At 62.5% G+C, this 55,996-nt stretch carries 52 protein-coding genes, 1 tRNA gene and 1 other RNA gene (1 of these 54 running past the window's edge); 32 read left to right on the forward strand and 22 right to left on the reverse strand.

Going from position 1 to position 55,996, the window contains the following annotated elements:
- Positions 1-109, forward strand: the end of a protein-coding gene (locus BQ8482_RS04665; protein ID WP_123147381.1) for an IlvD/Edd family dehydratase. Its footprint begins 1,697 nt before the window's first position; only the last 109 of its 1,806 coding nucleotides appear in the window; the start codon falls outside the window, past its left edge; the stop codon is at positions 107-109.
- Positions 110-361: 252 nt separating this feature from the next.
- On the opposite strand, the gene BQ8482_RS04670 is transcribed toward BQ8482_RS04665, so the two are convergent.
- On the reverse strand, positions 362-781 hold the full coding sequence (locus BQ8482_RS04670) for a GFA family protein (protein ID WP_123146456.1): 420 nt from the start codon (positions 779-781) through the stop codon (positions 362-364).
- A 191-nt stretch (positions 782-972) separates the two neighbouring features.
- Between BQ8482_RS04670 and BQ8482_RS04675 the strand changes: the two genes are divergently transcribed.
- From BQ8482_RS04675 to BQ8482_RS04685, 3 genes are all read left to right on the forward strand, one after another.
- Positions 973-1,785: a chromate resistance protein ChrB domain-containing protein gene (locus BQ8482_RS04675; RefSeq protein ID WP_123147382.1), complete on the forward strand. Its 813-nt coding sequence runs from the start codon at positions 973-975 to the stop codon at positions 1,783-1,785.
- Positions 1,786-1,841: 56 nt separating this feature from the next.
- Entirely contained in the window at positions 1,842-3,227 is a 1,386-nt protein-coding gene (chrA, locus tag BQ8482_RS04680; protein WP_123146457.1) for a chromate efflux transporter, read from the forward strand.
- Between the two features lie 158 nt (positions 3,228-3,385).
- Entirely contained in the window at positions 3,386-3,784 is a 399-nt protein-coding gene (locus BQ8482_RS04685) for a hypothetical protein (RefSeq protein ID WP_123146458.1), read from the forward strand.
- A gap of 21 nt (positions 3,785-3,805) precedes the next feature.
- On the opposite strand, the gene BQ8482_RS04690 is transcribed toward BQ8482_RS04685, so the two are convergent.
- Both BQ8482_RS04690 and pdxR read right to left on the reverse strand, forming a co-directional pair.
- Entirely contained in the window at positions 3,806-5,395 is a 1,590-nt protein-coding gene (locus tag BQ8482_RS04690; protein WP_123146459.1) for a trimethylamine methyltransferase family protein, read from the reverse strand.
- Positions 5,396-5,591: 196 nt separating this feature from the next.
- Complete coding sequence (pdxR, locus tag BQ8482_RS04695) at positions 5,592-7,085, reverse strand: MocR-like pyridoxine biosynthesis transcription factor PdxR (RefSeq protein ID WP_023802891.1); 1,494 nt, start codon at positions 7,083-7,085, stop codon at positions 5,592-5,594.
- 371 nt (positions 7,086-7,456) lie between these two features.
- Here pdxR and pgi point away from each other — a divergent pair, with 371 nt between their 5' ends.
- Positions 7,457-9,100, forward strand: a complete 1,644-nt coding sequence (pgi, locus tag BQ8482_RS04700; RefSeq protein ID WP_123146460.1) for a glucose-6-phosphate isomerase — start codon at positions 7,457-7,459, stop codon at positions 9,098-9,100.
- Positions 9,101-9,105: 5 nt separating this feature from the next.
- Positions 9,106-9,828 carry an HAD family hydrolase gene (locus BQ8482_RS04705; protein WP_095493669.1) on the forward strand — a complete coding sequence of 241 codons (723 nt, stop codon included), beginning with the start codon at positions 9,106-9,108 and terminating at the stop codon, positions 9,826-9,828.
- Here the strand turns inward: BQ8482_RS04705 and BQ8482_RS04710 are convergent.
- From BQ8482_RS04710 to BQ8482_RS37985, 3 genes are all read right to left on the reverse strand, one after another.
- The gene (locus tag BQ8482_RS04710; RefSeq protein WP_425294069.1) at positions 9,812-10,576 is read right to left on the reverse strand and encodes a class I SAM-dependent methyltransferase; all 765 of its coding nucleotides are present in this window, start codon (positions 10,574-10,576) and stop codon (positions 9,812-9,814) included. The two genes, BQ8482_RS04705 and BQ8482_RS04710, sit on opposite strands and share 17 nt — an antisense overlap.
- Before the next feature lie 8 nt (positions 10,577-10,584).
- Positions 10,585-12,441 carry a long-chain fatty acid--CoA ligase gene (locus tag BQ8482_RS04715; RefSeq protein WP_123146461.1) on the reverse strand — a complete coding sequence of 619 codons (1,857 nt, stop codon included), beginning with the start codon at positions 12,439-12,441 and terminating at the stop codon, positions 10,585-10,587.
- Positions 12,442-12,548: 107 nt separating this feature from the next.
- The gene (locus BQ8482_RS37985; protein WP_165848420.1) at positions 12,549-12,719 is read right to left on the reverse strand and encodes a hypothetical protein; all 171 of its coding nucleotides are present in this window, start codon (positions 12,717-12,719) and stop codon (positions 12,549-12,551) included.
- Positions 12,720-12,868: 149 nt separating this feature from the next.
- Between BQ8482_RS37985 and BQ8482_RS04720 the strand changes: the two genes are divergently transcribed.
- Genes BQ8482_RS04720 through BQ8482_RS04740 form a run of 5 tightly spaced genes read left to right on the forward strand, consistent with a single transcriptional unit; the run spans position 12,869 to position 18,169 of the window.
- A complete protein-coding gene (locus tag BQ8482_RS04720; protein ID WP_123146462.1) occupies positions 12,869-14,461 on the forward strand; it encodes an ABC transporter substrate-binding protein in 1,593 nt (530 codons plus the stop codon).
- A gap of 58 nt (positions 14,462-14,519) precedes the next feature.
- The gene (locus BQ8482_RS04725) at positions 14,520-15,527 is read left to right on the forward strand and encodes an ABC transporter permease subunit (RefSeq protein WP_123146463.1); all 1,008 of its coding nucleotides are present in this window, start codon (positions 14,520-14,522) and stop codon (positions 15,525-15,527) included.
- Position 15,528: 1 nt separating this feature from the next.
- The gene (locus BQ8482_RS04730; protein ID WP_123146464.1) at positions 15,529-16,446 is read left to right on the forward strand and encodes an ABC transporter permease subunit; all 918 of its coding nucleotides are present in this window, start codon (positions 15,529-15,531) and stop codon (positions 16,444-16,446) included.
- A 2-nt stretch (positions 16,447-16,448) separates the two neighbouring features.
- Positions 16,449-17,342 (forward strand): ABC transporter ATP-binding protein, encoded by an 894-nt coding sequence (locus tag BQ8482_RS04735; RefSeq protein WP_123146465.1) that lies wholly within the window; start codon positions 16,449-16,451, stop codon positions 17,340-17,342.
- The gene (locus tag BQ8482_RS04740; RefSeq protein ID WP_123146466.1) at positions 17,339-18,169 is read left to right on the forward strand and encodes a dipeptide ABC transporter ATP-binding protein; all 831 of its coding nucleotides are present in this window, start codon (positions 17,339-17,341) and stop codon (positions 18,167-18,169) included. Before BQ8482_RS04735 ends, BQ8482_RS04740 begins: the two co-directional genes overlap by 4 nt.
- Positions 18,170-18,311: 142 nt before the next feature.
- On the opposite strand, the gene BQ8482_RS04745 is transcribed toward BQ8482_RS04740, so the two are convergent.
- The 3 genes from BQ8482_RS04745 to BQ8482_RS37990 all read right to left on the reverse strand — a co-directional run bounded on the left by BQ8482_RS04745 (position 18,312) and on the right by BQ8482_RS37990 (position 19,641).
- Positions 18,312-18,638, reverse strand: a complete 327-nt coding sequence (locus BQ8482_RS04745; protein WP_123147384.1) for a hypothetical protein — start codon at positions 18,636-18,638, stop codon at positions 18,312-18,314.
- A 65-nt stretch (positions 18,639-18,703) separates the two neighbouring features.
- A complete protein-coding gene (locus BQ8482_RS04750) occupies positions 18,704-19,129 on the reverse strand; it encodes a globin family protein (RefSeq protein WP_123146467.1) in 426 nt (141 codons plus the stop codon).
- A 305-nt stretch (positions 19,130-19,434) separates the two neighbouring features.
- Positions 19,435-19,641, reverse strand: coding sequence for a hypothetical protein (locus tag BQ8482_RS37990; protein WP_165848421.1), 207 nt, complete (start codon positions 19,639-19,641; stop codon positions 19,435-19,437).
- Between the two features lie 54 nt (positions 19,642-19,695).
- Between BQ8482_RS37990 and BQ8482_RS04760 the strand changes: the two genes are divergently transcribed.
- The 10 genes from BQ8482_RS04760 to BQ8482_RS04810 all read left to right on the forward strand — a co-directional run bounded on the left by BQ8482_RS04760 (position 19,696) and on the right by BQ8482_RS04810 (position 31,271).
- On the forward strand, positions 19,696-20,829 hold the full coding sequence (locus BQ8482_RS04760) for a PQQ-dependent sugar dehydrogenase (RefSeq protein ID WP_123147385.1): 1,134 nt from the start codon (positions 19,696-19,698) through the stop codon (positions 20,827-20,829).
- Between the two features lie 899 nt (positions 20,830-21,728).
- Positions 21,729-22,745 carry a Flp pilus assembly protein CpaB gene (gene cpaB / locus BQ8482_RS04765; RefSeq protein ID WP_244602615.1) on the forward strand — a complete coding sequence of 339 codons (1,017 nt, stop codon included), beginning with the start codon at positions 21,729-21,731 and terminating at the stop codon, positions 22,743-22,745.
- Complete coding sequence (locus BQ8482_RS04770) at positions 22,691-24,127, forward strand: type II and III secretion system protein family protein (protein WP_123146469.1); 1,437 nt, start codon at positions 22,691-22,693, stop codon at positions 24,125-24,127. Before cpaB ends, BQ8482_RS04770 begins: the two co-directional genes overlap by 55 nt.
- A 2-nt stretch (positions 24,128-24,129) precedes the next feature.
- Positions 24,130-24,393, forward strand: coding sequence for a hypothetical protein (locus tag BQ8482_RS04775; RefSeq protein ID WP_123146470.1), 264 nt, complete (start codon positions 24,130-24,132; stop codon positions 24,391-24,393).
- Positions 24,394-24,422: 29 nt separating this feature from the next.
- Positions 24,423-25,634, forward strand: coding sequence for a CpaE/TadZ family protein (locus BQ8482_RS04780; protein ID WP_123146471.1), 1,212 nt, complete (start codon positions 24,423-24,425; stop codon positions 25,632-25,634).
- Positions 25,631-27,049: a TadA family conjugal transfer-associated ATPase gene (locus BQ8482_RS04785; RefSeq protein ID WP_123146472.1), complete on the forward strand. Its 1,419-nt coding sequence runs from the start codon at positions 25,631-25,633 to the stop codon at positions 27,047-27,049. Before BQ8482_RS04780 ends, BQ8482_RS04785 begins: the two co-directional genes overlap by 4 nt.
- A 3-nt stretch (positions 27,050-27,052) precedes the next feature.
- The gene (locus tag BQ8482_RS04790; protein ID WP_123146473.1) at positions 27,053-28,018 is read left to right on the forward strand and encodes a type II secretion system F family protein; all 966 of its coding nucleotides are present in this window, start codon (positions 27,053-27,055) and stop codon (positions 28,016-28,018) included.
- A 1-nt stretch (position 28,019) separates the two neighbouring features.
- Complete coding sequence (locus tag BQ8482_RS04795) at positions 28,020-28,988, forward strand: type II secretion system F family protein (RefSeq protein WP_123146474.1); 969 nt, start codon at positions 28,020-28,022, stop codon at positions 28,986-28,988.
- Between the two features lie 134 nt (positions 28,989-29,122).
- Entirely contained in the window at positions 29,123-29,593 is a 471-nt protein-coding gene (locus BQ8482_RS04800) for a tetratricopeptide repeat protein (RefSeq protein ID WP_123147386.1), read from the forward strand.
- Between the two features lie 448 nt (positions 29,594-30,041).
- On the forward strand, positions 30,042-31,271 hold the full coding sequence (locus BQ8482_RS04810; protein WP_165848422.1) for a TadE/TadG family type IV pilus assembly protein: 1,230 nt from the start codon (positions 30,042-30,044) through the stop codon (positions 31,269-31,271).
- A 135-nt stretch (positions 31,272-31,406) separates the two neighbouring features.
- Here the strand turns inward: BQ8482_RS04810 and BQ8482_RS04815 are convergent.
- Positions 31,407-31,482 (reverse strand) — tRNA-Thr (locus BQ8482_RS04815).
- Between the two features lie 338 nt (positions 31,483-31,820).
- Here BQ8482_RS04815 and BQ8482_RS04820 point away from each other — a divergent pair.
- The gene (locus BQ8482_RS04820) at positions 31,821-33,035 is read left to right on the forward strand and encodes a hypothetical protein (RefSeq protein ID WP_123146477.1); all 1,215 of its coding nucleotides are present in this window, start codon (positions 31,821-31,823) and stop codon (positions 33,033-33,035) included.
- An 83-nt stretch (positions 33,036-33,118) separates the two neighbouring features.
- On the opposite strand, the gene BQ8482_RS04825 is transcribed toward BQ8482_RS04820, so the two are convergent.
- Both BQ8482_RS04825 and BQ8482_RS04835 read right to left on the reverse strand, forming a co-directional pair.
- Positions 33,119-34,720, reverse strand: a complete 1,602-nt coding sequence (locus BQ8482_RS04825; RefSeq protein ID WP_123147387.1) for a cisplatin damage response ATP-dependent DNA ligase — start codon at positions 34,718-34,720, stop codon at positions 33,119-33,121.
- 232 nt (positions 34,721-34,952) lie between these two features.
- Positions 34,953-35,963 (reverse strand): ligase-associated DNA damage response exonuclease, encoded by a 1,011-nt coding sequence (locus BQ8482_RS04835; RefSeq protein ID WP_123146478.1) that lies wholly within the window; start codon positions 35,961-35,963, stop codon positions 34,953-34,955.
- A gap of 216 nt (positions 35,964-36,179) precedes the next feature.
- Here BQ8482_RS04835 and BQ8482_RS04840 point away from each other — a divergent pair, with 216 nt between their 5' ends.
- Complete coding sequence (locus BQ8482_RS04840) at positions 36,180-36,512, forward strand: hypothetical protein (protein WP_123146479.1); 333 nt, start codon at positions 36,180-36,182, stop codon at positions 36,510-36,512.
- Here BQ8482_RS04840 and BQ8482_RS04845 read toward each other — a convergent pair.
- From BQ8482_RS04845 to BQ8482_RS04875, 7 genes are all read right to left on the reverse strand, one after another.
- Complete coding sequence (locus tag BQ8482_RS04845; RefSeq protein ID WP_123146480.1) at positions 36,509-37,450, reverse strand: 2-hydroxyacid dehydrogenase; 942 nt, start codon at positions 37,448-37,450, stop codon at positions 36,509-36,511. The genes BQ8482_RS04840 and BQ8482_RS04845 overlap by 4 nt on opposite strands.
- Before the next feature lie 32 nt (positions 37,451-37,482).
- Positions 37,483-39,114 carry an ABC transporter ATP-binding protein gene (locus BQ8482_RS04850; RefSeq protein ID WP_123146481.1) on the reverse strand — a complete coding sequence of 544 codons (1,632 nt, stop codon included), beginning with the start codon at positions 39,112-39,114 and terminating at the stop codon, positions 37,483-37,485.
- On the reverse strand, positions 39,111-40,250 hold the full coding sequence (locus tag BQ8482_RS04855; RefSeq protein ID WP_123146482.1) for an ABC transporter permease: 1,140 nt from the start codon (positions 40,248-40,250) through the stop codon (positions 39,111-39,113). Before BQ8482_RS04855 ends, BQ8482_RS04850 begins: the two co-directional genes overlap by 4 nt.
- Positions 40,250-41,344, reverse strand: coding sequence for a microcin C ABC transporter permease YejB (locus BQ8482_RS04860; protein WP_123146483.1), 1,095 nt, complete (start codon positions 41,342-41,344; stop codon positions 40,250-40,252). The genes BQ8482_RS04855 and BQ8482_RS04860 overlap by 1 nt, the downstream gene beginning before the upstream one ends.
- A 30-nt stretch (positions 41,345-41,374) precedes the next feature.
- Positions 41,375-43,261, reverse strand: coding sequence for an extracellular solute-binding protein (locus BQ8482_RS04865; RefSeq protein WP_123146484.1), 1,887 nt, complete (start codon positions 43,259-43,261; stop codon positions 41,375-41,377).
- Positions 43,261-45,138: an extracellular solute-binding protein gene (locus tag BQ8482_RS04870; protein WP_123146485.1), complete on the reverse strand. Its 1,878-nt coding sequence runs from the start codon at positions 45,136-45,138 to the stop codon at positions 43,261-43,263. The genes BQ8482_RS04865 and BQ8482_RS04870 overlap by 1 nt, the downstream gene beginning before the upstream one ends.
- 159 nt (positions 45,139-45,297) lie before the next feature.
- Positions 45,298-45,972 (reverse strand): c-type cytochrome, encoded by a 675-nt coding sequence (locus tag BQ8482_RS04875; RefSeq protein ID WP_123146486.1) that lies wholly within the window; start codon positions 45,970-45,972, stop codon positions 45,298-45,300.
- A 193-nt stretch (positions 45,973-46,165) separates the two neighbouring features.
- Between BQ8482_RS04875 and BQ8482_RS04880 the strand changes: the two genes are divergently transcribed.
- From BQ8482_RS04880 to BQ8482_RS04895, 4 genes are all read left to right on the forward strand, one after another.
- A complete protein-coding gene (locus BQ8482_RS04880) occupies positions 46,166-46,894 on the forward strand; it encodes a 3-deoxy-manno-octulosonate cytidylyltransferase (RefSeq protein ID WP_123146487.1) in 729 nt (242 codons plus the stop codon).
- Between the two features lie 28 nt (positions 46,895-46,922).
- Positions 46,923-47,786 carry a prephenate dehydratase gene (locus BQ8482_RS04885; RefSeq protein WP_123146488.1) on the forward strand — a complete coding sequence of 288 codons (864 nt, stop codon included), beginning with the start codon at positions 46,923-46,925 and terminating at the stop codon, positions 47,784-47,786.
- A gap of 63 nt (positions 47,787-47,849) precedes the next feature.
- The gene (locus BQ8482_RS04890) at positions 47,850-48,650 is read left to right on the forward strand and encodes an alpha/beta hydrolase (protein WP_123146489.1); all 801 of its coding nucleotides are present in this window, start codon (positions 47,850-47,852) and stop codon (positions 48,648-48,650) included.
- Positions 48,651-48,797: 147 nt separating this feature from the next.
- Complete coding sequence (locus BQ8482_RS04895; protein WP_123146490.1) at positions 48,798-49,451, forward strand: glutathione S-transferase family protein; 654 nt, start codon at positions 48,798-48,800, stop codon at positions 49,449-49,451.
- Between the two features lie 41 nt (positions 49,452-49,492).
- Here the strand turns inward: BQ8482_RS04895 and BQ8482_RS04900 are convergent, their stop codons facing one another.
- The 3 genes from BQ8482_RS04900 to BQ8482_RS04910 are packed head-to-tail and all read right to left on the reverse strand — an operon-like array spanning position 49,493 to position 51,200.
- Positions 49,493-49,786 carry a Dabb family protein gene (locus BQ8482_RS04900; protein ID WP_123146491.1) on the reverse strand — a complete coding sequence of 98 codons (294 nt, stop codon included), beginning with the start codon at positions 49,784-49,786 and terminating at the stop codon, positions 49,493-49,495.
- 18 nt (positions 49,787-49,804) lie between these two features.
- Positions 49,805-50,746 carry an NAD(+) diphosphatase gene (gene nudC / locus BQ8482_RS04905; RefSeq protein WP_123146492.1) on the reverse strand — a complete coding sequence of 314 codons (942 nt, stop codon included), beginning with the start codon at positions 50,744-50,746 and terminating at the stop codon, positions 49,805-49,807.
- 34 nt (positions 50,747-50,780) lie between these two features.
- On the reverse strand, positions 50,781-51,200 hold the full coding sequence (locus tag BQ8482_RS04910; protein ID WP_123146493.1) for an HIT domain-containing protein: 420 nt from the start codon (positions 51,198-51,200) through the stop codon (positions 50,781-50,783).
- Positions 51,201-51,450: 250 nt separating this feature from the next.
- Here BQ8482_RS04910 and ffs point away from each other — a divergent pair.
- The 5 genes from ffs (at position 51,451) to recR (ending at position 55,944) form a co-directional block, all read left to right on the forward strand.
- Positions 51,451-51,547, forward strand: an RNA gene (ffs, locus tag BQ8482_RS04915) — signal recognition particle sRNA small type.
- A gap of 104 nt (positions 51,548-51,651) precedes the next feature.
- Entirely contained in the window at positions 51,652-53,499 is a 1,848-nt protein-coding gene (locus tag BQ8482_RS04920) for a DNA polymerase III subunit gamma/tau (protein ID WP_123146494.1), read from the forward strand.
- An 83-nt stretch (positions 53,500-53,582) separates the two neighbouring features.
- A complete protein-coding gene (locus BQ8482_RS04925; protein WP_123146495.1) occupies positions 53,583-53,906 on the forward strand; it encodes a YbaB/EbfC family nucleoid-associated protein in 324 nt (107 codons plus the stop codon).
- Between the two features lie 260 nt (positions 53,907-54,166).
- The gene (locus BQ8482_RS04930; RefSeq protein ID WP_123146496.1) at positions 54,167-55,060 is read left to right on the forward strand and encodes a cell wall hydrolase; all 894 of its coding nucleotides are present in this window, start codon (positions 54,167-54,169) and stop codon (positions 55,058-55,060) included.
- A gap of 278 nt (positions 55,061-55,338) precedes the next feature.
- Positions 55,339-55,944, forward strand: a complete 606-nt coding sequence (gene recR / locus BQ8482_RS04940) for a recombination mediator RecR (RefSeq protein WP_123146497.1) — start codon at positions 55,339-55,341, stop codon at positions 55,942-55,944.
- The last annotated feature ends 52 nt before the right edge of the window (positions 55,945-55,996 follow it).

Here is a 55,996-nt window from a genome sequence, read left to right on the forward strand (position 1 = left end):
GATCCAGCGCGGCATGGTCGACCAGTTTTCCGAAGGAATGGTGCTGAAGCCGGCGGTGAAATACCAGGATGTGGCGCACACCCGCGGCGTGCCGCGGGACAATCACTGAACGCCTCTTCTTCCTTCTCCCCTAGTGGGGCCCGAAGGGCGGGCGAGGACCGTGACTCGCCCCGGGCGGTGGATTGGCGCGCAGCGTCGAGACGGAAGAGGGGTGTTGGACGGAGTGCGGTCGGTGGCCAAGCTGGAACACCCTCATCCGACCGAGCGGAGCCTGTCCTCGGGCTTGCCGGAGGCAAGACCCGTGGGCTCGGCCACCTTCTCCCACAAAGGGGAGAAGGAAAGAGCCGCGTCCAAGCAGCGCCTATAGATAGCCGGTGATGTCAGGCGCCTGGTCCTGCCTGTCGCGCTTGCCGTCCTCGTAGACGATCGGTGCTGCGGCAAGTTCCTCTTCGGTGACGTCGTCGAGGCAGGCGACGTTCACCGCCCAAAAATTCCCGCCCATGAAATCGAGATAGCCGCGCGAGAGAAAATTCGCGCCGCAGTTCGGGCACATATAGTGGTTGATGTCGCCTTCCGGCCAGTTCGACGGCGTCGCCTTGTATTCCCGCATCCGGTCGCGGCCGTCCGTCACCCGCACGGCTTCATAGGCTGCGAAGGATTTCCGGTAGCCGAGTTTCCAGCAGAAGCTGCAATTGCATTTGCGGATGCCTTCGGCGAGGTCGATTTCGGCTTCGAAACGCACCGCACCGCAATGGCAGCTGCCGTGATAGGTCTTTTTCATGGTTTTCCTCCCAGACGTGTTCTGGCTCCGCCAACCGGCCGCCAGAGCCAGAGCATCCTTTGCTCCAGGCATGACGCTTGACAAGCGGGCGCGACAAATCCACGATCATGGCAAGGGGTGCATCGCGACGACCCCGTGAGGCGTCAGCCCAACGTTCGCGTCCAAGCTTCTCTCTCATGGAGGTGGACGCCATGCCGTCGACAACCGCTATCACCGTATCGCAACTTTCCCGTCTGATTGGTCTGCCGGGTGCGCCCGTGATCATCGATGTTCGCATCGAAGAGGACTACAACGCCGATCCGCGCCTGCTGCCGGCCTCAAGCCGGCGTGATTTCAAAACCGTCTCGACCTGGGCATCCGAATTCGCCGGCAGCCGAGTGGCGGTCGTTTGCCAAAGAGGACAAAAGCTCTCGCAAGGTGTGGCCGCATGGCTGCGGCACGAGGGCATCAGTGCCGAATCCCTCGAAGGCGGGTTCGAAGCCTGGCGCGATGCCAAGGGGCTTCTGGTTCACGCCGGCAAGATACCGCCCCGCGATGAAGAAGGCCGCACCGTGTGGGTGACGCGGACCCGCCCGAAGGTCGATCGCATCGCCTGCCCCTGGCTGATCAGGCGCTTCATCGATCCGAGCGCGGTCTTCCTCTTTGTCGAGGCGGCCGAAGTGTCGGCCACTGCGGATCGCTTTCAGGCCGTGCCTTTCGACATCGACAATGTGTTCTGGACTCACCGGGGCGAGTGCTGCACCTTCGACACGATGATCGAAGAGTTCGGGCTCGAATCCGAGGCGCTCGACCGCCTGGCCATGATCGTGCGCGCAGCCGATACCGCAAGCCTCGATCTGGCTCCCCAGGCGGCCGGATTCCTGGCCGCCTCGCTTGGCCTGTCGCGGATGTTTCGCGACGATCTGGAACAGCTGGAGGCAGGCATGCTGCTCTACGATGCGTTTTTCCGATGGTGCCGCGACGCCACCGAGGAGACGCACAACTGGCCAGGCAAGCCATCATGAGCGCCCAAGCTTCGGAAGAAAAGGGGGCTTCTGACAAAACGGGGGCTTCTGACAAAATGGCGACTTCGGGAAAAACGGGCGAGACCGTCGAAGCGCCGGCTGCGCCATCCTTCCGTGAAGGCGTAAAACTCTGGGCGAAAATCGGCCTGCTCAGCTTCGGCGGGCCGGCCGGCCAGATCGCGCTCATGCACAGGGAATTGGTCGAGGAACGGCGTTGGATCGGCGAGCAACGTTTCCTGCATGCGTTGAACTACTGCATGCTGCTGCCCGGCCCTGAAGCCCAGCAACTCGCCATCTATATCGGCTGGTTGCTGCACCGGACGATCGGCGGCCTGGTCGCCGGTATTCTGTTCGTCGCGCCGGGTGCGCTTGTGATGCTCACCTTGAGCATCCTCTATGCGCTGTATGGCGACGCTCCCCTGGTCGAGGCGCTGTTTTTCGGGGTGAAAGCGGCCGTGCTCGCCATCGTGATCGAGGCGATGATTCGGATCGGACGACGTGCCCTCAAGAATCGGGTCATGGTGTTGATCGCGCTCGCCGCCTTCATCGCTATCTATGCTTTGAACGTGCCGTTTCCGCTCATCATCCTGCTTGCCGGCCTGGCAGGCTGGATTGGAAACCGTATTGCGCCGGCCCTTTTTTCCGGCGCGGCGCACGGCAAAGACGCGGTTCCCGACATCAAGGGCGCGGTCGACCTGATGTTCGAGCGCGGCGAGCTGGCCCACACCAGGCCGACGCGGTGGCATGCGCCGCGCATCATTGCGATCTGGCTGCCGATCTGGCTCGGGCCCGTGCTTCTGATCTGGGCGCTCACCGGATCCGCCAGTGTGTGGACTGAGATCGGTGGGTTCTTCAGCGTCATGGCGGTCGTCACCTTCGGCGGCGCCTACGCAGTCCTTGCCTATGTCGCGCAGGCAGCGGTCGAGTCCTTCGGCTGGCTCGCACCCGGTGAAATGGTCGATGGCCTCGGGCTTGCTGAAACCACGCCGGGTCCGCTCATTCTCGTCCTGCAGTTCGTCGGCTTTCTTGCCGCGTTCCGCCAATCCGGATCGTTGAGCCCGCTGCTTGCCGGATCGCTTGGGGCGATGCTCACGCTGTGGGCCACGTTCACCCCTTGCTTCTTCTGGATCTTCCTCGGTGCGCCCTACATCGAAGCCCTGCGCGGCAACAAGGCGCTGTCGGCGGCGCTGGGCGCGATCACCGCCGCTGTCGTCGGCGTCATCATGAATCTCGCTCTGTGGTTCGGCTTGCACGTCATCTTCGGCGAGGTGCGTAATATCGGTCTTGGGATGGACGTGCCGGTGTTTTCATCGATCGACTGGGGTGCGGCGCTGCTGTCGTGTGCTGCCATGATCGCCATTCTGAAGCTGAAGATCGGCATGCTGCCGACGCTTGGGGGATCGGCCCTGGCTGGCGTTTTGTTGCTGGCAGCGAGTGGTTAATGCATGTCGCGCAAAAGTGTGCAGCGGTTTTGCGATAACGACATGCATAAAGCAACATCCTAAAGCGCGTCGCATGCGCCCGGTCAAACGCGACGCGCTTTAGCGGCTGCGTGCAGCCGGCGCTTTGCTGCGGTTTCGGGCATTCGGATAGGAACATCATGGCGAAACGGCGCTCCTCCCTAGGCTTCCTCGGAATGTTCGGCCGTTCAGGCGACCTCAGGCAACTCGACGCCGCGTTACGCGGCGTCGACCTTCATCCCGCCCTTGTGCCGGAAGGAGCAAAGCTCACCATCGTCAATCTGATGAAGGATCACTGGCCTGACGAGCCGCCACAACAAGCCTATCCACCGGTGGCGCAGCTGCTTGGCTATTGTGTTGCCGGGCCGGAAGCATTCGAGCAATCCAACGGCCTTCGACATAGGCTGGATGCGGAGCGCCGGATCGAGGCGGCACTTGAAGCCGGCGACAGCTTCGATGCGCAAATCATACTGATGACGCTGCATGCCAAGCTGATCAGTGACGCGGTCGTCGAGCGCTATGGGTTGGGCACCGACTGACCGTTTTGACGAGTAGCGTCTTCAGCCGCCCATGCCGCTGCGCGGCAGATGGATAAGATTGCCGAAGCGGACGCGCAACTTGTCGTCGACCGGCTTCGGCACGTGGCGCGGGAAGCGCTCGGCGAGGATGCGTTTCTTCTCGATGATCGCCCGCTGCAAGATGTCGGGCTTGCCCTTCTCGTTCCACTCCTTCGGCGAAAAGCGGTCGCCGACTGCCGGATAGAAATATTCGGTCTGCATCAGCCGCAGCGTCTGCTCGTTGCCGAGATAGTGACCCGGGCCCTTCAGGCAAACGTCGGCGATGGTGTCTATCGACAGCGACTCATCGGTCACCTCAATGCCGCGCACGCAGCGCAGGCAATGGCCGAGCATGTCGTTGTCGATGATCAGGCTCTCCAGGCAGAAGCCGAGCAGCGAGGCGTGCATGCCGGCCGATTCGTAGACAAGGTTGAGGCCGGCAAGGCCGGCCATCACATCGGTGATGCCCTTTTCGTAACCGGACTGAATGTCGGGCAGTTTCGAATCCGTCATGCCGGCGGCCGAACCGCCCGGCAGGTCGTAGAATTGCGCCATCTGGGCGCAGGCAGCGGTCAGCACCGCTTGCTCGGCCGAGCCGCCGGACATGGCGCCGGTCCTGAGATCCGAGACGAACGGCCAAGTGCCGAAGATCGCCGGATGCCCGGGTTTGATAGCGTTGACGTAGACAAGGCCGGCGAGCACCTCGGCCACCGCTTGCACCACCGCACCGGCGATCGCTGCCGGCGCCGTGGCGCCCGCCTGGCCGGCCGACAGCAATAGGATTGGAATGCCGCCTTCGACGCAGGCCTCGAGCACGCCGCAGGCGTCCTCGGCGAATTTCATCGGCGGCACGACAAAACAGTTCGAATTGGAGACGAAAGGCCGGGCGCGAAAATTCTCTTCGCCGCCGGCAATCGCATAGAGCATGTCGAGAGCCGGCTTGACGTTCTCGCGCACCGTGAAGGATGTGCCGACATGCTTCGACGTGCCCATCACGCAGGCGTAAAGCGTGTTGAAATCCATATCGAGCGGATCGGGAATGTCGCGCGGCACCATCGGCCGCTGGAAGAAATGGATGTTGTCGAGCCCTTCGACGATGCGGGCCGCGTCATAGATGTCCTGCAGCAGCGACTCGCGATAACAGCGCTTCTCGACGTCGACCAGATGCACCGCGGCGCCCGCCGTGCCGTAATGCACGCGCTTGCCCTGGATCAGCATGTCGTGCTTGGGATCCTGACCATGCAGGGTGAAGTGGCGTGCGGCCTTCTTGATGGTATCGAGGACGAGCGCGCGCGGAAAACGAATGCGGCCGTCCTCGCCGAGGGTGGCGCCGGCCTTGGTCAGCGCCTCGATGCAGGATGGGATGGCATTGGCGAAGCCGACCGTTTCAAGCAGCGTCAGCACCGCTTCGTGAATGCGCTCGCGGTCGTTTTCGCTGAGCGGCCCGTAGCTTCCGCCTTCGAGGCCGGCGCGCACCGGCTTGATATCGTCGGCAAGTGGCGCCGCCCGCATGGCGCGACGCGCTTCGCGCCCGCCGGAACGCCGCGAACGTTGGTCCGAGGGCGTATCCGGCTTCTCAACAGCCACTGACATGGGAGGCACTCCACCTTAAGCTGCGAAGCGGGCGGCGGCGGTTTGTCCACCAGGTGGTTGGTCCACCATCGGCCCGCTTCGTCCCCTTATGCTTCGAACTATGCCGTCGGCATTGGCACAGCCTATGAGCCAGACGGTCCCGTCGCATATGCCAGAGCGCTAAAGAACGGTGGCCGGTCCCGGCCCGGTCGAGGCATCAAGCCGCCGCCGGTCTGCGCCCGGCCGCCGTCGCCAGTTCGCGGATGCCGGGCTCGATGTGCTGCAGCGCGATCGAGGAGATGCCCAGCCGCATGAAGCGTGACGGCTTTTCGGTGCGGTCGAAGAAGCGGTCGCCGGGCTCGATGATGACGCTGCGCGAGGCGGCGGCCTCGGCTAGCCCGCGCGAATCGGTGCCGCGAGGCCCTTCGAGCCAGAGCGACGCGCCACCGGCGGAATCGGTCGAGCGCCACTCAGGCAGGAACGCGGAAATCGCATGGATCAGACGCTTGCGCCGTTCGTCGAAGGCGCTCGACAGCCGCCGCACCAGCGCCTCGTGATGGCCAAGCGACAGGAACAGCGCGACCGCGCGCTGGTTGTTGGCCGGCGGATGACGCAGCATGAAGCGGCGCAGCGCGCGAAGCTCGGAGATCAGCCCGGCCGAGGCGACGATGTAGCCGAGCCGCAGACCCGGAGCCAGCGTCTTCGACATCGAGCCGACATAGATGACGCGGCCGGAACGGTCGAGGCTCTTCAGCGCCTGCTGCGGCGCCTCGTCCAGAAGCTGGCTGTCATAGCCGTCCTCGATGATGATCTGGTTGTGGCGATTGGCGCGCGCCAGCAAATCCTGCCGGCGCTCCGCCGACAGCGGCACCATGGTCGGGCAATGGTGGCTGGGCGTCACGAAGACGAAGCCGGAATCGTTGGGAATAGAAGCGGTTACAATGCCGGAATGGTCGACCGGAACCGGTGCGACGTCGGCACCCGCCAGCCGGAAGATCGAGCGTGCGTCGGGATAGCCGGGGTCTTCCATGGCCACCTTGGAGCCCTTGGTCATCAGCAGCGTCGCCAGCATGTAGAGCGCGTTCTGCGCGCCGAGCGTGACGATGATCTCATCGGGATTGGCGAAGATGCCGCGCCGCGGCAGCAGCCGCGCCTGGATCTGCTCGATCAGCAGCGGATCGTCGCGGTCGACCATGTCCGACGCCCAGTTGCGGATCTCGAGCACGGCGAGCGCCATGCGGTTGCACTCGCGCCACTCGGCGGTCGGGAACAGCGCCGGATCGAACTGGCCATAGACGAAGGGGTAGGACGACTTGATCCAGTTGTCGTGCTTGGCCGGCGGCGGCATGTCACTGGCCGCGATCTGCCGACGCGCCTTCCAGTCGATCTCGTTGGCCTGGTCGGGCGCCTTCTGATGCGGTTTGGCCGGCGTCGCCAGCACGTCCGGATTGACGAAATGGCCGCGTCGTTCGCGCGCCACCAGGAAACCCTGGTCGACGAGCTGCTGGAAGGCCAGCACCACGGTGCCGCGCGCCACACCGAGTTTCTCGGCTAGGATCCGGCAGGACGGAAGCGGCATCGAGGCGGCGATTTGCCGGTCGAGGATGGCGGCGACGATCGCTTGACGGATCTGCGCCTGCAGGGTCTGGCCGGATTCCGCCGAAATCCGGAACAGGCCGGACCATATGGCCGTGTCGTTTCGCTGTGGCATGGAAGATGTTCCTCGATGGCCAGCTTTTTTCACTTGGCTGGACCAGTCGAATGTACCGGTGGCACAAGCTGTTGCGCCAATCAATTTTTCTGATCACTGGGATTTACGCCAGTGATCCTTCCCCCGCGTGATGCAACGCGTCATCGCGGCGTGACGCAACGCGCCATCCCCAGCGTGACGCAACGCGTCATCGCTGCCTTACGCAGAGCGTCGTCATCCCAGCGTGACGCAACGCGTCATCGCTGCCTGACGCAGTGCGTCATCGCTGCGCATTGAAACCAGTGGATTTCGGCTAGATAGTTTGGACGCGACGACACGCGCCGGAAACATCCGGTCTGTTATGTTGGCATCTCAAGGCTCGGAGTGAGGCAGTGGATCAATCGTCCTTTCAAAAACAACTCGACGCCCTGCGCGATCACCGTGCGGCAAAATCGGGCAGCATGCGCGAGGCTTTCGCTGCTGATCCGCAGCGCTTCGAAAAATTCTCCGCCACCGACGGTGACCTGCTGCTTGACTGGTCGAAATGCGCGGTCGATGCGCAGACGATGGATCTGCTTGAAAAGCTGGCGGGAGCCGCCGATCTCGAAGGCCGGCGCGCCGCGATGTTCTCGGGCAAGAGGATCAACGTCACCGAAGGCCGCGCCGTGCTGCACACCGCCCTGCGCAACCTGAACGGCAAGGGCATCGTGCTCGACGGCCAGGACGTGAAGACGGAGGTTGTCGCCGTGCTCGATGCGATGGGCGCCTTCGCCGATGCCGTGCGCTCCGGCAAGGCCGCCGGCGCCACCGGCAAGAAGATCACCGACATCGTCAACATCGGCATCGGCGGGTCCGACCTTGGCCCGGCCATGGCGACGCTGGCGCTGGCACCCTATCACGACGGGCCGCGCACGCATTACGTGTCCAACATCGACGGCGCCCACATCCACGACACGCTGAAGGGCCTTTCCGCCGAAACCACGCTGTTCATCGTCGCCTCGAAGACCTTCACCACCATCGAGACGATGACCAATGCCGAGACGGCGCGCGAATGGGTGCAGAAGGCGCTGGGCAAGGAAGCGGTCGGCAAGCATTTCGCCGCCGTCTCGACGGCGCTGGACCTGGTGGCTAAATTCGGCATCGCGTCCGATCGCGTCTTCGGCTTCTGGGACTGGGTCGGCGGACGCTATTCGGTGTGGGGCGCGATCGGCCTGCCGGTGATGATCGCCGTCGGCCCGAAGAATTTTCGCGCCTTTCTCGATGGCGCGCACGCGATGGACGAACATTTCCAGACGGCGCCGCTGGCCAGGAACCTGCCGGCGCTGATGGGACTGATCGGCTGGTGGCATCGGGTGATCTGCCAATACCCCGCCCGCGCCGTCATTCCCTATGATCAGCGCCTGTCGAGGCTGCCGGCCTATCTGCAGCAGCTCGACATGGAATCGAACGGGAAGAGCGTAACCCTCGACGGCGGCACTGTGACCACGCCGACCGGCCCGCTGGTCTGGGGCGAGCCCGGCACCAACGGCCAGCACGCCTTCTTCCAGCTGCTCCACCAGGGCACCGATTTCATTCCAGTCGAATTCCTCGCCGCGGCCATCGGCCATGAGCCGGATCTCAAGCATCACCACGATCTGCTGCTCGCCAACTGCCTGGCTCAGTCGGAGGCCTTCATGAAGGGCCGCACGCTGGAGGAAGCGCGCGCGCAGATGCTGGCAAAGGGCATGGCGCCCGCCGAAGTCGACAGGATCGCCCCGCACCGCGTCTTCTCCGGCAACCGGCCCTCAGTGACGATCCTCTACAGACAACTCGATCCGCATACGTTCGGACGGCTGATCGCGCTCTATGAGCACCGCGTCTTCGTCGAAGGCACGCTCTTCAACATCAATTCCTTCGACCAGTGGGGCGTCGAGCTCGGCAAGGAACTGGCGACCGGCCTGCTGCCTGTCGTGGAGGGCAAGGAGAATGCCGCAAAGCGGGACGCTTCGACCGCCGGACTGGTGGGACACATCCACCGATTGCGCGGATCGGAGTAAGCGGCTTGGCCGAGATCAAGGGAATATTGTTCGACAAGGACGGCACGCTTGTCGACTTCAATGCGACATGGCTCGGCGTTGCCGATTTCATGGCGATGGATGCGTCGGAGGGTGACCGCTGGAAAGCCGACAGGCTGCTTGCCGCGGCAGGTTACGATTTCGCCACCAAACGCTTCAAGCCCGACTCTATCTTTGCCTCCGGCACCAACATGGATGTCGTCGAGCTTTGGTTTCCGCGCCTGTCCGACGAAGACCAGATGCTTGCCGTCGCTCGCTTCAACGAGATCACGTCGGTGCAGGGCTCGTCGATGGCGGTGGCGCTGCCGGGCATCGTCGAGACGCTTGGCGTTCTTCACAGGAAATCCTACCGGCTCGGCGTCGCCACCAACGACTCGACCACTGGCGCTGAAAAGACATTGCTGACGCTGGGCGTCGCGCAGCTGTTCGACGCCGCCTATGGTTATGACGCGGTGGCCAATCCGAAACCGGCGCCCGATACGATCCTCGCCTTCTCGGACCTGACCGGCCTGAGGCCGGCCGCGATCGCCATGGTCGGCGACAATCGCCACGATCTGGAGATGGCGCGGGCCGGCGGCTGCGGTCTGGCGATCGGCGTGCTCTCCGGCACCGGCACGCGGGAATCGCTGTCGCAGATCGCCGACGTCATTCTGGATTCGGTTGCCGACCTGCCCGACTTTCTTTCGGCGAGAGTCAAGGAGACGACCTGAACTCGCAGGGCTGCTCCGGCTCGAACGAGAAGACGCCGCTGGGCTTCGTTGCCGCATCTTTTGCCTCGCCGACATCCGGCACCTGATATTCGGCCAGCAGGCGAAGCCGCGAGCGGGGCAGGTAGGCCCGGCCCGGGTCGCCGATCAGCACATTGATGCCGGCGGCCAGGCAGCGATCGAGGAAGGAGATGACCCGGTCGGCGAGATCTTGCCCGTAAAACAAGTCGCCGGCCACCACGACATCCACCGGCGGCGGCGGACCTGCGGTGATGTCCTCGCCGACCACCGTGATTGCGACGCCGTTCGCCGCCGCATTGAGACCGAGCGCGGCGACGCCGTTGCGGTCGATCTCGGACGCGATCACTTGGCTGGCGCCGGCCTTTGCCGCGGCGATGCCGACGAGGCCCGACCCGGCGCCGAGGTCGAGCACGCGAAGCCCGGCCACGGACTCCGGCCGATCGAGAATGTAGCGGGCAAGCACCGCGCCGCCGGCCCAGGCATAGGCCCAGTAAGGTGGCTGCGGGTCGGGCCCGCACTCGTCGGCTTCGGTTCCTTCTTCTTCCGGCTCGGCTGCTTGTCCATCTTGATGCGTGAGCCGCCACAGACCGCTCGCTGGATGGGCTGCGTAAAGCCGGATTTCGGGCAGCGCGGGAACAGGGGCGATCCGCATGTTCGCCTTGATGAATGTCAGTGGATCGGGACGGGAAAGCGTATCCGCCGCGTTGTCGACAGTAAGGCAATCGCCCAAAATTATCCTTATCCCCGTAACGCCCGCCGCAGGATCTTGCCCACCGGCGTCTTCGGCAGTTCGGTCCGAAACTCGATGTATTTTGGCCGCTTGTAGCCGGTCAGGTTCTCGCGGCAATAGACAGTCAGCACCTCAGCGGTCAGCAACGGGTCCTTCTTGACGACGAACAGCTTCGGCACTTCGCCTGAATGCTCGTCCGGCACGCCGATCGCCGCCACTTCGAGCACGCCCGGATGCAGGGCCACGACTTCCTCGAGTTCATTCGGATAGACGTTGAAGCCGGACACAAGGATCATGTCCTTCTTGCGGTCGACGACCTTGGTATAACCGCGCTCGTCCATGAAGCCCATGTCGCCCGACTTGAAGAAACCATCCTTGGTCATCACTTTGGCGGTCTCGTCCGGCCGGTTCCAATAACCGGCCATCACTTGCGGTCCGCGGATGCAGATCTCGCCGACTTCGCCGAGCGGCAAATCGTTGCCGTCGTCGTCGCGGATGGCGATCTCGGTCGAGGGCAGCGGCAGGCCGATCGTGCCGGTGAAGTTGCCATTGCTGAATGTGTTGGCGGTGGCCACCGGCGAAGTTTCCGAAAGCCCGTAACCCTCGGTGACTGGGCAGCCGGTCAACGCCTTCCAGCGTTCGGCGACACCCCTCTGCACCGCCATGCCGCCACCCAGCGTCAGGATCAGCGGCTTGAAGTCGAGCTTGCGGAAATCCTCATTGTTGAGCAGCGCGTTGAACAGCGTGTTGAGGCCCGGAAAGATGTGGATCGGGTATTTGCCGAGTTGTTTGACGAAGCCGGGAATGTCGCGCGGATTGGGAATGAGTATGTTCTGGCCACCCAACTGCATGCCCATCAGTGCGTTCACCGTCAGCGCGAAGATATGATAGAGCGGCAGCGCACAGATGAAGTTGAGATGCGCCGGCTTCGGCTTGACCGTGAAGGCGTCCTCGATCCAGAGCGCGTTCTGCGCCACGTTGGCCAGCACGTTGCTGTGCAGCAGCACCGCGCCCTTCGAGATGCCGGTGGTGCCGCCGGTATATTGCAGGAAGGCGACGTCGTCGGCAGCGACATGCACTGGCTTGAAATTCATGCCGGCGCCTGCCTTCAACGCGGCGTTGAACTTGACATGGCCCGGCAGCGACCAGGCCGGCACCATCTTCTTCACGCGGCGCACGACGAGATTGACGATCGTCCCTTTCAGGCCGCCAAGCATGTCGCCCATCGCCGCGACCACGATATGCTTGATCGCCGTCTTGGCGATCACCGCCTGCAGGGTGTTGGCGAAATTCTCGAGAATGACGATGGCTTGCGCACCTGAATCCTTGAGCTGATGTTCCAACTCGCGCGGCGTGTAGAGCGGGTTGATGTTGACCACGATATAGCCGGCGCGCAGCACTGCCATCATCGCCACCGGATATTGCAGCACGTTCGGCATCATCAGCGCCACGCGTGCGCCCTTCTGCAGTCCCGTCGACTGCAGATAGGTGCCGAAGGCGGCCGATTGCCGCTCGACTTCCGCATAGGTGATGGTCTTGCCCATGCAGGTGAAGGCAGTCCGGCTGGCATACTGCTTGCAGGCGTCGGCGAGCAGATCGCCGATGGAGCCGAAGGGCATGGCGCCGATCTCGGCCGGAACGACCTTCGGATAGCTCTTGAGCCAAGGCTTTTCCGGCGATCCGGCGCCAACCGCTTTCGGCAATCTCGTGGCCGGGCCTGGCTTCGACGCCGATGAAGCCGTTGTCGGGGCCGCTTTCGGCTTGGCAACGGCCGTCGGCGCCTTTGGCTTGTCGGAGCTGGCCGGTTTTGCGGCAGTTTTAGCCTTCGCTTTCGCTGGAGCCGTCGTCCTTGGTGCTTTTGCCACCTGTCCCTCCCTCGGTTGTTCTTATTGTCTCTGCTTGCGCGCCGCGTTGCCTCCGAATGCCAGAGATGTTCTCGCTGCTGCCGGCATCCAGAAATCCAGCCTGCCAACTATGTATTGCGACTATCGGCAGCCGTGCAAGTCTGCCCCTGCGGCAAGACGGGAAGAAAATCTTCCGCGGCAACGACCAGCCGAAGGTCGCAGTTCCTCACCAACGCCGGGTTGAATATCAATAAAAAAATGCAGTCGTTAACAATACCGTGAAAGGCAGTAATTGACATTTCCTTCTCCTTTTTGGCGAGCGCGCAGAAATAAATTCTGCTTCCCGTGGGGTAGGCAAACGGGGTGTTCCAAAGCCGGAAAAACGGTGCTTATATGCGCGCTTCGCGAGCCTGATAGAGGGGCTTGGAAGAACATCAGGGAGTCCTCCATGAAAAAGAAACTGACTTTTGCGGCCGCGTTGCTTGCCGCAAGCGTCCTCGGCGGCATGGCCAATGCGAAACAGCTGGTCTACTGCTCGGAGGCGTCGCCGGCCGGCTTCGACCCGTCGCCGTGGAGCGGTGGCAACGACTTCGACGCGTCGTCGCGCACCATCTATTCGCGCCTGGTCGAGTTCGAACACGGCAAGACCACCATCACGGCTGGCCTCGCCGAGAGCTGGACGGTTTCCGACGACGGTCTCGAATACACGTTCAAGCTTCGGCCGGGTGTGAAGTTCCAGACCACCGACTACTTCACGCCGACGCGCGATCTCAACGCCGACGACGTGATCTTCTCCTTCGAACGCCAGTGGAAGAAGGAAAACCCGTGGTTCGACTATCTGGCAGGCACCGGCTGGGAATATTTTGCCGGCATGGGCTTCCCGGATCTTCTCAAGGAAATCGTCAAGGTCGACGACCTGACGGTGAAATTCGTGCTGAACAAGCCTGAAGTCGCTTTCCTGCCGGACCTCGGCATGGATTTCGCTTCGATCGTCTCCAAGGAATATGCCGATCAGCTCGACAAGGCCGGCACCAGGCAGCAATTCACCCAGAAGCCGATCGGCACCGGTCCGTTCCAGTTCGTCGACTACCAGGTCGATGCGGTCATCCGCTATGCGGCATGGGACGGCTACTATGGCGGCCGCCAGAAGATCGACGATCTGATCTTCGCCATCACGACCGATCCGGCCGTGCGCGCGCAGAAGCTGAAGGCAGGCGAGTGCGATATCATGTCGTACCCGGCGCCGGCCGACATCGCCGGCCTGCAGGCTGACCCAAACCTCAAGGTCGACGAGCAGGAAGGCCTGAACATCGGCTACATGGCCTACAACACGACGCAACCGCCCTTCGACAAGGTCGAGGTCCGCAAGGCGCTCAACATGGCCGTCAACAAGCAGGCCATTCTCGATGCGGTCTATCAGGGCGCTGGCCAGGCGGCCATAAACCCGATCCCGCCGACGATGTGGTCCTACAACAAGGACATCAAGGACGATCAGTACGATCCCGACGCGGCCAAAAAGATGCTGGCCGACGCCGGCGTCACGGACCTGTCGATGAAGATCTGGGCAATGCCGGTCAGCCGCCCGTACAATCCGAACGCCAAAAGAGTCGCGGAACTGATCCAGGCCGACTATGCCAAGATCGGCGTGAAGGCCGAGATCGTCAGCTACGAATGGACCGAGTATCGCGAACGCGGCAAGCAGAAGGATCGTGACGGCGCCTTCCAGCTCGGCTGGACCGGCGACAATGGCGATCCGGACAACTTCCTGTTCCTGCTCGGCTGCGATGCCATTGGCCAGTCCAACTATGCGATCTGGTGCAACCAGGAGTTCGAAGCCTTGTTGCAGAAGGGCAAGGCGACCACTGATGTCGCTGAGCGCACCGAGATCTACGAGGAAGCTCAGGTCGTGTTCAAGCGTGAGGCCCCGTGGCTGACCATCGCCCATTCCAAGGTCTTCATGCCGATGAACAAGAAGGTTTCTGGCTTCGTCATGGACCCGCTCGGCATTCATCGGTTTGACGGCGTCGACGTCACCGAATAACCCCTGAGAGATTGGACGGCGGCGCTGGACTTCCGGCGCCGCCGTTCTATGAAGTAAGATGCTCCGCTATCTCCTCCGCAAGCTCGCCTTGATCATCCCGACCGTGTTCGGCATATCGCTGGCGGCGTTCGCTTTCGTCCGGCTTCTGCCGGGCGACCCGATCCTGGCCCTGGCCGGCGAGCGCGGCGTCAGCCCCGAACGCTACGCGGAGCTTATCGAGCGGTTTGGCTACAACCGGCCTTATGTCGTCCAGTATCTCGAGTATATCGGCAGGGTCCTGACCGGCGACTTCGGCATATCGATCGCCACCAAGCGGCCTGTGCTCGGTGAATTCCAGGCCCTGTTTCCGGCCACGCTGGAACTGGCGACGATCGCGCTGATCATCGCCGTACTCATCGGCATTCCCGCCGGGATATTCGCCGCGGTCAAGCGCGGATCATGGTTTGACCAGGCGACGATGGGTGTGGCGCTGACCGGCTATTCGATGCCGATCTTCTGGTGGGGGCTGCTGCTCATCATTTTCTTCTCCGGCTATCTCGGCTGGACGCCGGTTTCCGGCCGCATCGGCCTTCAGTATTTCTTCAAGCCGACGACGGGGTTCATGCTGATCGACAGCCTGATCTCCGGCAAGAGCGGCGCTTTCAGGTCCGCCGCCAGTCATCTGGTCCTGCCGGCGATCGTGCTGGCGACGATTCCGCTTGCCGTCATAGCGCGCCAGACGCGGTCGGCGATGTTGGAGGTGCTGGGCGAGGACTACGTCCGCACTGCCCGCGCCAAGGGCCTGGCGCCGCGCCGTGTCATCGGGCTTCACGCTTTTCGCAATGCGCTGATCCCCGTCGTTACCACCATCGGCCTCCAGGTCGGCACGCTGATGGCGGGCGCCATTCTGACCGAAACGATCTTTTCCTGGCCCGGTATCGGCAAGTGGATGATCGACGCGATCGCCAAGCGCGACTATGTCGTCGTCCAGAGCGGCTTGCTGATCATCGCGCTGATCGTCATGGCGGTGAACCTGATCGTCGACGTGCTCTACGCCGTTATCAACCCACGTATCCGGGTGCAGTGAGATGACCGACCAAACCACGGCAGAAGCCACCGCCGCCTCCATTCCGCCCGGCGGCCGGCAACGCGCCTTCACCGAGTTCTGGCATTACTACTCGATGAACACCGGCGCCGTCATAGGCCTGGTCGTGTTCTCGGCCCTGGTGCTGGTGGCGATTTTCGCGCCACTGGTCGCGCCGCATTCGCCTGACGAACAGTTTCGCGATGCGCTGCTGACGCCGCCGGCCTGGCAGGAGGGCGGCAGATCGATGTTCCTGCTCGGCACCGATGCGGTCGGCCGCGACATGCTTTCGCGGCTGATTTTCGGGGCGCGGTTCTCGCTGTTCATCGGTCTGGTCGTCGTCGTTTTCTCGCTGACCAGCGGCATCATCCTCGGCGTGCTCGCCGGCTATTTCCGCGGCTGGGTCGATACGCTGATCATGCGCATCATGGACGTCATCCTGGCCTTCCCGTCGCTGCTCCTTGCCCTGGTTCTGGTGGCGATCCTCGGACCCGGCCTGTTCAACGCCATGCTGGCGATTGCGCTGGTGCTGCAGCCGCATTTCGCGCGGCTCACCCGCGCGGCGGTGATGGCCGAAAAGAACCGCGAATATGTGATCTCCGCCAAGGTGGCCGGTGCCAGCCATCTCAGGCTGATGGTGAAGACGATCTTGCCGAACTGCATGGCGCCGCTGATCGTGCAGGCGACGCTGTCCTTCTCCAACGCCATTCTCGAGGCCGCGGCTCTCGGCTTCCTTGGCGTCGGCGCGCAGCCGCCAACGCCGGAATGGGGCACGATGCTGGCCACGGCACGCGAGTTCATCCTGCGCGCGCCATGGGTGGTGACCTTCCCCGGCCTTGCCATCCTGATCACGGTGCTTGCGATCAACCTGATCGGCGATGGGCTGCGCGATGCCTTCGATCCCAAGCTGAAGAGGTCGTGACCATGCCTCTTCTCGAAATCAAGAATCTTACCGTGTCCTTCGATACCGCCGCCGGACCGTTCATGGCGGTGCAAGGCATCGACCTGTCGATCGAGCCGCGCGAGGTGCTGGCGATCGTCGGCGAATCCGGTTCCGGCAAATCGGTGGCAATGCTGGCGGTGATGGGGCTGTTGCCGAACACGGCGACGGTGAAGGCCGACCGCATGGCCTTCGACGGCATCGACTTGCTCGAGCTCAGTCCGTCCGAGCGCCGCAAGATCGTCGGCAAGGACATCTCGATGATCTTCCAGGAGCCGATCGCCAGCCTCAATCCGTGCTTCACCGCCGGCTTCCAGATCGAGGAGGTGCTGCGCTTCCATATGGGCATGGACCGCGCCCAGCGTCGGGCCCGTGCCATAGAGCTGATGAAGCTGGTCGGCATTGCCGATCCGGAAGAGCGGCTGAGCTCGTTCCCGCACCAGATGTCGGGCGGCCAGTGCCAGCGCGTCATGATCGCCATCGCCATCGCCTGCAATCCGAAGCTGCTGATCGCCGACGAGCCGACCACCGCGCTCGACGTCACCATCCAGAAGCAGATCCTCGATCTTTTGGTCGGCCTGCAGGCCAAGTACGGCATGGGCCTGATCATGATCACCCACAATATGGGCGTCGTGGCCGAGACCGCCGACCGCGTCATCGTCCAGTACAAGGGCCGCAAGATGGAAGAGGCCGACGTGCTGTCGCTGTTCGAGCAGCCGAAGAGCAACTACACGCGCGCGCTTCTGTCGGCGCTGCCGGAAAACGCCGTCGGCGATCGGCTGCCGACCATTTCCGACATGCTGTTCGAACCGGCCCCCTCTGCTGCGGGAAACGGGCCCGCCGCGGCAACCCAGCCGGCAACGGGAGCCGCGCCATGAGTGTGACGGTTCTCGAAGGCAAGAACATCGTGCGCGACTACCATGTCGGCGGCGGCCTGTTTCGCCCCTCGCGTACGGTGCACGCGGTCAAGGGCGTCTCGTTCAGTGTCGACAAGGGCAAGACGCTGGCCATCGTCGGCGAAAGCGGCTGCGGCAAGTCAACGCTCGCCCGTATCATCACCCTGATCGATCCCGCGACAGCAGGCGAGCTCTTCATCGACGGCAACAAGGTCGACATCGCCAGGGATGGGCTGACGAAGGAGATGCGCCGCAAGGTGCAGATCGTCTTCCAGAACCCCTATGGTTCGCTCAATCCGCGCCAGAAGATCGGCGATGTGCTGGGCGAGCCGCTGCTCATCAACACCGACACGCCGGCCGACGAACGGCGCGATCTCGCCATGAAGATGCTGAAGAAGGTCGGCCTCGGACCCGAGCACTACAACCGTTACCCGCACATGTTCTCGGGCGGCCAGCGCCAGCGCATCGCCATTGCCCGCGCACTGATGCTCAATCCGAGCCTCTTGGTGCTCGACGAGCCGGTTTCGGCGCTCGATCTGTCGGTGCAGGCGCAGGTGCTCAACCTGCTTGCCGACCTGCAGGACGAGTTCGAGCTGACCTATGTCTTCATCAGCCACGACCTTTCGGTGGTGCGCTACATCGCCGACGACGTGATGGTCATGTATTACGGCGAGGCCGTCGAATATGGCTCACGCGACGAGGTCTTTGCCGACCCCAAGCACAGCTACACCAAGACGCTGTTCGCGGCGACGCCGCGCGCCGACGTTGCCAGCATCAAGGCGAGGCTGGCGAAGAAGAAGGCCGCCTGACGCCGCAATTGCAGCTCCCAGGCCAAACGTATTTCGACGCCGATCAGACAGCCGGTGCCGATTTGTCTCTTCGCGCTGTTGGAAGACGCGGAAAGCAAGCGCAAGACTACCCGGATGCGTCGCAACGTCAATTTTCCGCCCGCTACTGGGTGGACTCCACCTTCGCGACAACGACCTTGCCTTTGGCGCGCGAGATTTCGAGTGCCTGGCCGGGTCCCGCCAACGCTCCTGGGACCGAGATCACCATCGCCTGGCCCTCGGTGAGCGTCGCGACGAAGCGTACCGGCAAACCTTCTTCGCCCGCCGCCATCGTGGTGACCACCCGATAGCCGTCATCCGCCTCCGTGTAGTAGACGACGCCATGAAAGTTGCCGAGATCGACGCTCCCACCCTGACGGGCCGTGAGTTCGCCGGCGGAAGCGGAACTTGCCACGAGGCAAAGCGCTGCAAGAGCTGTGAATCTGAACATGGTGTTTCTCTCCATTTGGAATTGTCGTTCGGGTGGATGGTCGCCTGCGGCCGCATCCCAAAAAATCACGCTGCGAGCTGATCCTCACGGGCAGCCGCGATCATCACACTTGCGAGCAACCCGTAGGCTGCCTCCCAAGCCTCGCGGACCGGCGGCGTAAAAGCCGTGCCGAGGCCGGCCGCCAGCGTCTCGATAAGCGCTTGCCCGACGATCGGGTAATGACGCTCCTCGACGCCGTAGGTCACGTGACGCTTGGCGAGCACGCGCACCGTCGGGAGGATGGTGTCGGCACGGTCCAATCCGTGCACGACGAAGCCCAAGCTCGCCATCAGCTTGGCGCCTTGCTTGCTCATGTCTCTCACCGGAAACAGCGCGCGAAGATCCGCATCGATCGCGAACAGGCGTTCGTAAAACAGCGCGGCGGCGGCCACGCGGATCGGGACGACCTCGCGAAAACTGTCCTGGACAAGTCTGATCTGGTCGGGTGTCATCGGCGACGCTCCTGCATTCCTGTCATGGGTGAGGCTCGACCATCGCCCCAAAGCGTTTCGCGTGCATGTCGCCTGCGCGTAGTTGTGTTTCAGTTGTGTCTCATTTGAACTTCAGTTCGCGCTCATTTCCTTTCAGGTGCCTTGTTGTGGAGGCGCGACCGAAGCCGCGTCAGCAATCGCCGGCGCATCCGCACAGACAGTTTCGCCGGCCTTGCCGCTTTATGGTTCATCGGCCGGTTGCGCCGCTGGAGCCGCGGCCTGCTGCGTCATCCTGCGCCTGCGAGAGGCGCCTGCGACGTGGAGGATCACATCCTCGATGCTGGTGGCGATATAATCGCCAGGTCGACCGAACTCATGTCGATCGAGGTCAGCGTCACCTCCATCAGACCATGACCTCTGGCGTCTCTGACGATGGCCACATGCGCCGGGCTCATCTGGTCGGCAATGACATGGTCAGGGCTGAAAATCCAGGCGCGCGCGCCAGCTTGGGAACCGCATCGGCAGTCGGTCATTATATCGGGGAGCCGGCGGCTCCTCCCCTTTACCCCCGCTCGGATGGAGAAATCATGCTGCGGATACTCATTGCTTCGTCTTTTTTTCTTGCCTTTAGCGCGCCCTCGACCTTGCTCGCGCAAGACCCTTCCAGCAGCATACAGAGCGAAACTGGTCGCATCGCGGTCGAGACCTTTGCCGAAGGGCTCGAGCATCCCTGGGGCGCGACCTACCTGCCCGACGGCGCGTTGCTGGTCACCGAGCGTCCGGGGCGCCTGCGGCTCGTCTCGACCGACGGGGCCGTTTCCGATCCGATCGACGGTGTGCCGGACGTCCTCGCCGGCGGACAAGGCGGCCTGCTGGATGTGGCGCTCGATCCGGACTTTGCCAACAACCGGACGGTCTATCTCTCCTACTCGGAGGAACGCGGCGGCGGCGCGGCCACGTCCGTCGGCCGTGGGCGCCTCGACGAGAACGGCAGCGCTCTCTCGAACTTCGAAGTGATCTTCCGGCAGGAACCGGCCGTCTCCGGCCGGAACCACTACGGCTCCCGCCTGGTATTCGCGCCGGACGGCAAGCTCTTCGTGACGCTCGGCGAGCGCTTCAAGATGCGGCAGGCGCAGGACCCGAACAATCATCTCGGGACGATCGTCCGCATCAATCCCGATGGTTCTGTGCCTGACGACAATCCCTTCGTCGGCAAGGACGGCGCCGACGAGATCTGGTCCTATGGCCATCGCAATGTGCAAAGTGCAGCGCTCCATCCCGAAACCGGCGTGCTCTGGACGGCGGAAATGGGACCGCTCGGCGGCGACGAGCTGAACATTCCGGAAGCAGGCAGGAATTACGGCTGGCCCGTGGTCAGCTTGGGCCGGCACTATTCCGGCAAACGCATCCCCGATCCGTCGACGAGGCCGGAATTTGCCGGCTCCGTCCATAGCTGGACGCCCGTGATCTCGCCTTCCGGCATGACCTTCTACACCGGCGACATGTTTGCCGATTGGCGAGGCGACCTGCTGATTGGCGGACTGTCGGCGGAGGGCATCGTTCGCGTCAGGATTGACGGAAAGCAGGTCGCCGGCGAGGAAGTCCTCGCTCTCGGCAGGCGTATCCGAGACGTGGTGCAGGCTCCCGACGGCGCGGTAATGGCGTTGACCGACGAGCCAGCCGGAAGAATATTGCGACTGTCACCGGCAGCGTCGCAGTGACCCCATGCCGCGCGACAGACGTGATTTTCTGAAACGTTGGGGCTGATCGCGCTGTGACGTCCAACGTCTTGGGGGCCGGCTCTATCTAAGTGATCGAGTTAAGGACGGTCGCCGCGGAATACTTCAGACACGACGTGGGCAACTTTCGTAGAGCATCGCCAAATTAAAAGCAAAATCATTACCATCGAAAGCACGGAAACAGAGAATAGCGAAAGGAATCATAGTACAGCTAGAAAATGATCCGATGCTATCGTAAGCCTTGTCTCGTCCGAAAACAATTTTGAATACGATAATACCGTTCTAATAGAATGACGATCGCGCACCAAAATACAATTAAGAAGATGGCGACGGAAAGAGTTCGCTCTAATTTATCGCCGTCACTGTACAAGATCGGTTTCGCCATGGGTCGTCCCAGATATCCAACTGCATGTTCCGTGTAGTCGAAACAGCCTGCACGCCGAGATAAACGCCAGAAAGTCCTGCCACCGGCCGTGATGTAGACGCCAGTGCCGGCGCGCTAGGTCTTGACGAGGCCGATCACCGGAACGGGGACCCGGGCGCTCACGGTAGCGACGCCATCGCAGATTAGATGGCGAAGCATTTCACAGAAGCCTGATGAACTCGTTCCTGAAAACTGTCGATTGCTTCTGGCCGCATCGACCGTGGGGTAACCAACAACGTGACGGCGTGCCGGAAACGTCGAAGCCTGGTGAATTTCGACCCAAAGTAAATGGCGCTCACTCAAATTTACTGAAATTGCGGAAAAAGGTCCAAGGGTTCGGTAACCAGACGCAACGATAGCTCCAATTCGAATAAGCGAAGTTTCTAATTGTTCAGAATCGCCCGGTAGCGTCCGGCCAAAGACAAAAGACAGAAGGCTGCATTTTGGGGGATCGGGTGTGAAGGGCAAAGCCATTACAATGATCGGCATCGCCGCGGTGTTCGGCGCGGCCTCGATCTTTGCCGCCGATCTCTGGATTAAGAGCGAAGCAAACGCTCGTGCCGGAGGGATTTCGCTCGCAGTTCCGACACCCGCGCCGCCGGCGATGCAGTTTCAGACGATCGTCGTCGCCAGGGCGCCGCTGCGCTTCGGCATGGCGCTAGAGCGGACGCAACTGGCGGAAATTCCGTGGCCGCAGGATTCGCTTCCGCAGGGCGCCTTCACGACGATCAACGAAGCTTTGGCCGAGGGAAGTCGTGTCGTGCTTTCACCCCTAGAGATCAACGAGCCGCTTTTGCTTGCAAAACTGTCGGGTCCCAATGGGCGCGCGACGCTGTCGAACCTGCTTTCGCCCGGCATGCGGGCGGTGACAATCCGCACCGACGAAATAGCCGGCGTCGGCGGCTTCGTTATGCCCGGCGACCATGTCGACGTGGTGCTGACGCGCGACGCCGGCGCCATCACCGAAGTCGCGAAAAATGCCGAAGGCGCGGCCGGTTCGACGCTGACCAGCGAGATCGTGGTCGAGAGCGCCAAGGTGCTGACCGTCGGCCAGGGCGCCGACGAGCGGCAGACCAGTCCGCAGATCGCTAATTCTGTGACCATCGAGGTCAATGCCGAGGGCGCGCAGAAGGTGGCGCTGGCCCGCACGGTGGGCACGCTGTCGCTGTCGCTGCGCGCCTCAAGCGAAGGCGGTGGTTCGACAGACGGTTTGACGACCATCTCTTCATTCGGCGGCTCGGTGGCGGCCGGCGGGTCGGATACTGCGGGCGCAAAAGGCGATCGCCGCAGAGGGGCCGGAAGCGCAAAAATTCAAGACCGTGATCGTGACGCGCGGCACCAACCCGCAATCCTATCAGGTTGTTGCGCCGGACAAGTGACACGACACCGGCAGGGGTGCCGGATTTTTGGGGACAGGCAATGTTTGGGTGGGTGGGCAATTTGTCTCGGAGCGGCGCGCATGCTGCCGGAATAGCCTTGCTGGCGATCTCGTTTGCGGCGGGACACTTTCTGGTTGGCGTTGGAAACGCTGAGGCCGGCAACGGCGTGGTTTACATTACCTCGACCAAAAACATGTCGATCAAGCTCGCCAGGGGAAAGCCCAGAACGATCAAGACCGATGTGCCGTTCTACGAGATCGTCATCGGCGATCCAGAGATCGCCAACGTCAAGCCGCTGACGGACCGCTCCTTCTACCTGCTCGGCAGTAATCTCGGCACCACGGGCATCGCTCTCTTCGACGAAAACAAGAAACTGGTCGGTACGATGGACATCGAGGTGACGCTCGACACCGACCGTTTGGCCAGCACCATCCGCGACAGCGTGCCGGGGGCCAACATAAAGGTTAGCTCGGCGAATGGCCGGCTTGTTCTGTCTGGCTCAGCCGAAGATGCGTTGGCGGTTGATAAGGCGACTCGGATCGCCACCAATTTTTCGGGCGAAGAAACCGTCATCAACTCGGTCAATATTTCCTCGTCGCAGCAGGTTCAGCTGAATGTGCGCTTCGTCGAAATCAACCGGCAGGTGGGACAGGAACTCGGCACCAAAATCGGCGTGAGATACATCGGCAGCAATGGCGGCGTCTCATTCAACTCCACTCCTTCGGTTTCTAAGGCCGCTCCCGCGGCACAGCTCATCGGCGGCCTTCTCTCCAACGGCGTGTCAATCGATGTCGCCATCAAGGCTCTGGAAGACCGCGGTGTCGCGCGACGTCTTGCCGAACCGAACCTGATTGCGCGCTCGGGTGAAAAAGCGAGCTTCCTGGCGGGCGGCGAGTTTCCGATCCCAGTCTCGGAAGAGGTCGGCAAGATCACAGTCGAATACAAAAAGTTCGGCGTCAGCCTGGACTTCACACCGACCGTGCTCAGCGACGGCCTGATCGCTCTCGACATCGAGCCGGAGGTCTCCTCGATCGATAGATCGGCTTCCTACAATATCGGCAACATCTCCATCCCGGGTTTCGTGGTGCGGCGCGCGCACACGTCGATCGATCTGAAAAGCGGTCAGAGTTTCATGATGGCGGGCTTGCTGCAAAGCGAGAACGACATGGTTCAGCAGCGCGTTCCAGGTCTGGGCAAGTTGCCGGTGCTCGGCCCGCTGTTCAGTTCCAGAGCGTATCAGCGGCGCGAAACGGACCTGGTCATCATCGTCACGCCGTACCTCGTTAAGCCGATGGACCCATCGAAGAAGCCGCTGACGCCGGCTGACGGCACCTTGCCGGCAAGCAATGTCGATTATTTTCTGGGCAATGTAGAGGAGGTGAAAACCGCCGACGCCGCCCACAATGGCGGGACCGCAACCGACGCTGCCGCTCCAGCCACAAAAGTCGGCCACTTCCTCGATCTCCCAAAGGAATGAGCATGCGAACGCTTTCAAGGATCGGCGCCGTCGCAATGCTTGCCTCTGCCAGCGGTTGTGCCACCGAGGAGACGATGCGTCTCGACGGGCTGACCCAAGGCGCGGGCAATGCGATGGCGGCCAACACCGTGATGCAGCTGGTCGATCCGTGGCCTGAGGGCGTCGAACGCACCCGGCTTCGGGTGCCAGCAAACCGCGGCGCCCAGCCGAGCGCGGCCCCGAAAGCGGTCGAGGAAAAAGCATCGCAACCCACGGCCGGTTACTGATCAGGCCACCAAACGCGCGGGCGAGAAGAATGGCAAATCCCGGAAAAACCAAGCGGATCGTGCTTGTTTCCACCGACAAGAGCTTTGTGCAGAAAACGAGGACGGCGTTCGCCTCGTCGGAGGCGGTTGCGCTTGTTACGGTCGAGAAGAACGTCACCGAGTTACGCGGCGAAATCCAGGAGGCTGATTGCAGCGCGGTGATCGTCGACATGGATGCGGCCAAGCTCAACGAGATCGAGGCGCTGCAGCGCATTACGCGGCGGCTCGAGAGGCGCGCTGCAATCATCGTTGTGACTCAGGAATTCAATGCGTCCGCCGCGCGCATCCTGGTTCAGCTTCAGGTCGCCGATTTTCTGGTCAAGCCGCTGACCACCGCCGATCTTGTTCGCTCCTGCGTTCGCGCGCTTGAGGGACCGGGGCGCGAAGAGAACACCGAGTCGCAAATCTATACGTTCATGCCCGCCGCCGGGGGGGTAGGCACCACCACGCTGACGCTGCAAACCGCGTTCCAGCTCCACCATTCGGTAACGCGCGGATCGTCGACCTGCGTAGTCGATCTCAATTTCCAGCAAGGCTCATGCGCCGAATATCTCGACCTCGAGCCACGCTTCGACATCAACGAAATCGAGAATCAGCCGGAACGCCTTGACCGCCAGCTTCTTGACGTGATGCTCTCGAAACATGCGAGCGGTCTCTGCGTGCTGGCTGCGCCTGCGCGGCCAGCGGAGATGCGCACGTTCAACGCCGACGTGGTTGTCCGCATGCTGGACCTCGTCTCCGCCTATTTCGACAATGTCGTCATCGACATGCCGCGCACGTGGTTTCCCTGGACGGAGACCGTGCTGCTGGGCTCAAACAAGCTCTACATCGTCGCCGAAATGACCGTGCCGTGCCTGCGCCATACGCAGCGGCTGATCCAGGCCGTTTATGAGACGGTGGGCAAGGAGGTGAAGCCAAACGTCATCGTCAACCGCTTCGAACAACGCCTGTTCGAAAGCGGCATCAAGCGGGCCGACGTCCAGGCATTCCTCGGCGAGCATTTCGTCGGCGGCATCTCGAACAATTACAAGCTGGTGCGCGAGGCCGTCGATCGCGGCGTTCCGCTGCACGAGATCGACCCCAACGCGAATGTCGTCAACGATCTCAGGCGAATAGTCCTGCCTGATGAGGTCGTGGCGGAAACGCGGAAAAAGCGTTCACTGTTCGGGCTCGGCAAAAGTCTTTTGAGGAGAGCCGGGTGATCAGCCGATTTTCGACGCTCCAGAAACGCGATGCCACGCCGGAAATCCGGCAGGAGCAGGCGCCAGTCCAGCATCGGCCGGTCGTCATCCCGACGACACGCAAGCCGGCCCCGCCGAAACCCGAGGTGGGGCCGGCAAAGCCCACGAAGGTCCTCGACGCCAGAATGCGCATTCACCGCATGCTGATCGAAGAGATCAACCTCGTAGCGCTCGAGCGCCTGCCGCGCGACGAGATGCGGCGGCAAGTGCATGATTTCGTCTCCGAGAAGGCGCGCGGCGAACGGCTTGCGGTCAATGTCGCCGAACTCGACGCGCTGGTGGATGACATTGTCGACGAAATGGTCGGCCTCGGCCCGCTCGAGCCGTTGCTGAAAGACCCAGCCATCAACGACATCCTGATCAACGGCCATCGCAGTTGCTTCGTCGAGCGGCATGGCAAGCTCGAGCAGGTGCATATTCCGTTCAAGGACGAAGCTCACCTCATACGCATCATCAACAAGATCGTTGCGGCCGTCGGCCGCCGCGTCGATGAATCCCAGCCGATGGTCGACGCGCGCATGCTCGACGGCTCACGCTTCAATGCCGCCATCCGACCGGTCGGTGTCGACGGTCCGCTGGTATCCATCCGCAAATTCTCCAAGAATAAGCTCGGCCTGCATAAGCTCGTTGAATTCGGTGCGGTCACGCAGAACATGGCCGAAGTCCTTGCCGCCGCAGTCCATGCCCGCAAGACGACGATTATTTCCGGCGGCACCGGCACCGGCAAGACGACGATGCTGAACGCGCTGTCAGCCTTCATCCCCGAAGACGAGCGCCTGATCACCATCGAAGACGCGGCCGAACTGCAATTGCAGCAGCCGCATGTGGCGCGCATGGAGACGAGGCCGGCCAATATCGAAGGTCACGGCGAACTCAAGCAGCGCGATCTGGTCAAAAACGCGCTGCGCATGCGGCCGGACCGCGTCATCCTCGGCGAGTGCCGCGGCGAGGAAGCCTTCGACATGCTTCAGGCGATGAACACCGGCCACGAAGGCTCGATGGCGACCATTCATGCCAACACGCCGCGCGACGCGGTTTCCCGTCTCGAACAGATGCTCGGCATGACCGGAATGCCGATGACCGTGCAGTCGATCCGCAGCCAGATCGCAAGCGCGCTCGATATCGTCGTGCAGCTTACCCGGCTTTCCGACGGCAAGCGCAAGGTCACGAGCGTCGCCGAAGTGACCGGGATGGAAGGCGACGTGATCCAGATGCAGGAGATATTTCGCTTCGTGCGCACCGGCATGGAAGCGGACGGGACGATCCTTGGCCACTTCGAGGCGACGGGCCTGCGCCCGCGCTTCCTCGAAGACCTGAAGGCGATGGGCATCGAATTTCCTGGGCGATATTTCGAGCCTGGCAGACAGCAGGAATAATCAATGCTCGAGGGATTCAGCGCCATCTATGTGATTTATGCCGGCGCTGGTCTGACCGGCATCATGATCGCCGAAGCGTTTTACCTGCTTTACGCCGGGCACCGGGAGCGCCGCATGGCGATCAATCGGCGAATGAAGCTGCAGGAGAAAAAGCTCAGCCAAGAGCAGGTGCTGATCCAACTGCGCAAAGAGCGTGGGATGGAAGGCGGTGCTTCGATGCTTTCACTCGACCGGATTCGGGAGCTGCGGATCCAGTCCGGCATGGTCCTGCCACTGCCGAAATTTCTGCTGATCACGTCGGGTCTGGCGCTTGGCATCTGCCTGTTTGCCGTTTCCAACGGCCTGCCGCTGATCATTGCACTGGCAGTGCTTCCGGTCATGTGTTTGGTCTTTCCGATCATGACCCTGCGGTTCCTGCGCAAGCGGCGGCACAAGATGTTCGGAATGCAGCTTCCAGAAGCTCTGGAACTCATCACGCGAAGCCTCAAGGCAGGGCATCCGGTTCCGGTGGCGATCTCGATGGTGGCGCGTGAAATGGCCGATCCGATCGGCACCGAATTCGGCGTGATCGCCGACGAAGTGACCTATGGCTCCGATCTGGTTTCCGCGCTGCATTCGCTGTTCGAGCGCGTCGGACACGAAGACCTGCCGCTGTTCGTCACCGCTGTGTCGATCCAGAGCAGCTCAGGCGGCAATCTGCGCGAAATCCTGGATGGTCTGTCGTCGATCATCCGCGAGCGCGGAAAGCTGCGGCGCAAAGTGCGAGCAATCTCGACCGAGGGCCGCATGTCGGCCTACATCCTGACCGCCGTACCGGCGCTGCTGATGGTCGGCATCATGGTCATGATGCCGCAATTCTACGAGAGCGTCTGGGGCGAGCCGATGACTTGGTATCTGTTGGGCGGTTCGATCTTATGGCTAATGCTGGGCAACGCCATGATGTTCAAGATGTCGAACTTCAAATTCTGACATGGAAACCCTGATCGGCCTCCTTGCCTCCCTTCGCCCGACGTCGCTGGCGCCGGTGGCGCTTTTGCTGCTCGCCGTGGGAGGAGGAGCGATCCTCTGGCAGTGGAGTACCGCGCGTGGAGGACGCGGCGACTTGAAGCGCCGGCTCAAGGTCGAAGTCTCCGAGGTTGCGGAGGCACCCAAGCCGACCGCCGCGCCGAAACGGAACGCCAGCGCCGTCCGCGACAAGGCGATGAAAACCGCCCATGAATTCTACGCCAAAAGCGATCCGGAAAACGTTGCGCGGCTGCGGATGAAACTCATCCAGGCTGGTCACATGGATCCAGGCGCGGTCGGCAGGTTTTTTGTCATCCGCTTTGTCGGCTTCCTGGCTGGAGCCGTTGTTGCGTTTCTGGTCGTCCGCTGGTTTGGCGGTGAATCGGCAGTTCCGAGCCGCTGGACTTTTATCATCATGTCCGGTGGCGCCGGTTATTTTCTGCCGGGTCTTGTATTGACCTCGCAGGTCCGTACGAAAATGCGGGAATACCGCAATGGCTTTCCCGATTTCATGGACCTGATGATCGTCTGCGCGGACGCCGGCATGAGCATGGAGGCAGGGATCGAGCGGGTGTCGAAAGAGCTCTTTATCACTTATCCCTCGCTCAGCCAGAACCTTCAGCTTGTCTCGCTCGAACTCAGGGCAGGGCGCAGCCTTGACGATGCGCTGAAATCGTTGGCTGATCGCCTGAGCCTCGACGAGGTACGCTCCTTCGCCACGCTGCTTCAGCAATCGAAAGAGCTTGGCACCAGCCTTTCGGGCGCGCTTCGGGTTTATTCGGACGAAATGCGTCACAAGCGCATGTCGATAGCTGAGGAAAAGGCGCACGCGCTGCCGGCAAAGATGTCGGTGCCGGTTACGGTCTGCATCCTGCCAGTCGTGCTGATGATCGCCATCATCCCGATCATCGTGAAAATGACGGCAGGCGACTGATCCGCTCCAGTCGATAGTTAATCCAATATGTTCGGCTTTCCTAATATTTGCTCGAAACCCGCCACCGAAGCTTAAGCCGAACCCGCTATGGTGCTTGATGAGACGGCCCGCCAAGCGGCCGGATGGGGCAGATTATGGGGCAATCGAAATTCGCCGCGTTGGCTGCGGTCGCAGTCGTGACGATTGTGACGGGATGCGCGACGAGCAGCGTCGACGTCACCGAGACCACGTCGATCGCTCCGGCGACGACCGACATCAGCGGGGCTGATCTCGTATCTGGCAAGACGCAGTTCCGCGAAGCCAATTATGGGCTGGCGGAAAAGCACTTCCGCAAGGCGGTGGAACTTCGGTCCGACAATGCCGAGGCATGGCTGGGACTTGCCGCCTCCTACGACCAGCTCGGCCGCTTCGATTTTGCCGACCGCGCTTACGATCAGCTTGTTGTGGTTGCCGGCCGCCGGGCCCACATCGTCAACAATATGGGGTATTCGCAATTGTTGCGCGGCAACAAGAAAAAAGCCCGCGAATTGCTTCTGGAGGCCAAGGCAGGAATGACCGATACCTCGGTGGTCGATGCCAACCTCGCACTGATGAACAAGCCGTAGCAGCGTTCGAACCGTCGCCGGATCCAACGAATTGCAGTTGGCTTACAGAACGCCGCGGGGTCCAACGTGAAAAATTGTAGAAAGCCTGGCTAGATCGGTTCTGGAGCGAAATGGTGGCGTAGAACGGATCTGGCATGTTGTTCAGCGCCAGAACTTGCCCTTCTAAACTGGAATAGGTCACGAGTGGTGCTGGCGATCACCCATTTCGAATGTCTATTTTTCAATAGAATTAGCGACGGGTAACCGTTCCGCGCTGTGCACAGTCGAGCGATACCTGCATCCGCTCGCTGAGAGCGCTCTGTATTCGCGGCCACGGAACGGCGGCATCCTCCATCCGGACAGCGGTTTGACCGTCCGGCAGCTTTCCTGTGAGGATGAATTCCGTCCTACTTAAGAGTTTAGTGATCAATGAAACAACTTCTTTGCCGCAGGGATGCATTTTGCCGGCATGATGCACCAAATTCTGCTTGTGAAACGGTTCTTTCGAGACAGCCGCGGTAACTTTGCGATCGGTCTCGTTGTCATGCTGCTTCCTATGATTGCAGCAGTCGGCGCCGCGGTGGATCTCGCGAACATGAACCGCGAGCGGAGCAGGCTTCAATCGGCTCTCGATGCAGCAAGCATGGAGATCGCCGTTAAGGTCAACTCGGGCCTGAGCGACGGTGAGCTACAGGCGCTTGGCGACAAGCTACTCAAAGCCAACTTGGCATCGGTCGATGCAAGCGCGGATAACATACCCTCGCTCGTCTATCACGGTCTGGCGACGGAAAACGACGGAAGCCAGAGCCTCAGGACTGAATCCAGCCTCAACTACACCTATCTCATTCCGCGCTCAATCGGCGGCGATGGACCGTCATCGACCAACATTCTCGTCCGGTCCCGCATTACGTCCAGCAATGGTGATACCGCGTGCGTCTATGCCCTCAACCGGGCCGCGCCGCGCGCCTTCGAGGCGGCCGGGAGCACCACAGTCATCATGGATGGCTGCGTTATCGCTTCCAATTCGTCGGCTCCGGATTCCATCTATGTTGGCGGCGACGCGTCCCTTGAGGCGGACTGCATTCAATCATCTGGCGGAATAGTGGCGACCAGCGGACTGATCACCGATTGTGAGCAAAATCGCGTCAATGCGTGGCGACTGCCTGACCCATGGGGTAACCTGGTGGAACCGGTACCACCAATCTTGTATCCTAATCCGAACGCTGGCGACTTGACAGTCAGTCCAGGGCGGTATCGAAATCTCGATCTGAGCGGCGACAAAACCCTGGAGCCGGGCCTCTATTATGTCGAAGGTTCTCTTTCCGTCAAAGGCACAGTGACCGGCGCCGGTGTGACCATCTTCATGGCTGATGGCGGTATAACAGTGAACGGCAACGGCTCGCTGTCATTGAGCGCGCCGCAGACAGGCGACTATGCCGGCATGCTGATGATGTCGGCACGAGCGAACACATCGTCCCACCTGTTCAATGGGAATGGCGCCACTGATCTGAACGGCGTTCTGTACTTCCCCTATGGCGACCTGACCTACAATGGTAACAACGGAACTAGCAGCAGCTGCCTGCGAATCGTTGCCGACACGATCAAGATGAGCGGCAATTCGAACATCAAGTCCGACTGCAGTGCGGAACTGGGGGGACGCGAAGCTAGAGTGGCAGGCCCGTTCTACTTTTCGATGTAAGGCAGTTGCGAACGTTCGAGACCTCCCATTGGCCCACGCACCACCGACGCTCGGTTTTGTGTCCCGAAATGTGTCCTGATCTCGAATCTGCGGTGTGGTGAGGAGCGCTTTGGGCCCGCAACCCCTTGGAAAGATTGGTGCCGCTTAGGTGACTCGAACACCTGACCCCATCATTACGAATGATGTGCTCTACCAACTGAGCTAAAGCGGCCCGGGAAGCCAGGGCCTCCAAGATGCGCTGGGTGATAGACGCAACCCGCCACAAATTCAAGATGGGACTTGGCATTTCGTGTGGGCTCATGCCGGCCTATAAGCGGCGGCCGCGCCGATCCGCCATGCGGTGGCGCGATGACTCGCCGGCAGGTTGCGCGACATCGCGTTGGCGCTGCATCGGGAAATCGGCGAAAAATGTTGATTCCTTTACCGAAAACCGCCGAAATGAGCTTTGGATGTGTCACGAAGACAGAATGCGGCCGCTGGCCCGTTGATTGATTGATCGCCTGCGGCTAACGATCATGACATGTGACCGTAGGTGCAGAGGGATCCAGCTTGGACGCGATCGAAAAAGCGATCCGGAATGCCTTCGAGAAAGGCAATGCCGAAGACCGCGCGTTTCGCGAGCGGGTCTATCGATCGGCCTTCGCCGCACTTGATCGTGCCCTGCAGGCCAACCCGGGCGTGACGGTGGAACTCGCCATCAAGCGCCGCAAGGCGGTGCAGGCCAAGATCACCGAAATCGAATCCGAATTCCTGCCGGCGGTTCCCGGCGTCGGCCCACAGACCGATGATGACGCTGCAGCACCGGCGGTAGAGCAGCTGGCTGACAGCGCAGCAGAAGTTGAGGCCGAACCGGATGCCGACGCCGATGCTGAACCAGCTCCGGCGCCTGACGTCATTGTCGACGGTCCGGCGGAGTCTCCCGCTTCCGACGTGCACCTTGCCGCCGACGCGCCCCCAACATCCGACGCACCGCGCTCGCGCGTCCTGCCGGTCGTTCCCGATATCATGCCCGAAGCGGCTTTTCCCGATGCGCCGGAGATCGAATTGTCGTCCCGCCCATCGACCGGAGACGACGACGCAGAGGTGATGCCCGACCGCGACGACAGGCGGGTGAGAGGCCCCCGTCTGCCTCTCACCGCGATCTTCCTCGGCGTGACGCTGCTCGCAGCTGTCGGTATCGGCCTCTATTTCGCTGCGCAGACCGGCGTCTTCAAGTCGGCGGCCGAACTCGACACGGCCCCGCCGCAAACCGTACCGACGGTGGAAGACGATGATTTTACGCCGCCAAGCGACACGGCCTCGCCGCTGAACCCCGGCGAGGCGGAGCGCGACTGGATCAATGTGTTTTCACCGGGCGACCCGGCGCTTGTCAGCGCGCCTTCGGATGCCAAGGCCGAAGTCATGCAGGACGACAGCGGTTCCTTCCTGCGCATCCGGTCGGGCGCCTCCGGTTCGGCGATCAGCTTCGACGTCGGGCAAGGCGTCTTGGAAAAACTCGCCGGCAAGCATGCCACGTTCGACATCATCGCCCGCTCCGAGGAGGGCCAGGAGACGCAGATCTCCGTCGACTGCAATTTCGGCGAGCTCGGCGACTGCGGCCGCAAGCGCTACGCGGTCGGCCACGAGCGCAACGAATATCTGTTCGACGTGCGGTTTCCCGACAAGCGTCCGGGTGCTGCCGGCACCATCGCCATCAATTCCGACTTCGACAAACAGGGCAAGTCGGTCGACATCTACGAGATCCGCGTCTCGATTGTTCCGTAGAGCATCGGACTCAAAAGCATGCCCACGGGTTTACCCGAGGGTGGAAACCGGTTTTGGGAAAATCCGAAGCTCAAAACAAAAGTCTAACTGTCGAGCAGCGCCTGCAGCGTCTCGATGCGGTCGGCTTCGGCCGCCGGCTTGTCCCAGCGCAGCCGTGAAATGCGCGGAAAGCGCATGGCGACGCCGGATTTGTGCCGTGTCGAGCGGTTGAGCCCTTCGAACGCCACCTCCAGCACGAGACCGTTCTTGCGGTCGGCCCGTACCGAGCGGACCGGGCCAAAGCGCTCGATCGTGTTGTCGCGGACATATTTGTCGATCTGCCTCAGTTCTTCGTCGGTGAAGCCGAAATAGGCTTTCCCCACCGGCACCAGTTCCTCCGATCCTTCCGGACCGGACCAGACGCCGAACGTGTAATCGGAATAAAAACTCGAACGCTTGCCGTGGCCGCGCTGGGCATACATCAGCACGGCGTCGACAGTGTGCGGATCGCGCTTCCATTTGAACCATGGACCTTTCGGCCGGCCGGTGAGATACGGCGAATCCCAGCGCTTCAGCATTACGCCTTCGATGACCGGATGCAGCGGCTTGCGGCGCAATTCCTCCAGCGCCTGCCAGTCGGCGAATTCGACCAGCGGCGACAGATCGAAGCGGCTCGGATCGAGCGTCTGCACGAAGGCTTCGAGGCGGCCGCGCCGCTCGCGGAAAGAGCGCGCGCGCAAGTCCTCGTCGCCGATCTGAAGCACGTCGTAGCAGCGCATGAAGGCCGGGTATTGCTGCTGGGTCTTCGGTGTTACGCTCTTGCGATTCAGCCGCTGCTGCAGGTCCGAGAACGTGCCGGTCGCCTGCAAGGGATCGCCGACCAGAAGCTCGCCGTCGAGGGTGGCGGAAAAATTCATCGCCTCTGCGAGGTCCGGAAAAGCCCCGGAGACGTCGTCGCCGGTGCGCGAATACAGCCGGCGAATGCCACCTTCCGATACGGCCTGGACGCGGATGCCGTCCCATTTCCACTCGGCGGCATAGTCGGCCGGGTCGAGCTTTTCGAGGTCGCCGTCACCGATCGGGTTCGATAGCATCACCGGCCGGAACAACGCCAGCGCTGTCTTTTTGGGTTTTTCTGCCTTGCCTTCCAGCCAGGCGAACAGCTCGGCATAGGGCGGCGTCAGCCCATGCCAGAGCTCTTCGATCTCGGCGACGTCGACCTTGCCGAGATCGGCCAGCGCCTGCTTGGCCAGCCGCGCCGAGACGCCGATGCGCAGGCCGCCGGTGACCAGCTTTATGATGGCGAAGCGCGCCGAGATGCTGGCGCTGTCGAGCAGCCGGGCAAGCACCTTCGGCCCGTCGGAACGGCTCGCCGCCTGTAATTTCGCGACGACCTCGGCGAGCGTCGGCTCATGGTTGGCGATATCCGCGGGCGATTGCGGCCAGACCAGCGACACCGTCTCGGCCAGGTCGCCGACATAGTCGTAGGAATAGCCGAACAGCACCGGGTCCATGCGTTCCATGACCAGCATGCGCAGCATCGCCGGCTTGACCGCCGCAATGGTCAGGTCGCCGGTGATGGCGGCCAGCGCCAGGCCGCGATCCGGATCCTCGACGCTGCGGAAATAATCGGTCAGCAACGTCAGCTTGCCGTTGCGCGACGGCGTCAGCACGAGGCGATCGAGGAGCTCGGCGAAGCGGTTCATGAGGGCGAGAACCATGGGCGAGCGTCGCGTTCTGTCGCGCCCCCGTCTGTCCTGCCGGACATCTCCCCCACGAGGGGGGAGATTGGCAGTTTCGTTCTTGCCGCCCGTCCTACAACGTCAGTGATTGGCGAAAGCCGGCGCGACATCCGATCTCCCCCCAAGTGGGGGAGATGGCCGGCAGGCCAGAGGGGGGCGCCGTAGAGCGCTACACCGGCGGTTGCTGGCTCCATCCTCAGTCGCCCTCGTCCTCATAGCCGACGAGATGCAGCGGTCGGGCGGCGATGCCTTCGAGTTCGCACCAGCGCACCAGGGCCTCCTCGCGGCCATGCGTCACCCAGATTTCTCCGGCTGTGGTCTCCCTGATCGTGGCGGTCAGCTCGTCCCAGTCGGCATGGTCGGAAATGATCAGTGGCAGCTCGACGCCGCCCTGCTTGGCGCGCTGGCGGATGCGCATCCAGCCGGACGCAAAGCACGAGATCGGATCGGGAAAGCGTCGCGCCCAGCGGTCGGCGAAGGCCGATGGCGGGCCGACGACGATGGCGCCGGAGAAATCGTCCTTGCCACCGCTTTCGACGGTCGCCGGCTCCAGCGTCCCGAGGTCGATGCCCTGGCTCTGGTAGTAGTCGCTGAGCTTGGCCAGCGCGCCGTGGATATAGATCGGCCTGTCGTACCCGGCATCGCGCAGCAACCGCATGACGCGCTGCGCCTTGCCGAGCGCATAGGCGCCGACCAGATGCGCGCGGTCGGGAAACTGCGCGGTCGATTTCAGCAGGCGGGCGATCTCTTCGTTATCGGGCGGATGACGGAACACCGGCAGGCCGAAGGTCGCCTCGGTGATGAACACGTCGCACTTGACCGGTTCGAACGGCTCGCAAGTCGCGTCCCACTGGCGCTTGTAGTCGCCCGAAGCGACGATGCATGAGCCCTGATGCACGACCTCGATCTGTGCCGAGCCGAGCACATGGCCGGCCGGATGGAAGGTTACGGCGACGCCGTTCAGCGCAATCGTCTCGCCAAGTGCTGCAGCTTGCGTGGTCCCGGCAAAGCCCTCGCCGTAGCGCAGCCCCATAATATCCAGCGTCTGTTGTGTGGCCAACACCGAACGGTGGCCGGAACGGGCATGGTCGGAATGGCCGTGGGTGATCAGCGCCCGGTTGACCGGCCGCACCGGATCGATGAAGAAATCGCCGGGTGGGCAATAGAGGCCCTCGGGCCGGGGGTGAAGCAGGTCGCTGGCGCGCATGGCTCCAAGATAGTTGCTAATTCCGGCGCGGGAAGCCTGTTGCAAGTGACTGCTGACTCGGCATACAGGCAACTGCCGGCGGGATCTCCATCACGAAACCGCATCAGGCCTCGTCCGGCGACGCTTTTCGTTCATCTGCGCCACATCTGGCGGCGGCTGCGAAAAAGTCCGATTCGCATGCCCGAAAGGGCAGGACACCAACACGGAGGACCTTGCATGCGCTGGAACTTGGTGGTCTTGGCACCTTGCCTGGCAATGGCCGGTTGCGTCGGCACCTCGATTGCCGAGCGACAGGACGCGAATGTCCAGTCCTCGCTGCAATATGATAGAATGCCTTGCGATCAATTGCTGGCGCAACGCAACCGGCTGGCGCAGCAATATCGCCTCCCGCAGGATGCCAAGCCGTCTTTCTCCGATCCCGGGGTGGGCCTCGGCCCGTTCACGCCGGACGTCCGTCCCAAGGCCCAGCGCGACCTCGAACAGGCAAGCGGCCGGATCGACGCCATGAACCGGTCGATCGCCCGCCGCGAATGTGGCAAGCCGGGTTAATATCCCGCGTTGCGATCCACGACATTCTCGAGCTTCTCGCCGCGCTCGAAGGCGGCCATCTGGCGCAGCATGATCGGCACCAGATGCACGGGATCGGAGGTCGCCGCCGCATGCGGCGTCACGAACACTTTCGGGTGGCTCCACAGCCGGCTGGTCTTCGGCAGCGGCTCGACCTCGAACACGTCGAGGCTCGCTTCCTTCAGCGTGCCGTCGTCCAGCGCGCGCACGATGTCGGCATCCTTCTGCAGGCGGCCGCGCCCGGCATTGATCAGCACGGAGCCGCCGAGGCCGTTGCGTTTCCTCAGTTCCTTCAGCACGCCGTAATTGATGATGCCTTGCGTCTGCGGCGTGAGCGGCAAAAGCACCACCAGAATGTCGGTGGCGTTGAGGAACGGGATCAACCCTGCCTCGCCGGCATAGGTCGAAACGCCTTCCATCGGCCGCTCGCTGCGCGACCAGCCATTGACCGCAAAGCCGAGCGACAAAAGCACCGACGCCGCTGCGCGGCCAAGCGTGCCGAGCCCCATGATGCCGACGGAGATGTCGCCGGCCGGCCGCTGCGGCGGCTCGTGCCAGATCTTCTTTTGCTGCTGCGACCGGTAGAGCATGCCCTGGCGATGGTGATCGAGCACCCGCCAGACGACATATTCGGTCATGTATTGGGTCAGGTTGTCGGCCACGACCTTGACGATCGGAACGTCGGGCAAAGTGGGATCGGCGAAGATGTGGTCGACGCCGGCGCCGATCGAAAAGACAGCGCGCAGATTGGGCAGCGACGACAGAAGGTTCGGCCGCTGCTTCCAAACCACCGCATAGGTGATCGAAGGATCGCTGGCGCCGTCCGGCTCGAGCACCACCTCTCGTTCGGCCGACAAGAGTTCGCGCCAACGGCGTGGATGGATACCGGTGAGGGCAAGCAGGACACGGCCTTTTTCCATTGCGGATTCTTTTTTCCTCTGTGCGGTACAGTCTACTCGCTGACGATGCCGACCGGCGCCGTCTCGATCCTGAACGCGGCCGAGATCAGCGCCTTGGTATAGTCGGTCTGCGGCCGTTCGAAAATCTGTTCGGATGGGCCGGCTTCGACGATCCTGCCATTGCGCATGACGATCACGTCGTTGGCAAGCGCGCGGATGACCTTCAGATCGTGGCTGATGAACAGATAGGCGAGGTCGTGCTTCGCCTGCAGGCTGCGCAGAAGATCGACCACCTGCGCCTGCACGCTCATATCGAGGGCCGAGGTCGGCTCGTCCAGCATGACGAAGCGCGGGTTGAGCACCATGGCGCGGGCGATGGCGATGCGCTGGCGCTGGCCACCGGAAAACTCGTGCGGATAGCGATTGCGCGTGGCGGGTTCGAGCCCGACTTCCCCGAGCACATCGACGATGCGCTTGTCGCGTTCATCGGGCGACAGCTTAGGCTCGTGGATCTTCAATCCTTCCTCGATGATCTCGGAGACCGACATGCGCGGGCTCAATGACCCGAACGGATCCTGGAAGACGATCTGCAGCTCGCGCCGCAGCGGCCGCATGGCGTTGAATGACAGTTCGTTGATATCGCGCCCGTTGAACTGAATGGTCCCGGTCGACGAGATCATCCTGGCCAGCGCCAGGCCGAGCGTCGTCTTGCCAGAGCCGGATTCGCCGACGACGCCGAGCGTCTGGCCGGCGCGCACGGTGACGTCGATGCCGTCGACCGCCTTCACATTGTCGACGGTGCGCCGGAAGAAGCCTTTCTTGATCGGAAACCAGACTTTTATGTCCTGGCCGGTCATGACCGGCTTGGCGGCAGCGTTGGCGGCGGGCGGCTTGCCTTTCGGTTCAGCGGCAAGCAGATGCCGCGTATAGCTGTGCTGCGGGTTAGCGAAGATATCTTTCGTCGGCCCGGTCTCGACGATCTTGCCCTTGGTCATCACGCAGACCCGGTCAGTGATCTTTCTGACGATGCCGAGATCGTGGGTGATGAACAGCATCGACATGCCCTTGCGGCTCTTCAGCTCCGCAAGCAGTTCGAGGATTTGTGCCTGCACGGTGACGTCGAGTGCCGTCGTCGGCTCGTCGGCGATCAGCAGTTCCGGCTCGTTGGCCAGCGCCATGGCGATCATGACGCGCTGGCGCTGGCCGCCGGAAAGCTGGTGCGGATAAGCGTCGAGCCGCTTCTCCGGCTCGCGGATGCCGACCTCGTTGAGCAGCTCCAGGGTGCGCGCCTTGGCTTGGCGGTCACCCAGGCCCTGGTGCAGCGTCAGCACCTCGACGATCTGCTGCTCGATCGTGTGCAGCGGGTTGAGCGAGGTCATCGGCTCCTGGAAGATCATGGTGATCTTGTTGCCGCGCACGCGGCGCAATGCCTTCTCGTCGGTGGCGAGCAGGTCGGCGCCCTGGAACAGGATCTTTCCCGACGGATGGCTGGCGGCTGGATAGGGCAGCAGCTTCAGCACCGACAGCGCCGTGACCGACTTGCCGGAGCCGGATTCGCCGACCAGCGCCACCGTCTCGCCCTTGGCGATGTCGAAGGAGATGTGGTCGACGGCCATCGACTGGCGGCCTTCCTGCACGAAGGCGACGCTGAGGTCGCGGACCGAGAGGAGAGTGGCTTCGCTCATCTGAACGTCTTGCGCGGATCGAAGGCGTCGCGGGTCGCCTCGCCGACGAAGACCAGCAGCGACAGCATCAGCGATATGACGACGAAGCCGGAAATGCCCAGCCATGGCGCGTTGAGGTTGCGCTGCGCCTGCTTGAGGAGCTCGCCCAGCGAGGCCGAGCCGGGCGGCAGGCCGAACCCAAGGTAGTCGAGTGAGGTCAGCGTCGAGATCGAGCCGCTGAGCAGGAAGGGCAGGAAGGTCAGCGTCGCCACCATGGCGTTGGGCAACAGATGCCGGAACATGATGGTACCGTTGGGTACGCCGAGCGCGCGGGCGGCGTTGACATATTCGAAGTTGCGGGCGCGCAGGAACTCGGCCCGCACCACGCCGACCAGCGCAACCCAGGAGAACAACAGCATCAGCCCGAGCAGGATGAAGAAGCCGGGCGGCAGAATGGCGGCGACGATCAGCAAGAGATAAAGCACCGGGATCGCCGACCAGATCTCTATGAAGCGCTGGAACAGAAGGTCGGTCCAGCCGCCGAAATAGCCCTGCAATGCGCCGGCCGTCACGCCGATCAGCGCCGAGCCGGCGGTGAGGATCAGGCCGAACAGCACCGAGACCCTGAAACCGTAGATGACGCGCGCCAGCACGTCGCGGGCCTGGTCGTCGGTGCCTAGCCAGTTCCAGTTGCCGACGACGCAATTGGGGTCGGCGGCGCCTTGCGGATACTGGTTGCAGCGTGTCTCGGCGTCATAGAGCCAGGACGGCTTGGTGGGCGCCGCCTCGGGGATGGCGTTGTTGACGGTCCGGTAGGAGTAGCGGACCGGAGGCCAGATCATCCAGCCATGGGCATTGATCTCGTCCTGGATGACCGGGTCACGATAGTCGGTGACCGCATAAAAGCCGCCGAACTTCTCCTCGGGATAAGCGACCACGACCGGAAACAGGATCTCGCCCTTGTAGGAGACGAGGACCGGCTTATCGTTGGCGATCCATTCGGAAAACAGCGACAGCACGAAAAGCACGAGAAAGATCCACAACGACCAATAGCCGCGCCGGTTGGCCCTAAAATTCTGCAGGCGCCGTTGGTTGAGCGGCGACAGCCAGGGTCGGGCGATCCGGCCGGGCGCCGTTTCGGCTGCGGCCCCGGCCATCAGACGTCTCTCCGCTCGAAGTCGATGCGCGGGTCGACCCAGGTGTAGATCAGGTCGGACAGGAGCCCGACAATCAGGCCAAGCAGCGAGAAGATGTACAGATTGGCGAACACCACCGGGTAGTCGCGCTCGACCACCGACCTGAAACCGAGCAGGCCGAGGCCATCGAGCGAAAAGATGTTCTCGATCAGCAGCGAGCCGGTGAAGAAGGCCGAGATGAAGGCGCCCGGAAAGCCGGCGACGACGATCAGCATGGCGTTGCGGAACACATGCCCGTAGAGCACCTGCCGTTCCGACAGACCCTTGGCGCGCGCGGTCACCACATACTGTTTGCGGATTTCCTCAAGGAACGAATTCTTGGTCAGCAGCGTCGTGGTGGCGAAGGCCGACAGCACCAGCGCCGTCAGCGGCAAGGTCATGTGCCAGAGATAGTCGACGATCCGCGCTGGCCAGGACAGCTGGTCCCAATTGTCGGAGGTGATGCCGCGCAGCGGGAACCAGTCGTAGAACGATCCGCCGGCAAACAGCACCATCAGCAGGATGCCGAACAGGAAGCCCGGAATGGCATAGCCGACGATGACGACGCCGCTGGTCCATACGTCGAATGCCGAGCCGTCCTTGACTGCCTTGCGGATGCCGAGCGGGATCGAGATCAGGTAGGACAGCAGCGTGATCCACAGCCCGATCGAGATCGACACCGGCATCTTCTCCAGGATCAGCTCGATCACCGAAATGTCACGGAAATAGCTGTCGCCGAAATCGAACCGGATATAATTCCACAGCATCATGCCGAAGCGCTCGAGCGGTGGCTTGTCGAAACCGAATTGCTTTTCCAGCTTGGCGATGAATTCGGGGTCGAGCCCTTGCGCGCCGCGATATTTCGAACCGACGTCGCCGGCCACGTCGACATTGGTGGCGCCGGCGTCACCACCGCCGCCGCCAAGCCGATCGCTGCCGCCCTGGTTGGTCAGCCTGGCGATCACCTGCTCGACCGGCCCGCCCGGCGCGAACTGGATGACGGCGAAGGACACCGCCATGATGCCGAACAGGGTCGGGATCATCAGCAGGATGCGGCGCAGGATATAGGCGCCCATCAGGCTCTCTGCCCTGCTTGAGCGAAAATCTCAGGCTTTGCCAATTTTTGCCGCCTTGTCCTTGTCGAACCACCACAGCGCCTCGACCGGAAAGCCGAAATCGGGCTTCTGCTCGGGAAAGCCGAACATGTCCCAATACGCGACTCGGTGATTCGCGAGATAATATGTTGGAATCCAGTCTAGCCGTGCGCGCAAGACCCGATCGAGCGCTTTGAGCACCGTGACCAGTTCGATCCGGCTCTGCGCTTTGCCGGCTGCCTCGATCAGCGCGTCGATGGCTTTGCTTTCCGTACCGGGATAGTTGCGCATCCCCGGCGTTTTCGCCATCCGGGAATCATAGAGGATCTCCAGGCCGTCGGCCGTCGGCGTCGCCCCGATCGACCACGCGAGCAGGCTGAAATCGAAGTCGAAATTGCTCTGCCGCTGTTCATATTGAGTCGAATCGACCTGCCGGATCGAAGCGTCGATTCCGATCGTTTTCATGTTCTCGGCCCACGGGGAGAAAAGCCGAACGATGCCATCGTCCTCGGCCAGCATTTCCACCCGCAATCGCTCGCCCTTTTCATTGACGACGAAATTGCCGGCTCGCTTCCAGCCGGCTTCGGCGAGCAGTCTCGAAGCCGCGCGCAGCAGCTTGCGGTCATGGCCCGAACCGTCGGAGACAGGCTGCATCAGCGCTTCGCCGAAGGTTTCCGGCGGCAACTCGGCTCGGAACGGCTCCAGCAGGGCCAATTCCTCGGGCGAGGGCAGGCCCTCGGCCTTGTAATCCGACCTTTCGAAGTTCGATTGCGAGCGCTCGTAGGCGCCGTAAAACAGAACCCGCTTGGTCCATTCGAAATCGAAGCAATTGGCGATCGCTCGTCTGACGCGCACATCGCGGAATTGCGCACGACGCTGGTTCAGCGCGACAGCCTGCATGGATGGCGTTTTCTCGCCGGGAAATTCGCGTTTGACGACCCTGCCGTCCTTCAGCGCCGGAAAGTCGTAACCGGTCGCCCATACCCGCGAGGTAAATTCCTCGCGAAAATGCGTGTCCCCCTTCTTCAGGGCTTCAAACGCTGCCTGGCGATTAATGTAAAAGTCGATGCGGATGCGGTCGAAATTATAGAGGCCGCGGTTCACGGCCAGATCCCTGCCCCAATAGTCGGCGACGCGTTCATATTCGATGGTCTGTCCGGCGGCCACGCGCCCTATTTTGTATGGTCCGGAGCTGAGCGGCGGTTTCATCGTCGAGGCATCGAATTCGTTGACCGTATAGAAAGCCTTGGACACGATCGGCATTGCAACGATCGCGAGGATATTCTGCGCGGACTGTTTGCCGTTGAAGGTGAGGTCGACGGTAACCGGATCGACGGCGACCGCTTCCATCATATGCCGCAACGCCTGGGAAAGGTTCGGGTGACCCTTGCCCTTGTAAAGCTTCAATGCAAAGGCCACGTCCGCCGCGGTCAGTGGCGAGCCGTCGTGGAAGCGCGCTTGCGGTCGCAGGCTGAAGCGGAAGCCATTGCGGTCCGGCGACAGGGTAACGGACTCGGCAAGCCGGCCATAGACCGCATCCGGCTCATCGAGTGCGCTTGCCATCAGCGAATCGAAACAGAGTTCGGTGCGCGGCGGCGATTCCCCCCTCAACACCAGCGAATTCAGCGTGTTGAACGTCAGGAAGCTCTGATTGAAGGTGGAGTTCGGCGGTGCGAAATTCATCTGGCCGCCCTTGGCGGCGTCCGGATTGACATAGTCGAAATGCCTGAAATCTAGGGAATATTTGAGGTCGCCGAAGGCCGACAGGCCGTGCAGCTTGACGCCGGTCGGGATGGCGGCGAAGGCCCGGCCGGGCAGCAAAGCTGCCGCCGTGGCCGCGGCGCTCAGGGCCAGAAAGTCGCGGCGGGCCAGAGGGGCGCGGCGGGGGAGCGCCGCCATCAATTGCCACTCTTGTATTTTGCCGCCAGCGCCTTTTCCTTGTCCGGATCGATCCACCAGGAATTCTGGTCGACGCCGCTATAGGTCGGCTGCTTTTCCGGGATGCCGAACTTGTTCCAATAGGCTGTCCAGACCACCGACCGGTGGTGTTGCGGCACGACATAGTAATTCCACAGCAGCACCCGGTCGAGCGCTTGGGTGGCAGCAACCAGATCGTCGCGGTCGGTGGCAAAGATGACGCGGTCAACCAGCGCATCAACGACCGGATTCTTGATGCCGGCGTAGTTGCGCGATCCAGGCGTGTCGGCGGCCTTGGAGCTCCAGAAATCACGCTGCTCATTGCCCGGCGAATCCGACTGTCCCAGCTGCGATATGGTGACGTCGAAATCGAAGTTGTTGACGCGGTTGATGTACTGGGTCTGGTCGATCAGCCGCAGCGTGGCGTCGACACCGATCTTGCGCAGATTGGCGATGTAGGGACTGGAAAGGACCTGGTCGGTATCGTTCCAGCCGAGGATTTCGAACTTGAAAGGCTCGCCCGTCTTGGCATTGACCATCTTGCCGCCCTTGATCACCCAGCCCGCCTTGGCGAAGAGATCGACCGCAGTCTTGAGATACTTGCGTTCCGCCTGTGGCGAATCGTAGACCGGCAGCTTGAATTCCTGGGTGAAGACTTCGGGCGGCAGCTTGTCGCGATATGGCTCGAGGATTTCCAACTCCTTGCCTTGCGGCAGGCCGCTCGATGCCAGTTCGGTGCCTTGGAAGTAACTGCTGGTACGGGTGTTGGAACCGAAGAACAAGGTACGATTCATGGTCTCGAAGTCGAGCGGGTAAGTCAGCGCGGCGCGCACCAGACGATCCCCAAACAGCGGACGCCTTGTGTTGAGCATGAAGGCCTGCATCGGTTCGGGCGACGCGGTCTTAAATTCCTGCTTGATGACGTCGCCGGCCTGGACCGCCGGGAAATTATAGGCAGTGTTCCAGCGCCTCGAACTGTTTTCCGGCCTGATGTCATGCAATCCGCCCTTGGTGAAGGCTTGCCAGGCCGCATTGTCGTCGAGAAAGTAGCTGAAACGCTGCCTGTCGAAATTCTCGCGGCCGATCTTCACCGGCAGTTTGGCAGCCCAGTAGTCCGGAACCCTCTGCCAGATGATTTCAGAGCCCGGTTTGAAGCTGGCGATCTTGTAGGCGGCCGAGCCGAGCGGCGGCTCCTGCGTCGGCCTGGTGATGTCGCGCTTCTTGCCGGTGGCGTCGGTGCCTTCCCACCAGTGCTTCGGCAGCACGACGAGATCGCCGAGAATCTTGGGCAATTCCCGGTTGCCCTTCTGGTCGAAATGGAACTCGACCTCGCGGTCGGAAACCGCGACCGCATCGGTGACGTTCTCGAAATAGCGGCTGTACATCGGGCTGTTGGCCTTCAGCACCTGAAACGACCAGATTACGTCGTCGGTGGTGATCGGTTTGCCGTCATGCCATTTGGCGCGCGGGTCGAGGCGGTAGGTTGCCGACGAATAGTCGTCCGGATGTTTGTAGGCGTCGGCGATCAGCGGATGGCTGACGCTGCCTTCGTCGGTCGCCTGCTCCATCAGCGTGTCATAGAGCAAGCCGCCGCCGAAAGGGGCGAAGCCGGCCGCGGCGGAACCCTGGACGATAAAGGGATTGAAGCTGTCGAACGTGCCGAGCACCACCGAATTCAGCGTGCCGCCCTTCGGTGCGTCCGGATTGACGTAGTCGTAGTGCTGGAAGTTATTGCCATATTTGGATTCGCCGATCAGCGACGAGGTGGTGCGCCATTCGTCCGCAAAGGCTGCCTGCAGGCCGCCGGCAAAAGCCGCCACAACCAGCATCGATCTGAGAAACGTTCGGCCAACCGTCATGCCTTCTCCTCTGTGCGATAGCTGTTAGCGGACAATCTAGTTCATTTGACGCTCATGAAAACCGCGACAGGCCGGCTTTGTCGCCGCACATGCGCTTTTCCCATTGAAAAAGCCGGGCTGAACCCGGCTTTTTCAAGGAATGTTTCGATTACTATTGCGTTATTGCGCCGGAGCTGGTGCGGGAGCAGCAGGGGCCGGCGCAGGTGCGGCCGGTGCCTCACCCTCTGCCGGTTTGGCCGGCGCCGCGCCTTCGGCGGGGGCAGCCGCATCCGCTGAAGCGCCAGGCGTCGGCAGCGGCTTCGGACTGTCCGACAGCGTGCGCAGATAGGCGATGACGTTGGCGCGGTCCTCGTCCTTCGGCAGGCCGGCGAAGCCCATCGCCGTGCCCTTCACGAACTTCTTCGGCGAGAGGAGGAAGTGGTTGATGTTGTCGTAGGTCCACTTCTCAGCGCCGCCCTTGGAAAACTCCTTCATACCGGCCGAATAGGCGAAGCCCCCATGCTCGGCGACGGGACGGTCGATGAGGTCCCAGAGGTCGGGGCCGACCTTGTTCGGCCCGCCCTTTTCGCCGGTGTGGCAGGCCTGGCACTTCTTGAACACGGCGGCGCCCGCCTCGACATTGGCGTTGGCCAGAAGGTCGGCGATCGGCTTGGCTTCTGCAGCGGGGGCTGCCGGGCCGCCTTCGGCAGGCTCCTCGGTCGCCTCGATGGCGAAGCCGGGTTTTTCCGGTGCGGGGGAGGCGAACAGCGCATCGGATATGATGCCGATCGAGAAGACGACGAACACGGTTCCGAGCAGGCCGCCGATCAGCTTGTTGATTTCGAAAGAGTCCATACGCCCCAGGCTCCCTTTTCCGGCGGACCGATCTGTCCACTCCGTCCGTCGGTAATCGTGAACCACCCCGCGAGGCGGTCAAATCGGGCGGAAACTAGGTCTTTTGCTCTGGCGTTGCAACACCTATAAGGGCGCTTCCAGTGAGACCTTTTGCCACTTTTCCCTTCCTCTTTTTCGGACGCTTCATCACCCGATGTCCACGCTCATTCTCATCCCGGCCCGCATGGCCTCGACCCGCCTGCCGGGCAAGCCGCTGGCCGACATCGCCGGCGTCCCGATGATTGTCCATGTCGCCCGCCGCGCCGCCGAAGCCGGGCTCGGCCGGGTGGTGGTCGCCACCGATACTGAAAGCGTGGCGGAGGCGGTGCGCGCGCACGGGTTCGAGGCGGTGATGACGCGGGTGGGCCACGAATCGGGCTCAGACCGCATCTTCGAGGCGCTGGTCACGCTGGATCCCGGGCGTAAGGTCGAAACGATCGTCAATGTGCAAGGCGACCTGCCGACCATCGATCCCGACATCATCAATGCCGCGCTGAGGCCTTTTGAGGATGCGACGGTCGACATCGCCACGCTCGGCATCGAGATCGTCCGCGACGAGGAAAAGACCAATCCGAATGTCGTCAAGATCGTCGGCTCGCCGCTGTCGGAGACACGGCTGCGGGCGCTCTACTTCACCCGCGCCACCGCACCCTGGGGCGAGGGGCCGCTCTATCATCACATCGGCCTCTATGCCTATCGCCGCTCAGCGCTCGAGCGCTTCGTCGCGCTGAAGCCGTCGCCGCTGGAACGGCGCGAGAAGCTCGAGCAGTTGCGGGCGATCGAGGCCGGCATGCGCATCGATGCCGAAATCGTGCAGTCGGCGCCGTTCGGCGTCGACACGCCGGACGATCTCGAACGCGCCAGAACCATCCTTTCAACCTGAGACATCTGGTCAACCTGAGACATTTGGCATGCCTGAAAAAACCAACAGAATAGCCTTCCAGGGCGAGCCGGGCGCCAATTCCGACACTGCCTGCCGCAACATGTTCCCTGATATGGAGCCGTTGCCGTGCCCGACCTTCGAGGATGCCTTCAATGCGGTCGAGACCGGCAAGGCCGACCTCGCCATGATCCCGATCGAGAACACGATTGCCGGGCGCGTCGCCGACATCCACCATCTCCTGCCGGAATCGAAGCTGCACATCGTCGGCGAATATTTCCTGCCGATCCATTTCCAGCTGATGGTCTTGCCGGGCGTCAGGCGCGACGAGATCAGGACCGTGCACAGCCACATCCATGCGCTCGGCCAGTGCCGCAAATACATCCGCAAGAACGGCTGGAAGCCGGTGGTCGCCGGCGACACGGCGGGCGCCGCCAAGCTGGTCGCCGAGCTGAAGGACCGCACCATGGCGGCGTTGGCGCCGGCGCTGGCGTCGACGCTCTACGGGCTCGACATCATCGAGGAGAATGTCGAGGATACCGACAGCAACGTCACCCGCTTCGTCGTGCTGACCAGGAACAGGCAATGGGCCGAACGTCCCTCGGCCGACGCCAGGATGATGACGACGTTCATCTTCCGCGTCCGCAACGTGCCGGCCGCGCTCTACAAGGCGATGGGCGGCTTTGCCACCAACGGCATCAATATGACCAAGCTGGAGAGCTACCAGCTCGGCGCATTCACCGCGACCCTGTTTTATGCCGATATCGAGGGCCATCCCGACGACCCGCTGGTAAAACTGGCGCTCGACGAGCTTGCCTTCTTCTCGCGCGAAATGCGGATTCTGGGCGTCTATCCGGCCAGCCAGTCGCGCGAGCAATGGAAGGTGGCGGACTAGCTCCCCTGCGGCGTCCGGTCCTAGCGCCTTGCCAGCTGACGAGCGTCGGGCGACATTCCTGCGATGTGGCTTCTGAAACTGACGCTCGCAATCGCTGGATTGTATGCGGTCTTTGTCGCCGTCGTGTATGTGCTTCAGTCCTGGCTGATCTTTCCGGCCGGTCTTGCGGCGTTCGGACCCGATCTGCCGGCCGGGGCACGCCATGTCGAGCTGGCGACGGAGGATGGCGAGCGCGTCGTTCTGGTACGCCTGCCGGCAAGACAGGCGGCCGAGCCACGCCCGCTCCTGCTGGGATTCGCCGGCAATGCCTGGAACGCCGACGCGCTTGCCCTGATGCTGCACCAGCTATTCCCCGAACATGAGGTCGCTGCGCTGCACTACCGCGGCTATGCGCCGAGCAGCGGAAGCCCGTCGGCTTCCGCCCTGTTCGAGGACGCCCGACGCGCCCATGACCATCTGGCCAGCGATGCCAAAGCCGGCATCGTCGCCATCGGCCTTAGCGTCGGCGCTGCGGTCGCGGTCGATCTGGCGACGGCCCGGCCCCTGCGTGGCATCGTCATGGTTACGCCCTTCGATTCGCTGAAAGAACTCGCCGCTCACCACTATGCCTGGCTGCCGGTTCGCCTCTTGCTGCGGCACCGCATGGAGACGGCAGAAACGCTGCGCGACCTCGATGTGCCCACGGCCGTCATTGTCGCCGAAAACGACACCATCGTTCCTGCGGCACGTTCGGCACCTCTGCGCGAGGCTGCCCGTGATCTGCGCAGCCACATCGCCATAGCGGCTGGCCACAACGACCTCTATGGCCATCCCGACTTCGCCGGAGCGCTACGCGCCTCCGTTGCGGCGGTCACGCGCGATTGACGAGCAGTTCCCAGATGTCGGAATTCCGGATCGACATTCGTCCTTTGGTTGCCACGATCGAAGAAGGGAGACGACCGAGATGAGGAAACCGATCTCAATCGACGACGTCACGCACGATGGCGTCATGCAATCATCCGGGGCCTTCCAATGATCCCCACCATCACCGCCTTTGAGCAGTCGCCCGATCGCGGCAGGGGACTGGCGCGCGACATGCGTGTTCGCTGGGCGCTTGAAGAAGTGGGCCAACCTTACCAGGTTCGTCTTGTTTCGTTCAAAGCGATGAAGGAACCCACGCATCTCGCGCTTCATCCTTTCGGGCAGATTCCGACCTATGAGGAAGGTGATCTTGCGCTGTTCGAGTCGGGGGCGATCGTGCTCCATATCGCCGAGCGCCATGCGGGCCTGTTGCCAGACGATGCGAATGCCAGGGCGCGCGCAATCTCATGGATGTTTGCCGCGCTAAACACCGTGGAGCCGCCGATCCTTGAGCGCCAAACCGCCGTGCTCCTGGAGCGCGACGAGACCTGGCACGAACAGCGCCTGCCTATGGTCGAGGATCGCATCCGTGACCGGCTGGGCGAGCTTTCCGGTCGCCTTGGCGATGCCGACTGGCTCGATGGTGCGTTCAGCGCCGGGGACCTGATGATGGTGCACGTGCTGCTAAGGTTGAGCGGGTCGGGTATACTCGACGAATATCCGAACCTCTCCGCCTATGTCGCCCGCGGCGAAGCCCGGCCCGCCTACAAGCGTGCTTTCGCCGCTCAACTGGCGATTTTCACTGGCAAGTCACCGACCGGCTGATGATGGCTGCTCTCGGTCGAACTTGCTCGAATGATTGATGCCTAGCTCAGCGGCGCGTAGTCGATCTCCAAAAACGCCGCGACCTCTGGGATCCAACGGTCGCGGACGAAGGCGACGTGGTCGGGATGGTCGTTATAGCGGGAATAGGCGGCCTGGTCGGCGAACTCCATCGAGAAGCCGAAGCGATAATCGTTCTTCGGGCTGACCTGCCGCAACTGCTCGAACTTTTCGACGTCCGGTATCGCCGCCAATATTTTCGCGTCGGCAAGGAATTTCTTCTCCTCGACTGAGCTGTCCTTGTGCTTCAGCCTGAACACCACTGTGTGACGGATCATTTTGTCCCCCTATGAGTTTTACGCGCTGTCTGCCCAGGCGCGGATGAGATTATAGGCGATCGCCCCCTTCGGCGGCGTGACCAGGCCGTCCGGATGCTCGCGGGCCAGCATCCACAGCACCTCGTCGCGAAAGAACCAGCGGCAGTCTTCCAGTTCGTTGAGGTCGGCCTGGATGTCGTCGTTGAGCGGCTCGCCGAAACAGCCGATCATCAGCGAATAGGGAAATGGCCAGGGCTGGCTGGCGTGATAGACGACGCGGCCAAGCCGGATGCCGGCTTCCTCCAGCGTTTCACGGCGCACCGCCGCCTCGATTGTCTCGCCCGGTTCGATGAAGCCGGCAAGTGCCGAATACATGCCCGGCGCGAAATGCCGGCCGCGGCCTAGCAGGCATTTTTCGCGCGTCGCCGTCAGCATGATCGCCACCGGGTCGGTGCGCGGAAAATGCTCGGTGGCGCAGGCCGCGCAAAGCCGCTTGTAGCCGCCGGCCCGCATTTCGGCTTCAGCGCCGCATTTGCTGCAGAAGCGGTGGCTGGCATGCCAGGCGAGCAATGCAGCTCCTTGCGCCATCGCGCCGGCCGCCGCTTCGTCGATCAGCCCCTGCATATAGACCGAGCGATAGTCGATGGCCTTGATCGTCTCCGGCAGTTGTTCGGGATCGAGCCCGGCCGGCACCGCGAGCACCGGGCCGCTGTCGGAAAAACCGAGCAGGACGCCATGGTCGAGCCACGCCCGGAGCAGCCGGCTTTCCTCGGCGCCGAACCAGGGGTCGAAGCCACCATCGCTGAGCTTCAGGTAGAGCCGCCCGCAATGCATCAGCAAAAGCCTGGCCGAGGGATCGGCGAGGGCCTTTTCGACGGAATCGTCGGCGCGGTTTTCCGATTGCCGGTCGATCATGTTGCCGGCGAAGCCGACGAATTGGCTCGGCTCACGCAAGGGCGCGTCAAACAGGCGGAAGCTCATGGGGACTCAACTTCACGATGGACAAGGGACAGGCTTATAGCGCCGCCTTTATCTGTTGCGCAAACCGGCGGAGGTCCGACCGCTGGTAGGGCTCGCGCATGCCGTGCCCCCACACCGGGCCCGGCCAGCCGGGATCCCCCTCCGAGCGCGCGATGACATGGACATGCAACTGGCGGACGATGTTGCCAAGTGCGCCGCTGTTTATCTTGGTGCAGCCGGTTACGCTTTTCAGCGCCTGCGCCACCATGTTGGTCTCGAAGGTCAGCATCGCCTGGTCGAGCGGCGTCAAATCATGGATTTCCTCCGCGCCCGGCCGCTGCGGCACCAGGAGCAGCCACGGCCAGCGGCGGTCGTTCATCACCCGCAACTCGCACAAGCCGAGCCACATCAACTGCTCGCTGTCCGCCTCCAGGCGGGCATCCAGCGTGAATCCGGCCTCGAGGCCCGGCGACATCGGCGTTTCCTTCACTTTTGTCGTGTTTTTTAGACTTTTGAACGCTAGAGCGGCTGCCGGTGGCCCGCAAGAGGCGGCAAGCGAATCGTTGCTTTGTGACGGCAGTTATGCTAATGGTTTGGGCATGGTGCTGATTTGCGCCAATGACCCGCCCCGAGGCGGGTTTTTTTGTTTCAGCTTTCGACGCCACTCCCGGCTGATTGATCCTGCGCCCTTGCATTTCATCGCCGAATTGCCGATATGGAAAGCGGGAGGTTGGTGGTGGACGGTCCACTCGCCAACCGGGTCAGGTCCGGAAGGAAGCAGCCCTAACGAGCCCGGAACGGGTCATTGTTCCAGCCTCCCACCTCTTCGCCTTTCTCCCGCGACATTGACGGCGCTAAGCCCTGCGGGCGAAACTATGCGCAGGAATCGGCCGCCTGCAGGCGCGGCCTTGGAGCTTTACGGGCGAATGAGCGAAGCCGGAAATTCGGGAACGGAAAAGGCCGCCGCCTATCGCGTTCTGGCGCGCAAATACCGTCCTGCGAATTTCTCCGAACTGATCGGCCAGGAGCCGATGGTCCGCACCCTCACCAACGCCTTCGCCACCGGCCGGATAGCCCAGGCCTGGATGCTGACCGGCGTGCGCGGTGTCGGCAAGACGACGACGGCGCGCATACTCGCGCGGGCCCTGAACTACAAAACATCGACCGTCGACCAGCCTTCGGTCGATCTTGCGGTGCTGGGCGAGCATTGCCAGGCGATCATGGAAGGCCGCCATGTCGATGTCATTGAGATGGACGCCGCCTCGCACACTGGCATCGACGACATCAGAGACATCATCGAGCGCGTGCGTTACGCGCCGGTATCTGCGCGCTACAAGGTCTACATCATCGACGAAGTGCACATGCTCTCGACCCAGGCCTTCAACGGCCTGCTGAAGACGCTGGAAGAGCCACCACCGCACGTCAAATTCATCTTCGCCACCACCGAAATCCGAAAAGTTCCGATCACCGTCTTGTCGCGCTGCCAGCGCTTCGACCTCAGGCGTATCGATGCCGGCACGCTGGTCGCGCATCTCTCCTCGATCGCCGCTAGGGAAGGCATTGCCGTCGACGACGACGCGCTGGCGATGATCGCCCGCGCGGCCGAAGGGTCGGCGCGCGATTCGCTGTCCATTCTCGACCAGGCGATCGCCCATGGCAGCGGCGCTGTCAGCGCCGAAGCGGTGCGCGCCATGCTGGGGCTCGCCGACCGCGCCCGCATCGTCGACCTGTTCGAATATGTGATGAAGGGCGACGTGGCGGCCGCACTGGCCGAATTCCGCAACCAGTACGACACCGGCGCCGATCCGGCCGCGGTGCTGACCGACCTTGCCGAGTTCAACCACCTCGTCACCCGGTTGCGCTTCGTGCCGACCGCGCTCGAGGACGCCTCGCTGTCCGAGGACGAGCGACGACGCGGCGCCGATTTCGCCAAGGCGCTGTCGGTCAGGGTGCTGTCGCGGACCTGGCAGATGCTGTTGAAAGGCATTCCCGAGGTGCAGTCCTCCAACCGGCCGGTCAGTGCCGCCGAAATGGTGCTGATCCGGCTGGCGCATGCCGCCGACCTGCCGACACTGGACGAGGCGCTGAAATCGCTGGAGGGCGGAGCGTCGGTGCCGGGTGGAGCGCCACGCCTGAATGGTGCGCCGGCAAGCTCTGGACCGGCAAGCCCCGGCCCAGCAAATTCTGGCCCCGCAAATCCCAGCAACGGCGGCGCCAGCGCCGTGGCGCAGACGCGGATGCCAACGGCCAATGGCGGCGCGCAGACGATGCGGCTGGTAGCACCCGAGCCGATGCCTGCGGCTTTCGTTCCGGCGCCGGAGCCGGTCGCGGATGCGCCGGTGCCGGTACCGGTGAAGTCGCTGGCCGACATCGTCGTCCTTGCCGACGCCCAGCGCGACATCGCCTTCAAGGTGCTGGTGAAGCGCTGCGTGCGCCTGGTGCGCATCGAGCCGGGCCGCATCGACGTCAGCCTGACCGATGACGCGCCGAAGATGCTGCTCAACGATCTGACCGCCAAATTGCGCGCCTGGACCGGCCGCAGCTGGCTGATCTCGCTGTCAAAGGAAGAGGGCGGCCAGACGCTGGCCGAGATGGAATCGACCAAACGCGAAAACGCGCTCCTCGATGCCAGGAGCGACCCAACCGTCGCCGCTATCCTGGCGCGTTTTCCCGGCGCCAAGATCATCGACGTGCGCATTCCCGACGCACCGGAAGCCGATGCGGTGGAGGCAGAGGTTCCGATCGAGCCGGCCACAGACGACGACGAAACCTAAGCATGATCCCGAAAAGTGGGAGCCGGTTTTCGGAGAAGATCATGCTTAAACAAGAAACCAGATCAATCGTAGAGGACCACGCGATGAAAGATCTTCTCGGCCTGATGGGCAAGGCGAAAGAAATGCAGGCCAAGTTCCAGGCCATGCAGGACGAGATCGCCACGTTGGAAGCCACCGGACAGGCCGGCGGCGGCCTGGTCAGCGTGACGCTGACCGGCAAATTCGAGATGAAGTCCCTGAAAATCGACCCGTCGCTGTTCAAGGAGGACGAGGTCGAGATTCTGGAGGATCTGCTTCTCGCCGCCCACAATGACGCCAGGGCCAAGGTCGAGCAGATGATGCAGCAAAAGACCCAGGCATTGACCGCAGGACTGCCGATACCGCCGGGAATGAAGCTGCCGTTCTAAGGTGTGTTGATAGCTATGCGGTCGACTGAGCCCATTGCTCCAGCCTTGGGGAAGCCCCTCCTGTGGAGATCCTAAGATAGGATCCATGCCGTTATAGTGGCCATGGAGTGCCATGCCGCGATCCGGCGGTCGCTTGCTCCACCGGTGTGTCCATTCGGCAACTCCGCACACTGAATAACGCTTTAGCCATCTTTTTGCCTGAAAGTGTCTCATTCTTGCCGCAACCAGGGGCGGGCTGGCGACAGAATGAGGGGATATCTTTGAGCGCGACCCGATGGAAGACGCCGTTGTGGCTCGGCGTCATCACCTCTCCGCTGTTTTTGGCAGCCTGCAGTCAGACCACCTCGCACGGCCTGTCCGTAGCCAGCCGGACCGATACCGTCAGGTCCCGGCCCTACAGTCACACAGCGAAGGACAAGGAGTGCCTCCAGCGCGCGATGTTCTTCGAATCCAACCGGTCGAGCCGTGACGGCATGATTGCCGTCGGCACGGTGGTGATGAACCGGCTGCGCTCCGGCAAGCACGGCAACACCATTTGCCAGGTGGTCGGCGAACGTGGCCAGTTCGCGCCGGGCGTGATGACACGGCGGATGAATTCGAAGGCGATGCCCGATGTCGAGGAAGCCGCCGAGGCGGTGCTCAAGGGCGAGCGCAAGGCCAAGCTGAAGAACTCGATGTTCTTTCACACCGCCGGCCTGCGTTTCCCCTACAAGAACATGCACTACACCATGGTCGCCGGCGGCAACGCCTTCTACGAAAAGCGCGGCCGGAACTGGAAACCGTTGCCGGACGAGCCCACGGTCGCCATGGCACAGTCCGCACCGCGGACTTCGGCGCGCGCCGCACCGGTGACGCTCGTGGCCTCCGCGGCGCCGGCCGCCAAGGCAGAATTCGCCAAGGCAACCTACGTGACCGCAATCGCATCGCAACCGGCAAAGGCGACGACAGAGAAGACGACGCCAGAGAAGACGACGCTTGTGGCGATGCAGGAGCCGGACGCCGCCCGTTTCGGCGACACCGCCGGTGCGCGACCGGTCACGTCATTCCCGGCGGCGCCGGCCGAGCCGACGATGTCGTTTGAATCGACACCCGAGAACACCGACGCCATTGGCGCGATGATCGCCGGCCAGGGCAGGCCGCTGGAAGCCTACTGAGGCGATCGACCGTCGACGTCGGCGCCGCCCCTCATCTGCCTGCCGGCATCTTCTCCCCGTATAGTGACGGGGAGAAAGGGCTGGCCGCAACCTTGGCACCTTTCCTGCGCGCTTGAGATTGGCGAAATCTTTTGCGAAGGCGCCCTTTCTCCCCGTCACTATACGGGGAGAAATGCCCGGCAGGGCAATGAGGGGCAGCGCAAACCTGAGCGATTGTTTCGCGGCAGCCGCGCCGCAGGAGTGTTCCAAAGCGTGCGGAAAAATCATAAACCGATGCGATGTCGAAGCGAATCGCCGGTCCCGAGATCGAACGCCTGATCCAGCTTCTGGCCAAGGTGCCGGGGCTTGGGCCCCGTTCGGCAAGGCGAGCAGCGCTTCACCTCATCAAGAAGAAGGAGCAGTTGCTGTCGCCGCTGGCCGCCGCCATGAGCGAGGCGGTCGACAAGGTGCGCATTTGCTCGGCCTGCGGCAATGTCGATACATCCGACCCCTGCATGATCTGCACCGATCCGCGCCGCGACGCCGGCACGCTTATCGTCGTCGAGGACGTGGCCGACCTGTGGGCGCTGGAGCGGGCGGCCGCTATGAATGTCCGCTATCACGTGCTCGGCGGCTCGCTGTCGCCGCTTGACGGCATCGGCCCCGAGCAGCTCAACATCCGCTCGCTGGTCGACCGCGTCGCCGGTGGCGAGGTCAAGGAGGTGATCCTTGCCGTCAACGCCACGGTCGAGGGCCAGACCACCGCGCATTATCTCACCGATCAATTGTCCGGCTTCGACATCAAAGTAACGCGGCTGGCGCATGGCGTCCCGGTCGGCGGCGAACTCGACTATCTCGACGAAGGCACGCTGGCCGCCGCGCTGCGCTCGCGGACGGCGTTTTGAGGAAGGGGGGCCTATTGAGATGATTGCATTCCTTCGCGCCCCCCTCTGTCCT

The sequence above is a fragment of the Mesorhizobium delmotii genome (genome assembly GCF_900149755.1).
Lineage (GTDB): Bacteria > Pseudomonadota > Alphaproteobacteria > Rhizobiales > Rhizobiaceae > Mesorhizobium > Mesorhizobium delmotii.

Excerpts from the sequence above, each read along its gene's own strand:
- BQ8482_RS04670 (WP_123146456.1), bottom strand. The coding sequence starts at position 781 with ATGAAAAAGACCTATCACGGCAGCTGCCATTGCGGTGCGGTGCGTTTC.
- BQ8482_RS04675 (WP_123147382.1), top strand. The coding sequence starts at position 973 with ATGCCGTCGACAACCGCTATCACCGTATCGCAACTTTCCCGTCTGATT.
- chrA (WP_123146457.1), top strand. The coding sequence starts at position 1,842 with ATGGCGACTTCGGGAAAAACGGGCGAGACCGTCGAAGCGCCGGCTGCG.
- BQ8482_RS04685 (WP_123146458.1), top strand. The coding sequence starts at position 3,386 with ATGGCGAAACGGCGCTCCTCCCTAGGCTTCCTCGGAATGTTCGGCCGT.
- BQ8482_RS04690 (WP_123146459.1), bottom strand. The coding sequence starts at position 5,395 with ATGTCAGTGGCTGTTGAGAAGCCGGATACGCCCTCGGACCAACGTTCG.
- pdxR (WP_023802891.1), bottom strand. The coding sequence starts at position 7,085 with ATGCCACAGCGAAACGACACGGCCATATGGTCCGGCCTGTTCCGGATT.
- BQ8482_RS37985 (WP_165848420.1), bottom strand. The coding sequence starts at position 12,719 with ATGTCAATTACTGCCTTTCACGGTATTGTTAACGACTGCATTTTTTTA.
- BQ8482_RS04720 (WP_123146462.1), top strand. The coding sequence starts at position 12,869 with ATGAAAAAGAAACTGACTTTTGCGGCCGCGTTGCTTGCCGCAAGCGTC.
- BQ8482_RS04725 (WP_123146463.1), top strand. The coding sequence starts at position 14,520 with ATGCTCCGCTATCTCCTCCGCAAGCTCGCCTTGATCATCCCGACCGTG.
- BQ8482_RS04730 (WP_123146464.1), top strand. The coding sequence starts at position 15,529 with ATGACCGACCAAACCACGGCAGAAGCCACCGCCGCCTCCATTCCGCCC.
- BQ8482_RS04735 (WP_123146465.1), top strand. The coding sequence starts at position 16,449 with ATGCCTCTTCTCGAAATCAAGAATCTTACCGTGTCCTTCGATACCGCC.
- BQ8482_RS04740 (WP_123146466.1), top strand. The coding sequence starts at position 17,339 with ATGAGTGTGACGGTTCTCGAAGGCAAGAACATCGTGCGCGACTACCAT.
- BQ8482_RS04745 (WP_123147384.1), bottom strand. The coding sequence starts at position 18,638 with ATGTTCAGATTCACAGCTCTTGCAGCGCTTTGCCTCGTGGCAAGTTCC.
- BQ8482_RS04750 (WP_123146467.1), bottom strand. The coding sequence starts at position 19,129 with ATGACACCCGACCAGATCAGACTTGTCCAGGACAGTTTTCGCGAGGTC.
- BQ8482_RS37990 (WP_165848421.1), bottom strand. The coding sequence starts at position 19,641 with ATGACCGACTGCCGATGCGGTTCCCAAGCTGGCGCGCGCGCCTGGATT.
- BQ8482_RS04760 (WP_123147385.1), top strand. The coding sequence starts at position 19,696 with ATGCTGCGGATACTCATTGCTTCGTCTTTTTTTCTTGCCTTTAGCGCG.
- BQ8482_RS04770 (WP_123146469.1), top strand. The coding sequence starts at position 22,691 with ATGTTTGGGTGGGTGGGCAATTTGTCTCGGAGCGGCGCGCATGCTGCC.
- BQ8482_RS04775 (WP_123146470.1), top strand. The coding sequence starts at position 24,130 with ATGCGAACGCTTTCAAGGATCGGCGCCGTCGCAATGCTTGCCTCTGCC.
- BQ8482_RS04780 (WP_123146471.1), top strand. The coding sequence starts at position 24,423 with ATGGCAAATCCCGGAAAAACCAAGCGGATCGTGCTTGTTTCCACCGAC.
- BQ8482_RS04790 (WP_123146473.1), top strand. The coding sequence starts at position 27,053 with ATGCTCGAGGGATTCAGCGCCATCTATGTGATTTATGCCGGCGCTGGT.
- BQ8482_RS04795 (WP_123146474.1), top strand. The coding sequence starts at position 28,020 with ATGGAAACCCTGATCGGCCTCCTTGCCTCCCTTCGCCCGACGTCGCTG.
- BQ8482_RS04800 (WP_123147386.1), top strand. The coding sequence starts at position 29,123 with ATGGGGCAATCGAAATTCGCCGCGTTGGCTGCGGTCGCAGTCGTGACG.
- BQ8482_RS04810 (WP_165848422.1), top strand. The coding sequence starts at position 30,042 with ATGATGCACCAAATTCTGCTTGTGAAACGGTTCTTTCGAGACAGCCGC.
- BQ8482_RS04825 (WP_123147387.1), bottom strand. The coding sequence starts at position 34,720 with ATGAACCGCTTCGCCGAGCTCCTCGATCGCCTCGTGCTGACGCCGTCG.
- BQ8482_RS04835 (WP_123146478.1), bottom strand. The coding sequence starts at position 35,963 with ATGCGCGCCAGCGACCTGCTTCACCCCCGGCCCGAGGGCCTCTATTGC.
- BQ8482_RS04840 (WP_123146479.1), top strand. The coding sequence starts at position 36,180 with ATGCGCTGGAACTTGGTGGTCTTGGCACCTTGCCTGGCAATGGCCGGT.
- BQ8482_RS04845 (WP_123146480.1), bottom strand. The coding sequence starts at position 37,450 with ATGGAAAAAGGCCGTGTCCTGCTTGCCCTCACCGGTATCCATCCACGC.
- BQ8482_RS04850 (WP_123146481.1), bottom strand. The coding sequence starts at position 39,114 with ATGAGCGAAGCCACTCTCCTCTCGGTCCGCGACCTCAGCGTCGCCTTC.
- BQ8482_RS04855 (WP_123146482.1), bottom strand. The coding sequence starts at position 40,250 with ATGGCCGGGGCCGCAGCCGAAACGGCGCCCGGCCGGATCGCCCGACCC.
- BQ8482_RS04860 (WP_123146483.1), bottom strand. The coding sequence starts at position 41,344 with ATGGGCGCCTATATCCTGCGCCGCATCCTGCTGATGATCCCGACCCTG.
- BQ8482_RS04865 (WP_123146484.1), bottom strand. The coding sequence starts at position 43,261 with ATGGCGGCGCTCCCCCGCCGCGCCCCTCTGGCCCGCCGCGACTTTCTG.
- BQ8482_RS04870 (WP_123146485.1), bottom strand. The coding sequence starts at position 45,138 with ATGACGGTTGGCCGAACGTTTCTCAGATCGATGCTGGTTGTGGCGGCT.
- BQ8482_RS04875 (WP_123146486.1), bottom strand. The coding sequence starts at position 45,972 with ATGGACTCTTTCGAAATCAACAAGCTGATCGGCGGCCTGCTCGGAACC.
- BQ8482_RS04880 (WP_123146487.1), top strand. The coding sequence starts at position 46,166 with ATGTCCACGCTCATTCTCATCCCGGCCCGCATGGCCTCGACCCGCCTG.
- BQ8482_RS04885 (WP_123146488.1), top strand. The coding sequence starts at position 46,923 with ATGCCTGAAAAAACCAACAGAATAGCCTTCCAGGGCGAGCCGGGCGCC.
- BQ8482_RS04890 (WP_123146489.1), top strand. The coding sequence starts at position 47,850 with ATGTGGCTTCTGAAACTGACGCTCGCAATCGCTGGATTGTATGCGGTC.
- BQ8482_RS04895 (WP_123146490.1), top strand. The coding sequence starts at position 48,798 with ATGATCCCCACCATCACCGCCTTTGAGCAGTCGCCCGATCGCGGCAGG.
- BQ8482_RS04900 (WP_123146491.1), bottom strand. The coding sequence starts at position 49,786 with ATGATCCGTCACACAGTGGTGTTCAGGCTGAAGCACAAGGACAGCTCA.
- nudC (WP_123146492.1), bottom strand. The coding sequence starts at position 50,746 with ATGAGCTTCCGCCTGTTTGACGCGCCCTTGCGTGAGCCGAGCCAATTC.
- BQ8482_RS04910 (WP_123146493.1), bottom strand. The coding sequence starts at position 51,200 with ATGTCGCCGGGCCTCGAGGCCGGATTCACGCTGGATGCCCGCCTGGAG.
- BQ8482_RS04920 (WP_123146494.1), top strand. The coding sequence starts at position 51,652 with ATGAGCGAAGCCGGAAATTCGGGAACGGAAAAGGCCGCCGCCTATCGC.
- BQ8482_RS04925 (WP_123146495.1), top strand. The coding sequence starts at position 53,583 with ATGAAAGATCTTCTCGGCCTGATGGGCAAGGCGAAAGAAATGCAGGCC.
- recR (WP_123146497.1), top strand. The coding sequence starts at position 55,339 with ATGTCGAAGCGAATCGCCGGTCCCGAGATCGAACGCCTGATCCAGCTT.